This is a genomic window from Algoriphagus oliviformis, from assembly GCF_017254915.1.
Classification (GTDB): domain Bacteria; phylum Bacteroidota; class Bacteroidia; order Cytophagales; family Cyclobacteriaceae; genus Algoriphagus; species Algoriphagus oliviformis.
This window is the reverse complement of sequence record NZ_JAFKCT010000010.1, coordinates 168012-223736: the sequence shown is the minus strand read 5'-3', so window position 1 is coordinate 223736 and position 55725 is coordinate 168012. Positions and strand designations below refer to the sequence as shown.

General features: G+C 51.5%; 58 protein-coding genes and 1 pseudogene (2 of these 59 running past the window's edge). 27 read left to right on the top strand and 32 right to left on the bottom strand.

What is annotated here, in order from left to right:
* From J0A68_RS19785 to J0A68_RS19735, 11 genes are all read right to left on the bottom strand, one after another.
* On the bottom strand, window positions 1-666 hold the 5' portion of the coding sequence (locus J0A68_RS19785; protein ID WP_206579978.1) for a DUF4166 domain-containing protein. Its footprint begins 18 nt before the window's first position; 666 of the gene's 684 nt are visible here — the first part of the coding sequence; its start codon is at window positions 664-666; its stop codon lies beyond the left edge, outside the window.
* The gene (locus J0A68_RS19780; RefSeq protein WP_206579977.1) at window positions 666-1568 is read right to left on the bottom strand and encodes a DoxX-like family protein; all 903 of its coding nucleotides are present in this window, start codon (window positions 1566-1568) and stop codon (window positions 666-668) included. Before J0A68_RS19780 ends, J0A68_RS19785 begins: the two co-directional genes overlap by 1 nt.
* A gap of 732 nt (window positions 1569-2300) precedes the next feature.
* Window positions 2301-2681: an endonuclease domain-containing protein gene (locus J0A68_RS19775; protein WP_206579976.1), complete on the bottom strand. Its 381-nt coding sequence runs from the start codon at window positions 2679-2681 to the stop codon at window positions 2301-2303.
* A 461-nt stretch (window positions 2682-3142) separates the two neighbouring features.
* Complete coding sequence (locus tag J0A68_RS19770) at window positions 3143-3373, bottom strand: acyl carrier protein (protein WP_206579975.1); 231 nt, start codon at window positions 3371-3373, stop codon at window positions 3143-3145.
* 132 nt (window positions 3374-3505) lie between these two features.
* Window positions 3506-6664 (bottom strand): efflux RND transporter permease subunit, encoded by a 3159-nt coding sequence (locus J0A68_RS19765; protein ID WP_206579974.1) that lies wholly within the window; start codon window positions 6662-6664, stop codon window positions 3506-3508.
* Window positions 6665-6666: 2 nt separating this feature from the next.
* The gene (locus J0A68_RS19760; protein WP_206579973.1) at window positions 6667-7719 is read right to left on the bottom strand and encodes an efflux RND transporter periplasmic adaptor subunit; all 1053 of its coding nucleotides are present in this window, start codon (window positions 7717-7719) and stop codon (window positions 6667-6669) included.
* 108 nt (window positions 7720-7827) lie between these two features.
* The gene (locus tag J0A68_RS19755; RefSeq protein WP_206579972.1) at window positions 7828-9198 is read right to left on the bottom strand and encodes a TolC family protein; all 1371 of its coding nucleotides are present in this window, start codon (window positions 9196-9198) and stop codon (window positions 7828-7830) included.
* 72 nt (window positions 9199-9270) lie between these two features.
* Window positions 9271-9732: a GbsR/MarR family transcriptional regulator gene (locus J0A68_RS19750; protein WP_206579971.1), complete on the bottom strand. Its 462-nt coding sequence runs from the start codon at window positions 9730-9732 to the stop codon at window positions 9271-9273.
* A 142-nt stretch (window positions 9733-9874) separates the two neighbouring features.
* A complete protein-coding gene (locus J0A68_RS19745) occupies window positions 9875-10849 on the bottom strand; it encodes a metallophosphoesterase family protein (RefSeq protein WP_206579970.1) in 975 nt (324 codons plus the stop codon).
* Between the two features lie 33 nt (window positions 10850-10882).
* Window positions 10883-11296 carry a response regulator gene (locus J0A68_RS19740; RefSeq protein ID WP_206579969.1) on the bottom strand — a complete coding sequence of 138 codons (414 nt, stop codon included), beginning with the start codon at window positions 11294-11296 and terminating at the stop codon, window positions 10883-10885.
* A gap of 74 nt (window positions 11297-11370) precedes the next feature.
* Window positions 11371-12072 carry a LytR/AlgR family response regulator transcription factor gene (locus tag J0A68_RS19735; protein ID WP_206579968.1) on the bottom strand — a complete coding sequence of 234 codons (702 nt, stop codon included), beginning with the start codon at window positions 12070-12072 and terminating at the stop codon, window positions 11371-11373.
* Window positions 12073-12429: 357 nt separating this feature from the next.
* On the opposite strand from J0A68_RS19735, the gene J0A68_RS19730 reads away from it, so the two are divergent.
* Window positions 12430-13479, top strand: a complete 1050-nt coding sequence (locus J0A68_RS19730) for a sensor histidine kinase (protein ID WP_206579967.1) — start codon at window positions 12430-12432, stop codon at window positions 13477-13479.
* Here J0A68_RS19730 and J0A68_RS19725 read toward each other — a convergent pair.
* The 5 genes from J0A68_RS19725 to J0A68_RS19705 all read right to left on the bottom strand — a co-directional run bounded on the left by J0A68_RS19725 (window position 13472) and on the right by J0A68_RS19705 (window position 18226).
* The gene (locus J0A68_RS19725; RefSeq protein WP_206579966.1) at window positions 13472-14089 is read right to left on the bottom strand and encodes an LbetaH domain-containing protein; all 618 of its coding nucleotides are present in this window, start codon (window positions 14087-14089) and stop codon (window positions 13472-13474) included. The two genes, J0A68_RS19730 and J0A68_RS19725, sit on opposite strands and share 8 nt — an antisense overlap.
* A 112-nt stretch (window positions 14090-14201) precedes the next feature.
* A complete protein-coding gene (locus J0A68_RS19720) occupies window positions 14202-15947 on the bottom strand; it encodes an ABC transporter ATP-binding protein (RefSeq protein ID WP_206579965.1) in 1746 nt (581 codons plus the stop codon).
* A gap of 53 nt (window positions 15948-16000) precedes the next feature.
* Complete coding sequence (locus J0A68_RS19715) at window positions 16001-16150, bottom strand: hypothetical protein (RefSeq protein ID WP_236025675.1); 150 nt, start codon at window positions 16148-16150, stop codon at window positions 16001-16003.
* 74 nt (window positions 16151-16224) lie between these two features.
* Complete coding sequence (locus J0A68_RS19710) at window positions 16225-16623, bottom strand: DUF1573 domain-containing protein (protein ID WP_206579964.1); 399 nt, start codon at window positions 16621-16623, stop codon at window positions 16225-16227.
* 154 nt (window positions 16624-16777) lie between these two features.
* Window positions 16778-18226 carry an ATP-dependent DNA helicase gene (locus J0A68_RS19705; RefSeq protein ID WP_206579963.1) on the bottom strand — a complete coding sequence of 483 codons (1449 nt, stop codon included), beginning with the start codon at window positions 18224-18226 and terminating at the stop codon, window positions 16778-16780.
* A 14-nt stretch (window positions 18227-18240) separates the two neighbouring features.
* On the opposite strand from J0A68_RS19705, the gene J0A68_RS19700 reads away from it, so the two are divergent.
* The 4 genes from J0A68_RS19700 to coaD are packed head-to-tail and all read left to right on the top strand — an operon-like array spanning window position 18241 to window position 20679.
* On the top strand, window positions 18241-18750 hold the full coding sequence (locus J0A68_RS19700; RefSeq protein WP_206579962.1) for an NUDIX domain-containing protein: 510 nt from the start codon (window positions 18241-18243) through the stop codon (window positions 18748-18750).
* A 50-nt stretch (window positions 18751-18800) separates the two neighbouring features.
* Window positions 18801-19388 (top strand): hypothetical protein, encoded by a 588-nt coding sequence (locus J0A68_RS19695; protein WP_206579961.1) that lies wholly within the window; start codon window positions 18801-18803, stop codon window positions 19386-19388.
* A 12-nt stretch (window positions 19389-19400) separates the two neighbouring features.
* A complete protein-coding gene (locus J0A68_RS19690; protein WP_206579960.1) occupies window positions 19401-20219 on the top strand; it encodes a DUF3822 family protein in 819 nt (272 codons plus the stop codon).
* 1 nt (window position 20220) lies between these two features.
* Window positions 20221-20679 (top strand): pantetheine-phosphate adenylyltransferase, encoded by a 459-nt coding sequence (gene coaD, locus J0A68_RS19685; RefSeq protein WP_206579959.1) that lies wholly within the window; start codon window positions 20221-20223, stop codon window positions 20677-20679.
* On the opposite strand, the gene J0A68_RS19680 is transcribed toward coaD, so the two are convergent.
* A complete protein-coding gene (locus J0A68_RS19680) occupies window positions 20676-21353 on the bottom strand; it encodes an NUDIX hydrolase (protein WP_206579958.1) in 678 nt (225 codons plus the stop codon). The genes coaD and J0A68_RS19680 overlap by 4 nt on opposite strands.
* A gap of 96 nt (window positions 21354-21449) precedes the next feature.
* Here J0A68_RS19680 and pyrE point away from each other — a divergent pair, with 96 nt between their 5' ends.
* Entirely contained in the window at window positions 21450-22097 is a 648-nt protein-coding gene (gene pyrE / locus J0A68_RS19675; RefSeq protein WP_236025674.1) for an orotate phosphoribosyltransferase, read from the top strand.
* Between the two features lie 179 nt (window positions 22098-22276).
* Here the strand turns inward: pyrE and J0A68_RS19670 are convergent, their stop codons facing one another.
* From J0A68_RS19670 to J0A68_RS19655, 4 genes are all read right to left on the bottom strand, one after another.
* Window positions 22277-23191 (bottom strand): type 1 glutamine amidotransferase, encoded by a 915-nt coding sequence (locus J0A68_RS19670; protein WP_236025673.1) that lies wholly within the window; start codon window positions 23189-23191, stop codon window positions 22277-22279.
* Between the two features lie 173 nt (window positions 23192-23364).
* Complete coding sequence (locus J0A68_RS19665; RefSeq protein ID WP_206579957.1) at window positions 23365-23670, bottom strand: hypothetical protein; 306 nt, start codon at window positions 23668-23670, stop codon at window positions 23365-23367.
* A gap of 9 nt (window positions 23671-23679) precedes the next feature.
* Window positions 23680-23886: a hypothetical protein gene (locus J0A68_RS19660; RefSeq protein WP_206579956.1), complete on the bottom strand. Its 207-nt coding sequence runs from the start codon at window positions 23884-23886 to the stop codon at window positions 23680-23682.
* Window positions 23887-23999: 113 nt separating this feature from the next.
* Window positions 24000-24521: a gamma carbonic anhydrase family protein gene (locus J0A68_RS19655; RefSeq protein WP_206579955.1), complete on the bottom strand. Its 522-nt coding sequence runs from the start codon at window positions 24519-24521 to the stop codon at window positions 24000-24002.
* A gap of 122 nt (window positions 24522-24643) precedes the next feature.
* On the opposite strand from J0A68_RS19655, the gene J0A68_RS19650 reads away from it, so the two are divergent.
* From J0A68_RS19650 to dinB, 3 genes are all read left to right on the top strand, one after another.
* Window positions 24644-25366 (top strand): YceI family protein, encoded by a 723-nt coding sequence (locus J0A68_RS19650; RefSeq protein ID WP_206579954.1) that lies wholly within the window; start codon window positions 24644-24646, stop codon window positions 25364-25366.
* A gap of 65 nt (window positions 25367-25431) precedes the next feature.
* On the top strand, window positions 25432-26688 hold the full coding sequence (locus tag J0A68_RS19645; RefSeq protein WP_206579953.1) for an anthranilate synthase component I family protein: 1257 nt from the start codon (window positions 25432-25434) through the stop codon (window positions 26686-26688).
* A 13-nt stretch (window positions 26689-26701) separates the two neighbouring features.
* On the top strand, window positions 26702-27772 hold the full coding sequence (gene dinB / locus J0A68_RS19640) for a DNA polymerase IV (protein WP_317195134.1): 1071 nt from the start codon (window positions 26702-26704) through the stop codon (window positions 27770-27772).
* 5 nt (window positions 27773-27777) lie between these two features.
* Here the strand turns inward: dinB and J0A68_RS23185 are convergent.
* A pseudogene (locus J0A68_RS23185) lies at window positions 27778-28038 on the bottom strand (type II toxin-antitoxin system RelE/ParE family toxin); the annotation flags it as partial.
* A gap of 49 nt (window positions 28039-28087) precedes the next feature.
* On the bottom strand, window positions 28088-28297 hold the full coding sequence (locus tag J0A68_RS19630; protein WP_206579952.1) for a hypothetical protein: 210 nt from the start codon (window positions 28295-28297) through the stop codon (window positions 28088-28090).
* Window positions 28298-28543: 246 nt separating this feature from the next.
* Here J0A68_RS19630 and miaB point away from each other — a divergent pair, with 246 nt between their 5' ends.
* The 7 genes from miaB to J0A68_RS19595 all read left to right on the top strand — a co-directional run bounded on the left by miaB (window position 28544) and on the right by J0A68_RS19595 (window position 34967).
* Window positions 28544-30019: a tRNA (N6-isopentenyl adenosine(37)-C2)-methylthiotransferase MiaB gene (gene miaB / locus J0A68_RS19625; RefSeq protein WP_206579951.1), complete on the top strand. Its 1476-nt coding sequence runs from the start codon at window positions 28544-28546 to the stop codon at window positions 30017-30019.
* Window positions 30016-31308, top strand: a complete 1293-nt coding sequence (locus tag J0A68_RS19620) for a sigma-54 interaction domain-containing protein (RefSeq protein WP_206579950.1) — start codon at window positions 30016-30018, stop codon at window positions 31306-31308. The genes miaB and J0A68_RS19620 overlap by 4 nt, the downstream gene beginning before the upstream one ends.
* A complete protein-coding gene (lptE, locus tag J0A68_RS19615) occupies window positions 31295-31831 on the top strand; it encodes an LPS assembly lipoprotein LptE (protein WP_206579949.1) in 537 nt (178 codons plus the stop codon). Before J0A68_RS19620 ends, lptE begins: the two co-directional genes overlap by 14 nt.
* A gap of 30 nt (window positions 31832-31861) precedes the next feature.
* Window positions 31862-32608 carry a DUF8458 domain-containing protein gene (locus tag J0A68_RS19610; RefSeq protein WP_206579948.1) on the top strand — a complete coding sequence of 249 codons (747 nt, stop codon included), beginning with the start codon at window positions 31862-31864 and terminating at the stop codon, window positions 32606-32608.
* Between the two features lie 10 nt (window positions 32609-32618).
* On the top strand, window positions 32619-32978 hold the full coding sequence (secG, locus tag J0A68_RS19605) for a preprotein translocase subunit SecG (RefSeq protein ID WP_206579947.1): 360 nt from the start codon (window positions 32619-32621) through the stop codon (window positions 32976-32978).
* A gap of 126 nt (window positions 32979-33104) precedes the next feature.
* Complete coding sequence (locus J0A68_RS19600; RefSeq protein WP_206579946.1) at window positions 33105-34142, top strand: serine hydrolase domain-containing protein; 1038 nt, start codon at window positions 33105-33107, stop codon at window positions 34140-34142.
* 105 nt (window positions 34143-34247) lie between these two features.
* Window positions 34248-34967: a head GIN domain-containing protein gene (locus J0A68_RS19595; RefSeq protein WP_206579945.1), complete on the top strand. Its 720-nt coding sequence runs from the start codon at window positions 34248-34250 to the stop codon at window positions 34965-34967.
* Window positions 34968-34990: 23 nt separating this feature from the next.
* On the opposite strand, the gene J0A68_RS19590 is transcribed toward J0A68_RS19595, so the two are convergent.
* Window positions 34991-35347, bottom strand: coding sequence for a hypothetical protein (locus J0A68_RS19590; RefSeq protein ID WP_206579944.1), 357 nt, complete (start codon window positions 35345-35347; stop codon window positions 34991-34993).
* 11 nt (window positions 35348-35358) lie between these two features.
* Window positions 35359-35724 (bottom strand): hypothetical protein, encoded by a 366-nt coding sequence (locus J0A68_RS19585; protein WP_206579943.1) that lies wholly within the window; start codon window positions 35722-35724, stop codon window positions 35359-35361.
* 135 nt (window positions 35725-35859) lie between these two features.
* On the opposite strand from J0A68_RS19585, the gene J0A68_RS19580 reads away from it, so the two are divergent.
* The 4 genes from J0A68_RS19580 (at window position 35860) to J0A68_RS19565 (ending at window position 39652) form a co-directional block, all read left to right on the top strand.
* Window positions 35860-36762: a bile acid:sodium symporter family protein gene (locus tag J0A68_RS19580; protein ID WP_206579942.1), complete on the top strand. Its 903-nt coding sequence runs from the start codon at window positions 35860-35862 to the stop codon at window positions 36760-36762.
* Window positions 36759-37760, top strand: a complete 1002-nt coding sequence (locus J0A68_RS19575; RefSeq protein ID WP_206579941.1) for a 1-acyl-sn-glycerol-3-phosphate acyltransferase — start codon at window positions 36759-36761, stop codon at window positions 37758-37760. Before J0A68_RS19580 ends, J0A68_RS19575 begins: the two co-directional genes overlap by 4 nt.
* 106 nt (window positions 37761-37866) lie before the next feature.
* On the top strand, window positions 37867-38961 hold the full coding sequence (gene hppD, locus J0A68_RS19570) for a 4-hydroxyphenylpyruvate dioxygenase (RefSeq protein ID WP_206579940.1): 1095 nt from the start codon (window positions 37867-37869) through the stop codon (window positions 38959-38961).
* Window positions 38962-39058: 97 nt separating this feature from the next.
* Window positions 39059-39652 (top strand): DUF502 domain-containing protein, encoded by a 594-nt coding sequence (locus J0A68_RS19565; RefSeq protein WP_206579939.1) that lies wholly within the window; start codon window positions 39059-39061, stop codon window positions 39650-39652.
* 43 nt (window positions 39653-39695) lie between these two features.
* On the opposite strand, the gene J0A68_RS19560 is transcribed toward J0A68_RS19565, so the two are convergent.
* Window positions 39696-41450 carry a glycoside hydrolase family 2 protein gene (locus J0A68_RS19560; RefSeq protein WP_236025672.1) on the bottom strand — a complete coding sequence of 585 codons (1755 nt, stop codon included), beginning with the start codon at window positions 41448-41450 and terminating at the stop codon, window positions 39696-39698.
* A gap of 80 nt (window positions 41451-41530) precedes the next feature.
* On the opposite strand from J0A68_RS19560, the gene J0A68_RS19555 reads away from it, so the two are divergent.
* Entirely contained in the window at window positions 41531-41704 is a 174-nt protein-coding gene (locus tag J0A68_RS19555) for a hypothetical protein (RefSeq protein ID WP_206579937.1), read from the top strand.
* Between the two features lie 65 nt (window positions 41705-41769).
* The gene (locus J0A68_RS19550; protein WP_206579936.1) at window positions 41770-43500 is read left to right on the top strand and encodes a phospho-sugar mutase; all 1731 of its coding nucleotides are present in this window, start codon (window positions 41770-41772) and stop codon (window positions 43498-43500) included.
* Window positions 43501-43639: 139 nt separating this feature from the next.
* Here J0A68_RS19550 and J0A68_RS19545 read toward each other — a convergent pair whose 3' ends face one another.
* Window positions 43640-44584, bottom strand: a complete 945-nt coding sequence (locus J0A68_RS19545) for a succinylglutamate desuccinylase/aspartoacylase family protein (RefSeq protein ID WP_206579935.1) — start codon at window positions 44582-44584, stop codon at window positions 43640-43642.
* A gap of 78 nt (window positions 44585-44662) precedes the next feature.
* Between J0A68_RS19545 and murB the strand changes: the two genes are divergently transcribed.
* Window positions 44663-45676, top strand: a complete 1014-nt coding sequence (gene murB / locus J0A68_RS19540; RefSeq protein ID WP_206579934.1) for a UDP-N-acetylmuramate dehydrogenase — start codon at window positions 44663-44665, stop codon at window positions 45674-45676.
* Here murB and J0A68_RS19535 read toward each other — a convergent pair.
* Window positions 45673-46155: a deoxycytidylate deaminase gene (locus tag J0A68_RS19535; protein ID WP_206579933.1), complete on the bottom strand. Its 483-nt coding sequence runs from the start codon at window positions 46153-46155 to the stop codon at window positions 45673-45675. The genes murB and J0A68_RS19535 overlap by 4 nt on opposite strands.
* A 137-nt stretch (window positions 46156-46292) precedes the next feature.
* On the opposite strand from J0A68_RS19535, the gene J0A68_RS19530 reads away from it, so the two are divergent.
* The 3 genes from J0A68_RS19530 (at window position 46293) to J0A68_RS19520 (ending at window position 48174) form a co-directional block, all read left to right on the top strand.
* A complete protein-coding gene (locus tag J0A68_RS19530; RefSeq protein WP_236025671.1) occupies window positions 46293-46862 on the top strand; it encodes a DUF4136 domain-containing protein in 570 nt (189 codons plus the stop codon).
* 294 nt (window positions 46863-47156) lie between these two features.
* Window positions 47157-47513 (top strand): response regulator, encoded by a 357-nt coding sequence (locus J0A68_RS19525; RefSeq protein WP_206579931.1) that lies wholly within the window; start codon window positions 47157-47159, stop codon window positions 47511-47513.
* 466 nt (window positions 47514-47979) lie between these two features.
* A complete protein-coding gene (locus J0A68_RS19520; RefSeq protein WP_206579930.1) occupies window positions 47980-48174 on the top strand; it encodes a hypothetical protein in 195 nt (64 codons plus the stop codon).
* A gap of 305 nt (window positions 48175-48479) precedes the next feature.
* On the opposite strand, the gene J0A68_RS19515 is transcribed toward J0A68_RS19520, so the two are convergent.
* The 3 genes from J0A68_RS19515 to J0A68_RS19505 all read right to left on the bottom strand — a co-directional run bounded on the left by J0A68_RS19515 (window position 48480) and on the right by J0A68_RS19505 (window position 52678).
* The gene (locus J0A68_RS19515; RefSeq protein ID WP_206579929.1) at window positions 48480-49586 is read right to left on the bottom strand and encodes a glycerate kinase family protein; all 1107 of its coding nucleotides are present in this window, start codon (window positions 49584-49586) and stop codon (window positions 48480-48482) included.
* Window positions 49583-50938, bottom strand: coding sequence for an alanine/glycine:cation symporter family protein (locus J0A68_RS19510; protein WP_206579928.1), 1356 nt, complete (start codon window positions 50936-50938; stop codon window positions 49583-49585). The genes J0A68_RS19515 and J0A68_RS19510 overlap by 4 nt, the downstream gene beginning before the upstream one ends.
* A 147-nt stretch (window positions 50939-51085) precedes the next feature.
* Window positions 51086-52678, bottom strand: a complete 1593-nt coding sequence (locus J0A68_RS19505; RefSeq protein WP_206579927.1) for a beta-N-acetylhexosaminidase — start codon at window positions 52676-52678, stop codon at window positions 51086-51088.
* A 236-nt stretch (window positions 52679-52914) separates the two neighbouring features.
* Here J0A68_RS19505 and J0A68_RS19500 point away from each other — a divergent pair, with 236 nt between their 5' ends.
* Window positions 52915-54375 carry a Gfo/Idh/MocA family protein gene (locus tag J0A68_RS19500; RefSeq protein WP_206579926.1) on the top strand — a complete coding sequence of 487 codons (1461 nt, stop codon included), beginning with the start codon at window positions 52915-52917 and terminating at the stop codon, window positions 54373-54375.
* Between the two features lie 58 nt (window positions 54376-54433).
* Here J0A68_RS19500 and J0A68_RS19495 read toward each other — a convergent pair whose 3' ends face one another.
* Window positions 54434-55725: the 3' portion of an OmpA family protein gene (locus tag J0A68_RS19495; protein ID WP_206579925.1), read on the bottom strand. 406 nt of this gene lie beyond the right edge of the window; 1292 of the gene's 1698 nt are visible here — the last part of the coding sequence; its start codon lies off the right edge, out of view; it ends in the stop codon at window positions 54434-54436.

The window sequence follows — 55725 nt, the reverse complement described above, 5'->3', positions numbered from 1 at the left end:
TCTTAGTGGCATAACGTCTTTTGGAATGTCTGCAATTGAATTTATTGGTTTATATTCAGTTTCAAATGTTCCTTCATAGCCGAATAATTTCCCCCAAGTTTTGTTACTCACAACAACTGAGATTTTAAACTTTTGCTCTTTATCGTCAAACCACTCACAAACATTCGCTTCTCCTGAAAATAGCATTGGAAATTTAAAGCCTAAAAATCCTTCATAAAATCTTTGCTCTCCTGAACGAAGTTTAATTCCACCGTTTTCAGCGACAGTCATTTCAATGTCAACCGCAAGATGTTGATGTGTTCCCAAATAGTCCACAATCCGTTTTCTTTTCTCACTGTAAATCATTGTTGCGTCAAATCTGCGAATACGCTTTGGAAATTGGTATTTACGAACCCAAGTAACGGTTTCTCTCCCAAATTTGTCTTTGTAAGCGTAGTTCTCAATTGAAAAAGGAATGTCTTTTCCTTTCTGCGGGAACATAATGTTTCTCCATGTCCCAATGTACAGAAATGGCAACGTATATGGTTTTCCATACCAAACACTTTGCATAACTCCTTTTCCAACCGAGGCAATTTTGTCATTGCTGTTAAAGCCAAATCGCTTTTGAATCTGTGGATGAAGTCTGTCAAAGTCTGAACCTAAAACTTGTTGGTAAATTGATTTCATTATTTCTGTTTTGTAATGCAATTAGAAGCCTTTGGCAAATAGCTGAAATTTAAAATTGCTATTACAGAAAGAGCTATCATTGATATGTTTAGGGCAAATGGATTAAATGGAAGTGTGAAAATCATAAAGTCGCTAAAAATTGCTCCAACTGTGAGAAGACACAATCCTAATATATTTAAATACTGAAGGGCTTTTCTCTGAATGAAAATCAATGAAACTCCAAAAGCAATTTCAGCAACGCCTATGATGGTCAAAATTTTTTCTTCCTTTCCATTAAACAATCCTGATTGTCTTAATATTTCAATTTCCCCCGTGTCTGTAAAAAGTACTTTTGGAATTAGTCCCTGATAAATCCAAACGATTCCTAGTACTAAATGTACTAGCAAAACTGATAATTGAGCGGTTATCGCTTGTTTTGGGTGAAGTCCTTTTTCAATCCAATTTTTCAAGCAATCAAAACTCCAAGCCGTTGCCCAAATCATTAATGGTCTGAAAATTAATTTGTCAATTAGGTTTCCAAGAAGCCCCCAACGTGTTTTATAGTCATAACCTGTAAAGAATTTTATTCCACCTGGCTCTGGAACATATTTCCAATATCCTGAACCTTGTTTAATTATTGAAATTTTGCTGTCTGATGAAAATTTTAAAACCGATGTGCTTTCCCCACTGTCTTTGGTTTTGGTTGCAACACTTTCTCCGATTCCGTTTACCTTAATTCCTAATCCAATTTTTGTTGAGTACAGAAACTCTTGTGGGTCAGTCGGGTTTTTTTTTGGTAAGTATGATATTTCGGAAAACCTTAAATCCCATTCCTGATGCAATGACGGTTCTTGCGTTTTTGTCCACAAGTCGTCTAAGTCGCATTCTATTTTGGTTTCAATATATAGTGGTTTTCTCTTCAAATGTTGGTTGTCTTTTAAATGCCCTACAACAAGTTTATACCCGCAACTATTGCGGGATATTTCGGTATTGGGATATATCCCGCATTGCGGATATTTTTCAAGTAGTTTCGGGGTTGGGTTGATCCCGGCTTGGGACGGATTCCATTTTTAAGGCGGTATCTGATTCCTATTTCCTGTCCCAGATTTGGGCGGAAATAGCAGCAGGCAACTGCACTGTCCTAAAGATATCAGACTTCTTGGAAATGAGACTCTGTTTTTTAGGTCAGACAAGATTATTTTTCCTTTGACCTCTTCCAGCTGGGCTAGGATTCAGTGGCGTAGCCCTTGGTTCTTCGTAGCGGAGTTCCTCGGAGATTCCACGAAGGAGCGTAGCGCTGTGATCCTTCCTAGGCTGCATTTTGCCACAGTCTATGTCAAGGCTACGCCCCTATTTGACTCTTATGGGCGTATTTCCCACGAAGATGGCGGGGCTACGCCCTTAAACCACATCGGAATCGGGTAGATCTTTTACCCTCCGACCCAAACTTTTTACCCTCTGACCCCAACCAGTTGGGTACGACCTCCATTCGAGATTCAGTAGTCGAATCCCCCTAGTCCCCTTCGAAAGGGGGAATTGCCTCAAAAGGTAACTCCATCTTCAAAAGGTTGTGTATGATGGCTGCTATTGGAACTTTGTCTGGTTGCCTTTGGGCGTTTCCAGACTCCCCCTTTTCCAAAGGGGGTTGGGGGGATTTATTTCAAATGCAATGCTTCCCAATCGTCTATGTAAAATCCGATCTGCGCAAGCACCGAGTTCATCTGCTTTTTGACCTCGATATCGGAAAACCTCAAAAAATACAAGCCCATTTTTTCCAAGGCATCCTGTCTCATCACGTCATTGAGAAATACCTCATCATAAAAATGGGAGTCTCCATCCACCTCGATTACCAGGTTCAGTTTTTTGCAATAGAAATCAACGATGTAATTCCCTAGTGGCTTTTGCCGATTGAAGGAATAACCCCGAAAGGATCCGGCGCGCAATTTTTGCCAAAGCAAGATTTCGGATAGCATAGAATGGTTTCTGAGTTCCCTTGAAAAGTCCCTCAGTGAGCGGTTGTAGGGCAAAAAATACATGTAGTAATCTAGGCAATTTTCCAGAATCCCCCTAGCCCCCTTGAAAAGGGGGAATTGGCTCAATAGGACCTTCGATCCTCAAGCTTAAAACTTCGACTCTCTCTATAGGCATTTCGCTTTCCATACTTTCGACGCTTCCCGACTCCCCCTTTCCCAAAGGGGGGCGGGGGGATTTGTTTCAAAAATCAATTCCTCCATTCGATATTCAGTAGTCGAATCCCCCTAGCCCCCTTGACAAGGGGGAATGGCGGCAATAGGAACTCCAATCCCAAAAGACAAACCTTGGACTTCTCTATGGGTACTTGCCAATATCGGCCTTCTTGATTCTTCGCTCTTGCGTCTTGATTCTAACGTCTTGCTACTTGATACTCAATACTAGATACTTGATACTAGACACAAAAAAGCCCAGACTGGCGAACCAATCCGGGCGGGGCAATAAGACAACGTTGGCTAGTCTCCTATCAAGAAACAAACTCGGCGATCAGACGGGCTGGACGAAGCTCCAGGTCTCCAAAGTCCTTTTCGAGGTTCTTTTGGGACACGTATTCGAGCTCAAAAATCAGCCCGTTGATGAAGACCTCATCCATGTGCAGGTCGTTTTTCAGGTGCAGGTTGCCCTGTCGTCCGTTCAGATTGATCCCGTAGGACTCGAACACTTTGTACAGCTTTTTGGCAATATTGACTCCTCTCATACCAGTTCAGATTAAGTAGTTGGTTTTATTTTTTTCGGCTTTTGGCCAGCTCATTTCCAGAGAAGTAAGGCCGGGGTCGAAATCCCAGAGGGAAACCGACCCCGCTTAGTCCTATTCATCAACCAATCCGGATCAGACGTAAGCTGCGGCCTCAGATTCAAACTCTTCCACCGGCGTATCGTCCAATGGGATTTCTTTTTTCTCGGCTTTGCCGATTTTCGCCAGGAAGCGGTCAAAGAGGTAGTAGATCACCGGCACCACGACCAAGGTCAGGAACATGGAGGACATCAAGCCCCCGATGATGACCCAAGCCAGGCCGTTTTTCCACTCCGCACCGGCACCGCCCGCCAAGGCAATCGGAAGCATACCGATCACCATCGCCAAGGTGGTCATGAGGATGGGACGGAATCGGATCTTCACCGCTTTCTCCAAGGCCTTCTTCACCTCTACCCCAGCTTCTTTCAGCTGGTTGGTAAAGTCCACGAGCAGGATGGCGTTTTTCGCCACCAAGCCCATCAGCATGATCAGACCCATGATGGAGAAGATGCTCAGCGTGCTCTTGGTCAGTGCCAAAGCAAGCAAGGAACCGATCAAAGCCATCGGCAGGGAGAACATCACCACCAGGGGATAGACGTAGGAATCGTACAGCGCCACCATGATCAGGTAGATCAGGAGTATGGACGCGATGAGTGCAATACCCAAACTACCGAAGCCCTCGCTCTGGTTTTTCATGTCTCCGTCGTAGTTGATCTGCACCTGGGGAGGAAGCTGGAGCTCGTTGATCTGGGCAGTCAGCTGCGCGCCGACCGTCCCGGAAGGCACGCCCGCCACCTGGGAGGTGATCTTCACCGAGCCCACACGGTCACGTCTCTCGAGCTTGGTCGGTCCCTCGGACTGCACCACATCGGCAAACTGGGCAAGCTTCACGAGCTGGCCCTTGTTGTTGAGGAAGGTGATGCTTTCCACGTCGGAGATCTCCCGTCGATCAAACTCGTTGAGTCGGATCTGGATGTCATATTCGTAGTCCCCGTCAGAGTACTTGGAGTCGTCGTTTCCGTTGAAAGCCACCTGCAGGGTACCCCCGACTTGGTCCATGGAAAGTCCCAGCTCGTTCATCTTGAAGCGGTCCACTTCCACGCGGATTTCGGGGTTGCCGGCCTCGAGGGAGCTTTCGATCTTTCTGGTGCCTCGGATTCCGGCCAGTATCGCTTCGATTTTTTGGGCGGTGACCGCCACGGAATCCCGATCTGGACCGGACACGATGACCTGGATAGGCGCATCGGCCGCAGTACCCATGATGGAGATCGGCACGGAGGTGTACTCTGCGCCGGGGACGTTTTCCTCCAGGTAGTTTTCCACATCCCGAGCAAACTCAGGCCCAGTCTGGGTACGGTGCTTTTTGTCCACCAGCTTCACGGCAATCTCCGCGGTGAAGGGCGAAGCCTGTGATCCGGTAAACTGCCCGCTGGAGCGGCCTACGGTGGTGAACACTTCGGTCACCTCAGGCAAAGTCCTCAGGTAAGACTCCACCTCCTGGGTCTTGAAGTTGGTCTGCTCCAGGGTGGCGTCCTTGGGCAGCTCCATACGGATCTGAAACTCACCTCTATCCCCCTGGGACACAAACTCAGAGCCGATCCAGCCTCCTCCGACGAGGAAGAAGGAACCGATGAAGAGCACGAAAGTGATCGCAAGCATGGCAAACTTGTGCGCAAAGCCCCACTTCAGGATATCGATCAACCAATCCACAAAAGCGTCCAATCCCCGCTCAAAGCCATAGACCAGCCTGCCAAAGAAGGAGTTCTTGTTCAGGTGTTCCAGCTTGGAGAATCGGGAAGTCAGCAGAGGAATCAGCGTAAATGCAACCAACAGGGAAAACAAGGTCGCTACCGCCACCGTGATACTGAACTGGCGAATGATCCCGGAGATCAAGCCGCTGGTCATCGCCAGAGGCACAAACACCACGATGATCACCAGGGTAATGGAAACTACCGTCGCCCCGATCTCGCGAATCCCGTCATAGGAAGCCTGGGCGATGGACTTGCCCATCTCCAGGTGTCGGTAGATGTTTTCGATGACCACAATGGCGTCATCCACCAGAATACCCACCACCAGGGAAAGTGCCAGGAGGGACATCAGATTGAGCGTGAAGCCCATCAGCATCATGACCGTAAAGGTCGCGATGATGGAAGCAGGCACCGCCACCATGACGATCACGGCATTTCGGATACTGTGCAGGAAAAGGAGCATGATCAGCGCCACCAGCACAATGGCGATGACCAAGTCCTTGATCACGTCATTGGCCGCTTCCAAAGTAAACTCCGAGCTGTCCTGTGACACTTCAAAGGAAAGCCCGTCCGCAGTATAGGAACTCTCCAGCTGCTCCAGCTCGTGGTGGATGATTTCGGAAAGCTCCACGGCATTGGCGTCAGACTGCTTTTGGATGGTCAGACCGATCGCATCGTTGTTGTTTAGCCGGGTGAGGATATCCTCGTCCTTGAAGGTATCGACCACTTCGGCGATCTCCTTGAGCTGTATGGGCGACTCATCCTGACGGTAGGCGATCACGAGCTCTTTCAGCTCGTCCACGGCGGTGAATTTCCCCGCCAATCGGATCAAGACCTGTCCCTCGTTGTTTTTGAGACGGCCCGTAGGAAAGTCCAAGTTGGAGGTATTGATCTTTTGCATCACCATCAGGGGAGAAATCCCATAGGCCTCCAGCTTGTTGCGATCCAGGTTTACCTTGATTTCGCGCTCGGTACCCCCCAGCATGTTTACCTGGGCTACCCCGTTGATCTGGGCGAGGGAAGGCTGGATCTTGTTTTTGATCAGGTCATAGAATGCCGCCGGGTCCAGATTGGAGTACACGGCCATCTGCATGATAGGCATGTCGTCCAGGTCAAACTTGCCCAAGCTCGGAGGATCCACGCCCTCGGGCAAGTCGCCTAGGATCGCATTGATCTTTCGCTGGGCGTCCTGTAGGGAGATGTCCACGTCTATGCCCGTCTCGAGCTCCAGCGTGATGATGGAGATGCTCTCTTGGGAGATAGAGTTCATGGACTTGATGCCCTCCAGGGACGCGATGGCATCTTCGATTTTCTTGGTGACCGAGGTTTCCACCTCGGAAGGAGCCGCGCCGGGATAGATCGTCGAGATGGTGACGATGTTGGTTTCCATCTTGGGAAGCAGCTCGTAGGACAGCTGGGTATAGGAGAAAATCCCCAGCAAAGTCAACACGGTAAAGAGGACGACGACGAGCGACGACCGCTGTATGGATAGTTTGGTAATCTGCATGGTTACTGTACTTTGACTGGAGTACCTTCTTTCACATTGATCAGGCCGGAGACGATGACCTCATCGTTGGCGCTCAGTCCGTCCAGCACCTCGATGGAGCCTTCGGTGAGCGGGTTGATTTTTACCGGCTTGTACACGGCTTTGCCGTCCTGGATCACATACACGCCCGGATCCTTGAGGCTGCCTACGATGGCTTTTCTGCTGATCTGAAGCACGTTGCCTTCCTGCGCAAACTGGAAGCTGGCGGTGCCAAACATTCCCGGGTTGATCTTGTCCAGGTTAGCCCCGGTCATCAGGACGATCACTTCGTACTTGAAAGAGCCGTCGGCCTTTTTGGAGATAAAGTCCACCTTGCCGGTGAAAGTCTCCCCTTTGATCGCGTTGACACGCACAGAAAGCGGATCGCCCAGCTTCACCTTGGAGATCTCGTTTTCGGTCACGTGGACGGCGAGCTTCAGCTGGGAAGTATTGATCAGGTCGGCAATCGCCATCCCTGGGCTCACGAGGGCTCCCATTTCGTAGTACTCTTCATTGATGTAGCCGGAGATGGGCGCTTTGATCTGGGTATCGTCCAGTCTCTTTTTCAAAGCCGAAAACTGCGCCTCGGCGATGTTGTAGGCCTTCTGGTTGTCCTCCAGCTGCTTTTTGGTGATCGCGTCGGTGTTGGCGAGGTTTTCATAGCGCTTCACATCCTTGGCGGCCTGCTCCAGGTTGAGCTGGGCGATGGTGTAGTCCGAGCGGATCAGGCGGTCGTCCACCTGGACGATCACGTCGCCTTTTTTCACATAGTCCCCCTTGCGCTTGTTGATCTTGACGATCGCGCCGGAAGTCTCCGACATGAGCTTCAGCTCCTGGGAGGGTTCGAAAACCCCGTTGGCTTCAAAGTTTCGGTTTACGCTTTTCTCGGCCACTTTCTCCACTGTCACGGAGATGTACTCGCTGGACTTCATGGCCAGGGTAGCGGCTTCATCAAGTTCGTTCTTGTTGTTGTACAGCGTGTAGGCTACTGCGCCGACGCCGATGAGCAAAAATCCGATGATAATTAACTTTTTCATGTGTTATGATTGTTTTTTAAGGCCACATGGAATCTCGCATAGTTGATGAAACAGCGCGTTTGAGGGGATTTCCGCTATGCTTGATTTCATGACAGGTAGGTGTTGGCGTTATTGGATGAGGTTTTTGATGGTACCAGTGGATTTGAGGATCTCCAGCTGTGCGAGACGCACCTGGATGATCTGGTTGTTGTAGTTGGCCTGTGCCTGTCTTTCGCTGGCTTCCGCAGCCAAGAGGTCGGTGAGCGGGCTCAGCGACTCCTTGTAAAGCAATTCGGTTTCGCTCAGCACATCATTGGCCAGGGTAAGGTTGCTCTCCAGGGATCGGAGCGTGCTCAGGGAGTTGTAGTACTTCTTGAGCGCATTTTGATACTCCAGCTCCGCCGCGTCCGTAGCCTGGAGCTTGTCCAGTTGCAGCTGTTGGGCAGTCACTTTGGATTGGGCTGCTTTGTATTTGGTCTGTCCGCCGTTGAAGATGGGAATCTCCAGTTTCAGGCCCACCAGGAATCCCTGATACCAGGCGTGGTTGGTGTTTACAAAGTCAAACTCCTGGGAGAAGGCGCTTTTGTTGAAGTCGGCAAAACCCACCAGCTGGGGCATGTGCTCGGCCTTGATGTTTTTGTACTCGTATTCGTAGAGTTTTTCCTGTACGCCCAGTACCTGCAGGTCCTTTCTATTGTTGACATCCAGCTCGGCGATCTGGAACTCATTCACCATGTGGTTCATGTCGGTGATCTTGGAGTCCAAAGCGATCTCGGTGTCCACGGGAATCCCCATCACGAGCTTCAGATATCCCTCGCTTTGGAAAATCGCTATATCCAGGTTTTCCAATTCCGCTTTCACGGAGGTCAGGTTTACCTTCACCCGGTTCAGGTCCACCTTGCGCGCCAGGTCGTTCTCGTACTGGGCTTGGAGTATTTTCTCCAAGCCTTCCAGCTCTCCTATGGTGGCCAGCAGGTTTTCCCTCTGCAATTCAAGCTGAAGGACGCCCAGATAGCTCATCGAGATCTCGTGGATCACGTCCTCCTCGGATTGCTCAGCGAGCAGTCGGTAAAACTCCTCCCCTGTCTTCGCGGCTTTCAACCCGATGAGGTAGGAGTTGCTGTAGATCAACTGGTTGAGCTGAAACCCCGCCTTTAGCGTTTGGGGCACCCCAAAGGCAATCACGTTGATATCCTCCGGACTTCCCCCGAAGAAACCTCCACCGGGGATGGCCTGGGGATAGACGTCGATGAAATTGTTGTAGTCACCATAGGCGGAAATCTGGGGAAGACCGGCGCCCCTGATCTCGTTTCGCTGGTACTTGGCTTTGTCCTCGTCCATGAGCGCCTTCTGATAGTTTCGGTTGTTTTCCAAACCGATCTGGATGGTCTCCTTCAAGGTCAAGGGCTCCGGGAAGGACAATTCCGGAACGGAATTTTGTGCTGACAACACCCCTGGGATCAGTAGGGTGAACGCATAAATCAGGCTTTTTCGAAACATTGTCTTTATTGGTAGTTTATTTTGATACTAATAGTTGGTTCTGTTTTTAAAGAACTTAAAAACCAAATTTTTTTAGGCTTTTTGGCTTCTGAATTTTTTGAAGATCGAAGGGATTTCGCTTTTGAAAAACTCGAGGAAATCCGAAAAGTCCACCAGGCACTTTTTAAATTCCGCGCAACTGGAGCCTTCTCTTTCCTTGATCACATCGTCAATGAATATCTTCATCTTGGTGATTTCCAGCATTTCCTTTTCCAGCTCTTCGCTCCAGTTTTTCATCCTCAGCGAAAAGTAGCGCTTTCGGTCACCGGGCTTGGTATGGTAGGTGATCCGCTCTTTTGCCTGCAAAAAGGTCAGGGCATTGCTTACCGCACTCTTGCTTACACTCAGTTCCTCCACGATTTCCTCAAAAGTCGCCTCTGCGTTGCTGTGGACCAGCAACAGGCCGATGATCCTCCCGACCAGCGGCTGCATCCCTTTGTGCTCGTGAAAGACCCCGATCCGCTCGATCAACTCTTTCTGTTTTTCACTTAGCATGTATTGATAGGTTTTGCATTACTAACGCCACAAATATAATTTGGTTCGGTTGGTTCACAAAAAAAAGAACCAAATATTTTTCCTCCCCATTTTTCCAGATCGCTTTGCAGAAAAACACGCGAATATATCCATCAAAGCGCCGCTAGGCCTTGATGCTTCGATCGCTGATTTGGGGATTTAGATAGCGTTTCTGCTCCTCTTCACTCAGGATGGCATATCCCAGCTCCAAGGGTGAAGGCCCTATCCAGCTGCTCTTCTGCCCACTCACGCGCAGCTCTCCGAGCACTGGATCGATAGTCAGCATGGCAAAGAGCGATGCGTCATAGGGACAGGTAAACTGCAGGGAGGGGTACTCCTGGTGAAGCTCTGCGGACAGGCTCTGATGCGCCAGCTTCTCCCCCACCCAGTAGTAAGACGCGGAGTTGAGGTGCAGGTAGTTGACTCCCCCTACCCGGATGTGCTGATCCACGTGGGCGTGGCCGTTGATTGCGAGGAGGATTTTGGAGGAAAAGCGGCTCAGGATCTCCTGTATCTCTGTGGGATTGTCGATCGTATAGATGCCGGCGATAGGCTGGTGGGACGCGATCAGCACCGGCTTGCCCGCTTGCTCCAGCTGCTCGATGAGCCAGGTCTGCTGCTCCGGCCCGATATACGAAGGATAGCCGCCCTTGCTCGTGGGCGACCCCGTATCATTGCCATCCAGCACCAGAAGTTGGATGGCTCCAAGATCAGCGGCATAGTACCTGGACTGCATCCCAAAGGCCTTGACGACCTCTTCCCGGGAATAGCCTCCATCCATGTCATGGTTGCCAAGGATATGGAAGGCGTGGGGATGAGCCTGATTGAAGCGTTGGATCAGGGAAAGGTTTTCTTTTTTGGGGATGGCAAAGTCTCCCATTTGGATGAGTGCTTGGGGATTTTCATCCGCCATTTTTTCCAGAAAAGCCTCGAGCCGATCGGCTCCGTCATGGATGATATCGACGTGCAAGTCAGTGATCAGACCGATTTTGGCCAGTTCCCTACTTTGGAAAAAACGGAGTGTGGACTCGGGAATAGCCAGGCTGAGAAGGGATACGGAGCTGGTTTTGAGAAAGTCTCTTCTTGAAAAAGCGGGCATTTTCGGATAATCGGGGTTGGAGAAAGCTGAAACTCACTCCAAGGTACTGCAAAATCGGTCAAAGACCTTGATGAAATCATAGTATTGGTCGGCCTCGGAAGGCTTGACGATGTAGCAGCTCGCCTGCTCCTGATAGCTGGTCAGGATATCGTCTTGGGTGGAGGAGGTCGTCAGCATGATCACCGGAATGTCGCGGGTGTCGGCATTGGCCTTGATTTCCTGCAGCACTTCGTGCCCGGTCTTCAGCGGCAGGTTGATGTCGAGGAGCACCAGGTCCGGACGGGCGCTCTTCTCGTATTTTTCCCTTTGAAACAGAAAATCCACGCCTTCCTTCCCGTTGTGGACGACTTCGATGTCGATGACATACTTGCTTTCCTCCAGCGCCTCCGATGTCAGCAGCACATCGCCGGGGTTGTCCTCGATCATCAAAACTTTAAATCTTTTCATGCCTACTCTTTAAAAATACGATTCGAATGTTGTGAACTCTTTTTGGGTGGATCCGACCGTCGGGCCGGCGAAATCTATACGTTCATTTTGTCCATCAGTTCTCGGTATAGTCCCCTCCGAATCGGAATACTGGTATCTCCCAGGTTGATTTTTTTTGCATTGAAAGAGACAATGAAGCTGACATTGACCAAGTAGGACTTGTGCACCCGCAGAAACTGCTCCGCCGGAAGTTTTTCCTCAAACCCCTTGAGAATGTCCCTGACCAGGTAGGATTTGGCCTTGGTAAACACCCGGGTGTAGAGTCCGTCGGCCTGCAGGTACACGATCTCCGTGTGCGGCACCGGTACGAGGTAGCCTTTGTCCATGATCTTGAGCGACCCTTTTGGCTTGGCCTCCCGGCTGGATTTCTCCCCGTGCCGCTTTAGCCCAAAAAACACCGCGGTTTTCAGGCTGTCCAAGGTAAAAGGCTTCAGCAGATAGCCTTCGTGGATGTCCGAGGAGATCCGCTCCAGATATTCCGTCCCCGAGTAAGCGGTGCTAAACACGATCGGAAGGCTGTATTTTTCCCGAATCTTGTAGGCCAAATCGATGCCGTCCAGATCGCCGTGGATCAAGATGTCCATCAGCACCAGATCCACCTCATTGTCCTCCAAAAACCTCAGTGCGCTGGCTGCATTGTCCACAATGCCGGCGACGTGGTATTCGAGATTGGACAGGATTTCGCTGATGTTGTTGGCCAACTCGGCCTCGTCTTCGACGATCAGGATTTTTTTCATGTTTTCAATTTAGGAAACATCGACTTAATTTCCTGTGTGTCAATGACAGGTCAAACGCAATTTGTTGGATATGCGTCAAATTGTAAACGTACGGAATACCCGTAAGCTTGACCAAACCCTTCGGAGAACCTAATTTTGCGATGACTCCAGACTGACACTTTCCCCACGCCGGAGAAGCCTGCCGCAAAGGGCCAAGGCTCCTTTTTTGAAGACTAGGCAAGGGGGCCGAGCCGGGCTCGGATTATCAGGATTTATTGGCTATATTCTACGTTGCTACCGAGTATATTGAACTTTTCAGACCACGAATCTCCTTCCCCGCGATTTCCTTCCGGATTCTCGGAAGATGAAGTCCTCCAGATGATCATCGATCAGTCTGAGGATATACTTCTGCTCACCAACGCCGGTATGGAGGTGGAGTTTGTCTCCCAATCCATGGAAAAAATCCTGGAAATCCCCGTGGCCAAGTCTATGGGAAAAAAGATCAACCAAGTGCTGGACAACTTCCCCTCGCTGCCGCTGATGAAGCCCAACCAGAAGATGGTGATCCCCGTGACCACGCCCAAGACGAAAAAGCGGCTGCTGATCGAGTTTGAGTTTAAGCCACAATACACACCTACCGGCAGCGTACAGGCAATCATCGCCATCGGCCGGAATGTAACCGAGCGGGAAAACTCCCTCAAAAAGTTCAAAGACACGGCCTTCAAGGAAAAGGAGCTCAACCAGCTCAAATCCCGCTTTGTGTCGATGGCTTCCCATGAGTTTCGCACCCCACTGGCCACCATCCTGAGCAGCGCGCTGCTGATAGAGATGCTGCTGCAGAAGGATTTCGGCCCGGAGATCAAAGCCAAAATCATCAACCACGTAGAGAAGATCGTAGCCCAGACCAACCGGCTGACGGACATCACCAGCGATGTTTTGCTTTTGGAAAAAAGCATCCAGACGGAGATGAAGGTCTCCCTGAAAAGAATTCGGATCGGAAAATTTGTCGAAGACCTCGTCGACACGATCAATCGGGAAAGCTTCGAAAGAAGAACCGTGAAATTCACGATGGCGGACGGGGACACCACCGTGATGACGGACCCCAGTCTCCTCACACACATCTTCAGAAACCTGATCCTCAACGCCTTGAAGTACTCCGAGGGCGCTTTGGACCCCGAGGTCTACCTGCATCTCCGAGGCTCCTATTTCGAGGTGACCGTCAAAGACTACGGTTTGGGCATCCCCAAGGAAGAGCATGAGCAAGTCTTCGGATCTTTTTACCGGGCAAAGAATGTGGGAAACATCAAGGGAACCGGCCTGGGGCTCAACATCGTGAAGGAGCTCACCAAAAAACTTCAGGGCGAAATCTGGTTTACCAGCAGCCTGGGGATCGGCTCGGAATTCTACGTGTCCTTTCCGGTCAAGTAGCCTTGGGCTTGGTTTTGATCCGCGATTCGGTGGGCACGTCGCCCTCGATCTGAGCCCCAGCCCCGATCTCGGTATCGCGCCCGATCCTGACCCCCTGGGAGATGACCACGTCGCTTCCTATCCTCTCCGAGTCTTCCAAAAAACTGTAGCCCCCCACATTGACAGCCTGGCCTAAGTAGCTGTAGTTGCTGATGACTGCCTCGTGGCCGATGGAGCAGTTTTGGTCGATGGTATTGAAGTTGCCGATCTGGGTACCAAAATTGATCAGGCTTCCCTCGAGGATCAGATTGCCCTTGCCGAAAATACAGTCCCGGGACACCCAGGCATTTTTTGAAAAGAGGTTGGGGTAGTTTAGCGAGGGATGGTAGAGAAGCCTTCGGACGATGTCCATCTTTTCGCTCGGGCTATCCACTGCCAGGATGAGGGCTGCCTTGTCGATCTCCATCACGCTGTCGCAATTCCCGAGCACCGGCAGGCCTGCAAACTTTTTCCCGCGAAGCTTGGGCCGGTCATCCACAAAACCAAGCAGCTCGTAGCGCAAGCCAAACTGCGAGAAGTTGCTCGCTAGGTATTCTCCAAGTTTTGTAGCTCCGGCTATGATTAGCTTCATGACTTTGCTGGATGCGGTTCGACCAATCCTTTGAAAAAATAAGAATCAGCAAATTAAAAAGTGACATTTTGCCGAAATTTTTCTTTCTGCGGTCGGTGATCGCAAAACCTGTCTAGATTCTAGCCTGGTAGGTATAGAGCTGATAGTACCTCCCCTGCAATGCAATCAGGTCTTCGTGCTGTCCACGCTCCACGATCCTGCCCTGCTCGATCACCAGAATCTGGTCTGCCTGCCGTATCGTACTGAGTCGGTGGGCGATGACAAAGGTCGTCCTACCCTTCATCAGATCTTTGAGACTCGCCTGGATCAAGGCCTCGGACTCCGTATCCAAGTTGGAAGTCGCCTCGTCCAAGATCAGGATCCGGGGATCCGCCAAAATCGCCCTGGCAATGGCAATGCGCTGCCGCTGTCCTCCAGAGAGCTTCACTCCCCTTTCCCCGATCAGCGTGTCCAAGCCCTTTTCAAACCGGTCTGTAAATTCGTGCACGTGTGCCGCACGAGCCGCGCTCTGCAGCTGCTCTTCGCTGGCCTCCGGCCTAGGGAAAAGGATATTCTCCCGGATCGTGCCCTCAAACAAAAAGTCGTCCTGAAGCACCACCCCCAGCTGGGAGCGGAATGACTCCAAAGTCACCGTCTGAAGATCGCTTCCATCCAACAGAATCTGCCCGGAGTCGGGATTGAGGAAAGTGGCGGCCAGACCCGCGATGGTGGTTTTGCCAGAGCCGGAGGTCCCCACCAGTGCTGTGACCGAACCAGCAGGAGCTATGAAACTCACCTCCTTGACCACATCCTTGCCTGCCTCATAGGCAAAGGACACGCCGCGAAACTCGACGTTACCAGCTATGCTTCCCAGCGCCACGGTACGGGTGCGGTCGTCAGCTTCCAGCGGGGTATTCATGATCTCCTCGGTGCGATCCAGGCCGGCGAAGGCCTCTGTCAGCTGGCTACCGATATTGGACATCTGCACGATGGGTGCGATCATGAAGCCCAAGTAGAGTGTGAAAGCCAGAAAGTCCCCGAAGGTCATCTGCCCTTCCATGATCATGTAGCCACCTATTCCCATGATCCCCGCTGAGGCCAGTCCCAAGAGCAGCGCACCCGCAGAAGTCACAAAACTGGTCGCCGTGAGACTGGCTTTTACATTTTGAAACAGCTCGTCCACGCCTTTTTCGAAGGTCTTGATCTCCTGGTTTTCGGCGTTGAAGCCTTTGATCACCCTGATACCGCCCAGGGTCTCCGTCAGTCTTCCCGTCACTTGGGCATTGATCTTGCCCCGCTCACGAAATATCGGACGGATCCTGCCAAAGGCTTTCAGCGAAACCAATCCAAATATTACCACCGGAAGCAATACATAGAGCGTCATCATGGGGCTGATCGAGATCAGAAGAACCAGGGAAATCACCGCCGTGAGTATCCCGCCGACCATCTGGGCAAAACCGGTTCCCACCAGGTTGCGCACCCCCTCCACGTCGGTCATGATGCGGGAGACCAGCTCTCCGGTCTTGGCATTGTCAAAGTAGCGGATAGGCAGCTTGATGATGTGTTTTTGCACCTGGGAGCGCAGCTTGGCGATCAGGTGTTGGGCTTCCACGCTGAGGATTTGGGTGAGTGCGTAGGAGGTCAGGGACTGCACTACGATGGCGGCGACCACAGCCAAAATGAGCCATTTGAGCATATTCAGGTCATTGCTCGGTATCACATCATCCACCAGATACTTGCTCGCTCCCGGCAGAACCAGGCTGGCCAATCTGCTGATGACGATCAGGAAAAGTCCCAAAAACAGATGTTTTCTCCTTGGCCAAATGATGGTGGTAAATACTTGTCGGATCGTAACCCGTCGCTCTTTAGGTCTTGCCATTGTTGCTTAAAAACTAAAACAGGAAACCCCGGAATCTCTTCCGGGGTTCAATTTCATTCTTCTTCTTTAATCCTTGGCCGCAGCTCCACCGGTTTGCTGGAGACAATGGAGATGAAGATGGTGTTTTCCACCCCGAGTAAGATCTCCAAAAACGGAAGGGTAAGCAGGGCAATCCAGGTGTCGGTCTGCAGAAATATTTCCATGTGGTCGTGGGATCTCGGGCAAAAAAAAGCCTGTCAAAATTAGGACAGGCTTGGGTTTTTCAGTGCTTCAGCTATCAGTTTGTTTTGGGAAGCACGTTTGAGATCAGGGATACTTTTTCGATAGGCTCAGAGGCGTTGGAGTAGATCCGCACCACGGAGTTTTGCTTGCCCATCTTGCCGGTAGAGTTGAAGGAAACCTTGATCTCCGCAGATTTGCCTGGTGCTACGGGCTCCTTTGGCCAGCTAGGCACGGTGCATCCACAGGTGGCGGCGACGTTGGAAATCACCAAGGGCGCTGTCCCTGAGTTGGTGAGCACAAAGGTATGCTCCACCTTTGCTCCCTGCACGATGTCCCCAAAGTCCACGGATTTCTCCTTGAATGAGATGACGGCTCCCGATGCCTGCTCTTGGGCAGCTGCCTGGAATACCAATGCAAAAGCAAACAGGCTGAATAGAATTCCTAGTTTTTTCATGGTCGTATCAGAATTGAATTTCAAATATTTCGATTTTTTCGCGAAGCATCAAGAAAACACTTTCCCAATGTTTGCGCCGGACAGAATGAAAAAAACATGCCAGACGGCTGCCCTGCATTGTTAAAAAAACCGAACAAGACAGTCAGCCAGTCCCTTACTCGGGCTTGTTTTCAGGCGCTTTCACAAAAAACGTAGGGGAGAAATTCACCAAAAACAGCTCGTCCGTGGCCCGGGTGACGGCAGTGTAAAGCCAGCGGATGAAGTCCCTATCCACCTGGTCTTCATTGAGAAAACCCTGGTCCACAAACACCGCCCGCCACTGCCCTCCTTGGGCCTTGTGGCAAGTCAGCGCATAGGCAAACTTCACCTGTAGGGCGTTGAGATACGGGTCTTTTCGGATCAGCTCCTGGCGCTCGGTTTTGTTGGCCACGTCAGCATAGTCCTCAGACACCTGGTCGTAGAGGCTTCTGTATTGCTCCCTCGACAGGGAGGGGCTAGGGGAATACAGCGTGTCCAAAAGGACTTTTGCCTCAAAATACGGCTCCTCGGGATAGTCCAGCAGCCGCAGCTCCAATGTGGCAAACCTCAATCCGTACATCTCCTCGAAACTGCGGATCTTCATCACCTCCACCATGTCGCCGTTGGCCAGGAAATTGACCTTCTCCGAGTCCGCCATGTAGGTGTAGTTGTTTTTCACGATCATGAGCAGGTCGCCCGTGCTCATCTCGTCTTCGTAGAAATGGATGACTCTCCTAATATATAGGTTGTACTGCACGGCCGATTTGTTGGAGCGGGTCACAATGATGGAGTTTTCGGTGCCGTACTTATCATAGACGTACCGAAGGCCGTCCTCCAGCCTCTCCGAAGTCATCTTAAACACGTCCTTGAAGGCATTGGTCTGTATCCTGACCTTCGGTTCGGGCAGGGAGAGCTGGTCACGCAGCTCCGTGGCGTTGAAAAGTATCCCCGACTCCAGTCGCTGGCGCATGACCTCCGATAGCTCGATCTGGTCAGCCTCCAGCCGGTAGTGCCTCAGCAGGTAGCCTCCATCCAGGGCAGGACTGTACTCGCTGCCGACGGGCGGAAGCTGGGCAGTGTCTCCGATGAGCAGGAGACGATTGTCCTTGCCCGAAAAGACGTATTGGATCAGATCCCAGAGCAGATTGCCAGACATGCCCCCATCATCGGCCAGCATTGAGGACTCGTCCACGATGAAGACGGTGTCTTTGTAATAGTTCTTCTGCAGGGTAAAAGTACCCCCGAGCGTACCCGGATCCCCCTTGGGCTTGTAGATGATTTTGTGGATGGTGTAGGCCCCACGTCCCGAATAGTTGCTCATGACCTTGGCCGCCCGGCCAGTGGGCGCCAAAAGCAGCGATCGCATCTCCAGCTGGGGAAGTACTTTGACCAAGGCGGAGACCAGCGACGTTTTGCCCGTACCCGCGTACCCTTTGAGGATAAAGACGGGTTTGGTGTCCGGGTTTTTCAGCAAAAAATCATCCATCCTCCCAAAAAAAACAGCCTGTCCAGAAGTCGGAGCAAACGGAAAATACTTACTTAGCAGTCTAGAGGGCCGTTTTTCTGCCTGGATATCTTTTCCCATAGAGACGAATGTAGATGTCAGAAGACAATATCAGCAAGGAAATCGAAGCAAAATTCGGCAATCAGCTCCGCACCCGGGTCAACGGAATCCTCATCGAAGACGAGCGACTGCTCATGGTCAAGCACCGCATGGGAAACGGACGCATCCTCTGGTCAGTGCCGGGCGGGGGCATGCACTTTGGCAGCAGCGCGACGGAAAACCTCCGCCGGGAATTCCAGGAGGAGACCAATCTGGAAGTGGAGATCGGCGCCTATCTCTTCGTCCACGAGTACTTTGACGCGCCCCTTCATGCCATGGAGCATTTTTTTGAGGTAAAAAGGATAAGCGGCAGTGCAAAATTGGGAAATGACCCCGAGCTTTCGGGAGAAAACCAGATTCTACAGGAAATATCCTGGAAATCCATCGATGAAATAAGCGCCATTCCTAACGATTCGCTCCATCAGATCTTTTGGGGAATTAAATCCCTTTCTGAGCTGGGATTGTGGAGGGGATATTTTAATTTTGGAAATAATTCTATAAAATAGCACGTTTAAAAAACCTTCAACCTTAACCAGATTTCTAAATCTCTATCAAAATGAATCTTACAAAAGTTCTCTCATTAGTATTCTTTGCAATTGCTGCGTTTCTCGGCTACCTCCTTTGGAAAGGCGTGGACGACGTAGTGGAAGAGGAAAAAAGAATCGCCCTGCTCGAAGCCGCTACCATCGAAAAGCTTGAAATGCTTCGTGATGCCCAACTGGCTTATCAAGCGTCTAATGGGAGTTATGCAGGCACTTGGGATTCATTGAAGACCTTCATCCAAGGCGGTACGATCTGGATCGTCCAGAGAACTGAGACCACCAAATTGCTGGACTATGGTGCTGAAGAGATCACCGTGCAATTCGACACTTTGGGTTCTGTAGGCGTGATGGATTCCCTTTTTAATGAAAGAAAGTACCCTGATTTCAACCTGGAACTGCTTCCTGTAGTGCCTGGCACCGGCGGAAAGCAATTTGAATTCTTCGCGAGCAAGATTGAGAAAAATGAAGGTGCTTACACTGTAAACGTGTTTGAGATCCGTGACCCAGCTCCGGTCAACCCAGCAAGAAGACTAAACAACAACGAGAAGGCCTTGAGAGTTGGATCCAGAACCGACGCTTCCACGGAAGGTAACTGGAAATAATCCCTTTGGATTTTGGAAAACAATCTTAAGGTTTATAAAAGTGATAAGTTTGATGTGGAAGACACAGCGGGCTTATCACTTTTTCTTTACCCCCATTCGCTGTTCATCTTTGCCAAAGACAAAAACCAGGCAAATATCGGCGTCCACCATTATCAGAACTTTGACCTGTCCCAGCTGGAGGGGCTTTTCGGCTCCGATCCCCTGCTGAGAAATGACGTGCCGGCAAAGTTCTACTTCCACCAGGCGGGATTCAGCCTTGTCCCCGGTGTACTTTTTCAGCCTGGCCAAGAGCGGGAATACCTGCAATTTGCCAAAGAGCTGCCCACCGAGGCCCACTTTTTCTCCACTCCCCTAGACAGCAACAACCTGCAGGTGGTCGGCTTCATCTCGGCCAAGCTGAGAAAAGACCTTGACGCCCGATTTTCGGAAGTCACCCTTTACCACGGCTGCTGCTCCTTTCTTTCCTATCTGTTCAAAGAGCGCTTCAACCTCATCGGGCAGGAAATACTGGTCAACTACTTTGGGAGCCACATCTACCTGGCAGCCTTTACCGACCAGGATCTCGGCATTTTCAATTTCTTCGAGATAGCAGGCCCAGAGGATATTCTCAAGTATGTGCTCATCGCGATCGAGCAGCTGGGCTACGAGCGAAACCACGTGCGGGTCAGTCTTTTCGGGGCCACGGAAAAAAGCGGCATCAGCGAGGCTTGGGGCAAGGAATATTTCCAAAACTTCAGGCTGGTCAATCCGCATTCCAACCAAAATTATTCCCACGGATTCAAGCACCTCAAGTCCGAAAACGTACTGGAATCCTATTGGCAATACGAATAGCATGACAAAAAAGACCGCCATATTTCCCGGATCCTTCGACCCTTATACCATGGGGCACCATGACATCGTGCTTCGGAGCCTGAATCTTTTCGACGAAGTGATCATCGGTATAGGATACAACTCCAGCAAGAAAAACCGCTATTTTGACATTGACCTCATGGTGTCCAAGATAGAGGGCGTGTATGAGGGGGAAAGCCGGGTAAAAGTCGTGGTGTACAATGAGCTGACCTCCACGCTGGCCAAGAGCTACAATGCCCAATTTTTGATCAGGGGGCTACGAAACACGACCGATTTCGAATACGAAAACACGATCAGCCAGATGAACCGCTACCTCAACCAGGAGCTGGAAACGGTCTTTTTGATCACCTCCCCGCAGTTTGCGGCCATCAGCTCCACGGTGATTCGCGAAGTACACCGCTACGGCGGCAACGTGAGCGAATTTCTGCCCTATCCGATTTAAGACTTTACGTGGTTTTTGAGGTATTGCTTAAACATGTACCTCATCGAGGGATAGGAGTTGATCAGCGCCGTCTTGGCGTCAGCCTCCGATAGCCAGATGATCTCCTCTATGCCTTCTTCCGACTGGGGCTTCATCGCGGAGTCGTTGACCGAGTCCATGGCATACCAGTAGGTCTTTTTCAGGATGCTCTTGCGGTTTTGGGTGTAGGTATGCCAGGTATTGCAGATGTGGGGCCCCATCTTCACCTTGACATTGGTCTCCTCCTCGACTTCTCGTTTGGCACACTCCTCAGGGGTCTCCCCTTTGTCAAATTTCCCTTTGGGAAAATCCCATTTTCCAAGTCGGAAGATCATCAGCACTTTTTCCTTTTTGGACACCACGCCGCCCGCAGCCTTGATGATCATAAACCGGCTTTTGATAAAATCCTTCAGCGCCTTTTTGTCTTTGGTCACCAAGGTGATTGAGTCCAGCTCCTTCATCTTCCGGCTTCTGAGCAGATACAGCAAGCGGATGATCATGTCATGGGTGGGCTCGTGGAAAAGCAGATCCTCCTCCCAGTGGATATCCGTGGGCAACTCCTCGAGATTGGAAAAAGTATGGTCAAAAGATTTGGCCGGATCGAGCTCTTCATAGCCCAGTACCTCCACCGGCTTGTCATTGACAAAGATCTTCATGATAGAAATCCAACAATAATGGTGTTCTGGCCAAAAATGCATAAAAAAATCAGCCAGTACAATCTTCGGGCAAATGATTCTACTAATTTTGAAACCATGGAAATCTTAGACCCAAGCATTGCGGCCGAAGTCGCCGACAAACTCCTGGAAATCCAGGCCATACGCCTCCAGCCCACCAAACCCTTCACTTGGGCTTCGGGCTGGAAATCCCCGATCTACTGTGACAACAGGCTTTCTCTGTCCTTTCCTCCGGTGAGAAACCTCATCCGGGACTGCTTGGTCGAGAGCATACAGCACTATTTCCAAAATGTGGAAGCCATCGCCGGCGTGGCCACAGCGGGCATCCCCCAGGGCGCCCTCATCGCCAATGAGCTCGGACTGCCCTTCATCTACGTCAGGTCTAAGCCAAAGGGACACGGCATGGAAAACATGATCGAGGGCCAGGTCGTCCCAGGACAAAAAGTCGTGGTCGTAGAGGATCTGGTGTCCACTGGCGGCAGCTCCCTGAAGGCCGCCGAAGACCTGAAAAAGGCCGGATTTGAGGTGTTGGGAATGGTGGCCATCTTCAGCTATGGCTTCAACATCGCCGCCGAAAACTTCAGCAACGCCGGGATCAAGCTCGTCTGCCTCAGCCACTACGATGCACTGCTGCCGCGAGCAGTAGCCAAAAAATACATTTCCCCAGAGACACTGGACTCACTCGCTGAGTGGAGAAAAGATCCGGGGAGCTGGATGAAAGAATAAAAAACCGACGGCCTAGCTTGGGCTGGCAGGCTATTTTCCGCCTAGCTTCCCCACTAGATCATCCAGCATAGCCAAAACTATAGCGGGCTTACTACCAGAAAAACATAAAGCAAAAAGCCGGATATCCGGCTTTTTGCGTTTCCGAGCTGGAGGTTCTCCCTGGCAATTGGCCAATTTCGTCACGTCAGAGTGGGCGCATTGGCCACTTTCAGCTTTCGGATGGCCTGTTCAAGAAAATTCGGGATGAGGGTCTCGTTGGTCTTGTAGATCTTGTTTTCATCCACCAGGTTTTCCAGCATGGTCCGAAACCGCGCCTTCCCCTTGAGCTCTATGATTTTCTCACGTACCATGGGCTTTTTGAGGTGCTCCAAGAAGCTCACCGGGTCGGCCTCCGGATGAAACTGGGTGCCTACGATCTCATCCGAAAAACGGATCCCCATGATCGCCCGCTCGTATTCCACATGGTTTCGGATTTTTTCCATAGCGATCAATTTCGCCCCCAGGGCTTTAAACTTCCTGTTGTCGGGCCGCACCACCTGGTACTCGCGGGAGTCCACCGCCCAAAACGGATTGTCCAGATCGGCAAAGAGCGGGTCGGACATTCCCTCTGCCGTCTTGTGGATGGTGGTGACGCCAAAAGAAGTCGATTTCCTTTTGGTGATCTGGCCTAGCCCAAAGTGCTTGCACGCCATCTGGAAAGAGTGGCAGATCAACAGCAACTGTTTCTTTTGGGAGTGGTTTTGGTTCCAAATCCAGATTTGGTCCAGAAACTCGTTGTAAAGCAGATCCCAATGTCCATCTCCCTCCAGCGGATCCCCGGGGCCTCCGGTGGAGATGAAAACGTCAAAGTTTCTGACATCCGGAAGTTCTGCCTTTCCTCGGACGTCAAATTCCCGATAGCTGATCACTTCGGAAAACCTCGCCAAAATGTCGTGGATGCAGCGCATGCCCTGATTGGGCTCGCCGTCATACATATCCAAGATCGCCAGATTTACTTTCTTTTTGCCCACTGTCCAAGTACGGTTATTTCCTGCCAACAAAGGTACGCATTCGCCGGATGCCTCTCCGCTTGCTTTGCTCCAAAAAAACATCATCCTCTCTCAGCCTTTTACCCAGTCTGGGGCTGCGAGGTTACTCTCTGGGTGGACTTTTTGCTGAAAAAAAAGATGAAAACAGACATAGGACTACCGTCCAAACGCGCTCTCGCTGCCGTCCAGACTTTTTAGCAAAAGCAACCAGAAATCCCGATGGGGCTATAAGGAAATCGTCAAGCCCGGACTTGGGCTGATTTGGAGGCCACCCGCCTTTTGGGAATGGCCAGATACACCAGGCCAACGATGAGCACTGGGATCATGATCCCAACCAGCACCCATTTGGACGTGGTAAAGACCGAGGCGACCATCGCCAGTCCCGGGTCACGAGTGGGATATAGCGCCAATAGTTTCAGCACGGAAAGATTTTCCACCAAATCCATCAAAGCGATGGCAATAGGCAGCAGCACCAGGTTTTTGTGCTTCCAGACCCGCAGCAAAAGACCGGAAAAAAGTAGGCAATAAACTCCCATGTAAGGCATATCCAGCGCCTATATCCCAAACTCGTAGGCGCTAAGCTGCTCGGCGCTCAACTGCCCCGGAGCGGCATAGGCATCCTCTGCGGAGTACGCAAACATGAGGTCTAAAGCATGCTCTTTGGACAGAAACGAACCCAGGAGGGCATTGAACAACAAAAAGAGACTGAACAGCAAGAGGATATTTCCCCAGTTGCTGAGAGATTGAAAAAGTAGTTTCATGAAAAAAAAAAAAAAAATCAGCATTCTAAAAGTAGGAAAGAACAAAAAAATAGAAAAGGAATGTGTTCTTTTATTGTAAAAGCTTTCCCCAAAGTGGACTAGTGGACAAGGACTTACTCCTCAGAGTCTGTAAACCACTCCGCGTACATGGGGTAGTTTCTGGCAGTCCTCAAAATAACCTCCCGCATCTCCGGGCCGATATCCTTGAGTTTCTTGGCAGGCATCCCGCCGTAGATGGTGTTGGACTCGACCACGGTCCCAGCTAGGACTACCGCCCCCGCTGCGATCACCGAGTCGGAATGCACCACCGCTCCGTCCATCACGATGGCCCCCATTCCGATCAGCACCCGGTCATGGATGGTGCAGCCGTGGACGATGGCGTTGTGGGCGATGGAGACTTGGCTGCCGATATGGGTAGGCGCCTTTTGGTAGGTACAGTGGATCACTGCGCCGTCTTGGATATTCGTGTCGTCACCGATTCGGATCTCATGGACGTCTCCCCTCACGACGGCATTGAACCACACCGTACAGTTTTTCCCCATGACCACATCCCCCACCACCGTGGCATTGGGCGCCAGCCAACTGTTTTCGCCAAACTCGGGAGTTTTGCCTTTCACCCTCAGGATCAATGCCATACGATTCTTTGCTTTTGGTTGAAAAAAAATCTTGTTGAAAAATAGAAATTTTAATCCTGACTTGAACTTTTTGCCTTGGATTCAGTTTACGTGTATAGACATTTAAAATCATTACATCCATTATGAAATCAACCAATCAACTCGGTCTATTCTTTGCAGCAGCTCTTTTGGTCTCTGCATGTGGCGCTCCCAGCAACACCGTCGAAACTTCCGAGGCCCAGGAAGTAGCAGCTCCAGAAGGCAAAACTCTCACTTTGAACACCTCCGCTTCCAACATCGGATGGAGAGGCTACAAGCCAGGCGGCGAGCACAACGGTACCATCCCTGCTACCCAGGGTTCCCTGACCGTGGCGGACCAGCAGATCACAGGCGGCGCGTTCACCTTTGACATCACCGGCCTGCAGATCGAAGACATCCCTGCCGAAGACGAAAACTACGGCAAGCTGTACGGACACCTCCAGTCTCCGGATTTCTTTGACGCAGCCAACCATCCTACTGCGACCTTCGAAATCACCGCAGTGGAGCCATTCCAGTCTGGCGACGCCATAGCAGACAAAGAGGAATTTTCTTCCGAGCACACTCCTAAGCACGACTCGGAATTGACTCCGGCCAATCCTACCCACTGGGTAAGCGGTAACCTGACCATGAGAGGGACTACCAAAAACATCAAGTTCCCGGCTGCGATCAGCGTGACCGACGGCGCGGTGTCTGCCAAGGCAGGTTTCAACATCGACAGAACTGCTTGGGGTCTAGCCTACGGCGACGAAGCCGCCGCGGTAGACAAGGCAAAAGACCAGTTCATCTACAACACCGTTTCCCTGGTGTTGGATGTGAACGCCAACTAAGAAAAACCAACTACCCAATGCTCAAAAGAGGGATTCTGCGGAATTCCTCTTTTTTTTGTCCCCCAATGAAGCCTTACCCGCATTTTTATCCTTTCCCGAAAATCCGCCTGTTGCCGGTTTTGCTCCACTGGGCTGCCGACAGCTTTGACTACATGGCGTACTTTGACGGAAATGGCCACGCCTACCCCCAAGGCCCCTTCGAAAACCTGTTTTTTGCGGGAAACAAGCTGCTGGATGAGGAAGCCTTCTTCGAAGCAATGCCCGGAAAAGAAAAAGTCGGCATCCTTGGCTACGACTTCAAAAACAGCATAGAAAAGCTGGAAAGCAAAAACCCGGAGTTTTTTCCGCTTCCGGAGCTTTGCTTTTTCGAGCCGGAACTTTCGCTTCAGCTGACCGAAGAAGGGTTTTATTCCAAAAAACGGCTCTCAGATTCCTGGATAGATGCCTTGGGCTCTTTTCCTAGACCTGTCGACGGCAATCTGAGCTGCGCCGTTTCGCCCCAGTTTCCCAGAGAAGTCTATCTCTCAAAAATCAAAACCATCCAAGACGAAATCCGAGAGGGCAATACCTATGAGGCCAATTTTTGCCAGGCCTACTCAGGCGGATTTGAGTCTTGGGAACCGATAGCGGCCTACCTACGACTGAATGAGCTGTCCCAAATGCCCTTCTCGGGACTTTTCAAAGCCAAAAGCCAATGGCTGGTCTCGGCTTCTCCCGAACGATTTCTGAAGAAATCGGGGCAAAAGCTCGTGGCGCAGCCTATCAAAGGCACGATCAAGCGGGGTCAAAACGCCAACGAAGACACAGCCAACCGCGAAAAACTTCTCGCCAGCGAAAAAGAACGGGCCGAAAACCTGATGATCACCGACCTTACCCGCAACGACCTCGCAAGGGTGTCCCAAACCGGTTCGGTACGAGTAGAGGAGCTTTTTGGTATCTATCCCCTGCCTCGGGTTTTTCAGATGATCAGCACGGTCTCTTCTGAGCTAAAATCCGATGTCACGTTTCAAGATATCATCCACGCCACATTTCCCATGGGAAGCATGACCGGCGCACCCAAGATCAGCACGATGCAGATCATAGACCGGGAAGAGACCTTCAACAGGGGTTGGTTTTCTGGTGCCTTTGGGTGGGTGGACGGAGAGGGTGACTTCGACTTTTCCGTAGTCATCCGCTCGATAGTTGCTGATTTGGAGGTGAAAAAGCTCTATTTTGGGGTGGGAAGCGCCATCACCATCGATGCCTCACCTGAGCAGGAATACGAGGAGTGCGCGCTCAAAGCCCAAGCCATCCTCGAACTGCTAAGTGGAAAACCAAGCTGAACTCTCCCCGCCCGTGCGAAAAATCATCCATGTGGACATGGATGCCTTCTATGCCTCCGTGGAGCAGCTGGACCATCCGGAATGGCGGGGAAAACCGCTGGTGGTCGGAGGAAATGAAGCTCGGGGCGTGATCGCCGCCGCCAGCTACGAAGCGCGGAAGTTTGGTATATTCTCCGCGATGTCATCCGTCCTGGCAGCCAAGAAGTGTCCACACCTGATTTTCGCCCGGCCCAGATTTGAGCGCTATCGGGAGATCTCACTTCAGATTCGGGAGATTTTCTACGAATACACGGACCTGGTCGAGCCGCTTTCCCTGGACGAAGCCTTCCTGGACGTGACCGAAAACAAACCCGGACTCAAGTCCGCCATCCTCATCGCCAAACAAATCCGGACCAAAATCAGGGAGAAGACCGGCCTGAACGCTTCGGCGGGCGTGTCCTACAACAAGTTTTTGGCAAAAACCGCCTCGGATCTCAACAAGCCCAACGGACAAGCGGTGATCCTACCGGAAGAGGCCGAGGCCTTTTTGGAAAAATTGCCGATCGGGAAATTCTTCGGCATAGGCAAGGTGACCGCGGAAAAGATGCAGAAGCTGGGCATCCACAACGGACTGGATCTGAAGCAATTTTCGCTTCAGTTTCTGACGAAAAAATTTGGCAAATCCGGCCTCCACTACTTCAACATCGTACGCGGAATCCATCTCTCCGCCGTGCAGCCCCACCGGGTGAGAAAGTCGCTGAGTGCGGAAAACACCTTCGAAAAAGACCTGATCACCCCCAGCGAAATGGAGGAAAACCTCCGGCCCATCTTTGACGAGGTCATCCGGAGGATCGAGAAGAGCGACATCAAGGGCCGAACCGTCACGCTAAAAATCAAGCATTCGGACTTTACGCTCCAGACCCGAAGCAAGACGCTGGACCAATACCCCAACCCGGAGCAAATCTGGGAAGTCGCGCTGGAGCTATTGGGACAAGAGGAAGTACCCAAACCCGTCCGGCTGCTGGGCCTGGGGCTTTCAAACCTTAATATCACAGAAGAGCAGGTGCATTTTGGGGAGCAGCTGAAGATTCCTTTTGAAGGATAGCCTCTTTATTTGTTCTGGATGTCAGACGGATTCCGGCTCGTATGAAAGATATCCAAGACGTTGATCCTATCCTCCTTGACTTCATAGATAATCTTGTAGCTCCACACAATTTTGAATCGAAATTCTCCCTCAAAATTCTCCAAACACGGCTCGAGGGATCCTTTTTGTGGAAACGGAACGAGTGACCTAACCTCCCTTACGATTCTGTCTCTTACCTTGGTGGCAGTTTCTAGAGAAGCCCTAAATCGAAGGAAGAAAAAAATGCTTTTTAGGGAGTTTTTGCCTTGTTATCCCAAAAAATCCTCCGCTCGACCACTACCAGTTTTTCATTTCCTCTTCCAACTCATCCATTGATGTATGCTCTCCAGCGTCCACTCGGGCTCGGGCTTCAGCGATCCTTTTGATCAAATCAGATTTATCCATGGGAGCACCCGATCCAGTCAGATCTTCCGAAGTGTAATCCTTTGCTACTTGCAGCAAAAGCTCCAAGAGCTCCAGCTCTCCATTGTCTATAAAAGCTTTCAATTCGTCCTTTATTTCTGAGACCGCCATGGCATTTTTTTCTCAAGTTAATGAAATCATAGCTGCTTATTAAGCAAAGCCAGACTTTATCAGACTGCGAAAAGTTGAGAAAGACAGCAGAACAAAAACAGACTACCTCTGCCATTTTGTCCGCATTTTCTTAATTTTGCAACCTGACGGGCGGTTTGCGGGTTTGATTAGTTTCGACTCCATCAGACGCCCCCCCTACTTTCGCAAAAACTCCAGTTCATGGATCTGATTAAAGACATAGATATCATCTCTGCCGAAGAGGCACAAGCCTGTGATTTCAAGACTACCCTCGACGAAAACACCGGCAAATCCAAAAAACTCTACATCGAGAGCTACGGCTGCCAGATGAACTTCTCCGACTCGGAGATCGTCGCCTCCATCATGAAGGAAAACGGTTTTGACACCACCTCAGACTTCGAGCAGGCCGACGTGATTTTTCTCAATACCTGCTCCATCCGCGAAAAGGCCGAGCAAACCGTCCGCAAGCGGCTGAGCCAATTCAACCAAGCGAAAAAATCAAAGCCCGAACTTACCATCGGCGTGCTGGGCTGCATGGCGGAGCGCTTGAAGGAAAACCTGCTGCAGGAGGAAAAAATCGTGGACGTGGTCGTAGGCCCGGATGCCTACCGAGACCTTCCCAATCTCGTCTCCGCAGCCGAAGAAGGCCAAAAAGGCGTCAACACCTTCCTCTCCCGGGAGGAAACCTACGCCGACATCGCGCCCGTCCGTCTCAATTCCAATGGCGTCACCGCCTTCATCTCCATCATGCGCGGCTGTGACAACATGTGCTCCTTCTGCGTGGTGCCTTTCACCCGAGGCCGGGAAAGAAGCCGGGATCCCCAGTCCATCGTGGCTGAGGCCCAAGACCTCTTCAGCAGAGGCTACCGCGAGGTCACTTTGCTGGGCCAAAACGTGGACAGCTACAAGTGGTCTGCAGAGGAAAACAACAAAGCCCGACTCAACAAAAAGGAAGGCGAGATCGCCGAGGTTGTCAATTTTGCCCATCTACTGGAAATGGTCGCCCAAGTCAGCCCGCTTCTCCGCGTGCGCTTTTCCACCTCCCATCCCAAAGACATCACAGATGAGGTCCTTCACACCATGAAGAGATACGACAACATCTGCAAATACATCCACCTCCCTGTGCAAAGTGGCAACAGCCGCGTGCTGGAGCTCATGAACCGCACCTACGATCGGGAATGGTACCTTGACCGGGTACGCGCCATCCGCGAGATCCTTGGCGAGGAATGCGGCATCTCTTCCGACATGATCGCCGGCTTCTGCTCCGAGACCGACGCAGAGCATCAGGACACGCTCACGCTCATGGACATCGTGAAGTACGACTTCTCTTACATGTTCTTCTATTCCGAGCGTCCGGGTACTTTGGCTGCGAAAAAATTTGAAGACGACATCCCGCTGGAGACCAAAAAGAGAAGGCTTGCCGAGATCATCGAAAAGCAAAACGCTTTGTCCTACGAAAGAAACCAGCTTGACCTTGGCCAGGAGCAACTGATCCTCATCGAGGGTACCGCCAAGAAATCCGAGCAGCAGCTCAAGGGAAGAAACTCCGCCAACAAGGTCGTGATCATCCCGGCCGACCGGGCAAAAAAGGGCGACTACGTCAAAGTGCGGATCACCGAGGCCACCCAGGCCACGCTCTTCGGAGAGGTGCTGGAAGTAAATCCCGTCATGGCATGATCACTCCCGCGGAAATCCAAAGCGTCAAGCAGCGCTACGGCATCATCGGCAACAGCCCCTTGCTCAACCAAGCCATCTTGGTCGCCATGCAGGCCGCGCCGACGGACATGACCGTGCTGATCACCGGAGAAAGTGGCAGCGGTAAGGAAAGCTTTTCCAAGATCATCCACTCGCTTTCCCTGAGAAAACACGGAAAGTTCATCGCCATCAACTGCGGCGCGATCCCTGAGGGGACGATAGATTCGGAGCTTTTTGGCCACGAAAAAGGATCCTTCACCGGAGCGCATGAGGCAAGAAAAGGCTACTTCGAAGTCACCGACGGCGGGTCTATCTTCTTGGACGAGATCGGCGAAATGCCCCTCGGCACCCAAGCCCGCTTGCTCCGCGTATTGGAAAACGGCGAGTTTATCAAAGTAGGCTCCTCCAAAGTCCAAAAGACCAATGTCCGCGTGATCACCGCCACCAACGTCAACCTGCTCAAGGCCGTCGAAAAAGGCAAGTTCCGCGAAGACCTCTACTACCGGCTAAACACCGTGCCCATCTTCGTGCCGCCCCTGCGGGAGCGCGGAGAGGATGTAGTGCTGCTCTTCAGGAAGTTTACGGGGGACTTTTCGGAAAAATACCATGTCAAGCCCATCAGCTTGGATGCAGATGCCCAAAACATCCTGATGCGCTACGGCTTTCCCGGCAACATCCGCCAGTTGAAAAACATCGCCGAGCAGATCTCCCTTTTGGAAGAAAACCGGGATGTCAACGCCCAGACGCTCTCAAAATATCTTCCAGCAGAGAGCAGCGCTAGTCGTCTTCCGATGGCCTTGGGGTCGGGCAGCTCGGGCGACCACATTGACTTTTCCGAGCGGGACTTGCTATACAAGGTTCTTTTTGACATGAAAAAGGACATGAACGACCTGAAGAAGCTGGTCCTCGAATCCTACCAAAACGGGGGGATCAACTCCACCATCATGCAAAAGCACCAAGGTCTTTTCGAAGATATGGATTCGGGTTTTTCCCAAAAAGAGCCCATGGAAAGCAACCCCTCCTACTCTGTCCCGCTGGTGCTGGAAACCCAGAAAAGCAACGCCCTCAACAACGAGGACTACGAAGAGGAATCCATCGAGGACATCGTGCACGAGGAGGACGACAATTCCCTTTCTCTGGAAAAAAAGGAAAAGGAAATGATCGTGCGAGCGCTCCGCAAGCACAACAACAAGCGAAAATACGCGGCCAGCGACTTGGGCATATCCGAGCGTACGCTTTACCGAAAGATCAAGCAGTATGAGATTGAATAGACGGATTTTGCCCCTACTGTGCCTGATCATGCTCGCCCTACAGGCCTGCTCGGTCAAGTACAGCTTCACCGGCACCAACATCAACTACGACGTGGTGAAGACCTTCTCGGTCGAAAACTTCTTCAACGACTCCGGCGGAGGCCCGCCAAACCTGGAGCAGCGCTTTACCGAAGCACTGAAGGAATACTATCAGCGAAACACCCAGCTGGAACTGATCAAGACCAACGGTCAACTGCAGTTTGCCGGGGCGATCAGCCGCTACTCGCTGACTCCCCAGGCAGCCGTGTCCAGCAACGACCCCAACCTGCCTGACCGCGCCGGCCAAATGCGCCTGACCATCACCGTCGAGGTGGAATACATCAACCTGACCAACGAGGAGGAAAGCAAGAAGCAGCCCTTTACCTTCTTCAAGGATTACGATCCGAGAAACGTCACCTTGCTGGACGTGGAGAGCCAGCTGGTAGAGGAGATATTCGAAGTGATCATCCAGGATATCTTCACCGCCACCGTGGCTAACTGGTAATTTTGCTATATTCAAACCAAAACCCAGCCTGTGAACGCCTCCCAATTCCTTGATCTCATCCAAAAAGCCGACCATCTGGACAAGGGCGATATGCTCCAGCTGAAAAAAGTCCAGGAGAACTTCCCCTACTTCCAGATTCCGCATGTGTTGGCGGCAAGGTATGAGCACCTGAGAAGCAAAGGAAAAAAAAGCGGGAATCTCGCTCAGGCAGCGATCACCAGCCCTGACCGGATTTGGCTGAAGGCCTGGCTGGAGAGACCCCAGCTGCAAGCTGGGACCAGCGAAGCGCCAGGGGAAGACCTGCTGCCGGAAAGCCCAGAATCCTCGCCAAGTGCCGCCAAACGAACCCAAACCCTCAAATCCCTGGGAGAGGAGCTCAAAAAGCCGACGGTGGCAGCCTTGGAGCCCAAAGCGGAGAAACCGAAAGCAAAAAAACGCGCCACTCCCAAGGAAGACCTGATCGAGACCATCAAGCGAAAGGAAAAAAAGGCCATCCTCGACGCCAAGAAAAAGGAGCAGATGGATCTCATCAAAGCCTTTAGCAAAAAAGACATCAAACTCGCTACCATCAAGGAAATCGAGGCCAATCAGAACACTGAAAACCTCGCCGAATCCAGCACCAAGCTCAACGACAACCTGCTCTCGGAGTCCTTTGCCAAAATCCTGATCAACCAAGGAAAAAAAGGCATGGCGAGGGAAATTTATGAGAAGCTGGCTTTGAAGTTTCCCGAGAAAAAAACTTACTTTGCGGACTTGATTGAAAAACTGAAAGAATAATTTAACACATATGTTTACAGTATTGATTACGATTATTTTGATTTTGGCTATACTGTTGATCCTGGTGATCCTGGGCCAAAATTCAAAAGGCGGAGCCGGAGCGGCTTTCGGAGGTAGTGCCTCACAAATCATGGGCGTGACCCGCACCGGCAACGTGCTGGAAAAAGCCACTTGGGTGCTTGCAGTTTCCATCTTGGTTTTGTCCTTGGTTTCGTCTGCGTTCTACACCAACAGCCAGCCCAACCAGTTCTCCTCTCCTAACATCGAGAGTGCCAAGCAGCAAGTCGTTGCTCCGGCATTTGGAGATCAAAGCCTCCTTCCTGCAGCTGACAGCGCGGCAGCGCCTGCTACAGACTCCACAGGAAACTAATCCTCAAGAGAAACCACACAAAGTCCCGCCCCGAGCGGGACTTTTTTTTTGCCCATATCACGGCTTTTTCAGAAACTAGCCCCAGCCCACGGAATTTCCGTACTTTGGAAGAAATACAGCAAACCCATGAAAGCCAGTCTATTACTGCTTTTTCTGAATCTAGCGCTTAGCTCAACCACATTTCCGCAGGAAAATCCCATCACAGCTGGCATCGCCAAGCTGATGGAGGAAAAGCAAGTCCCGGGAATATCCTATACCTACCTCGAGCAAGGCCAGGTGAAGGACAGCTTTGCGCTGGGCGTAACCAACCAAGACGGCTCCGCAGTCGACCAACATACCGTCTTTTCCGCTGCATCGCTCAGCAAGCCGGTTTTCGCTTATCTCGTCATGCAGCTCGTGGATGAAGGGCTGATCGAGCTGGACAGCTCCCTCTCCAGCTACTACACTTACCCTGATATACAGGATGAGCCGGAGTATCGCCTGGTCACCGCCAGGATGGTGCTCAGCCATAGCAGCGGCCTCCCAAACTGGCGAAATGGAAAACTCAAGTTCAAGTACAGGCCGGGGGAAAGGTTTAGCTACTCTGGGGAGGGCTATGTCTGGCTGCAGCGTGTAGTCGAGCATCTCAAGGGAAAACCGCTGGAGGACTTGGCCCAGCAGTATGTCTTCCAGCCCTTGGGCATGACTCGAAGCAGCTATGTCTTTCTGCCTGCTTTCGAGGAAAACCACAGCCTTTCCTTCAAAAAAGACGGCAAGCAGCAGCCCAAAAACAAGATCCAATCCGCCAATGCGGCCGCCTCGCTCCAGACCACTTCGCGGGACTTCGGGATTTTTCTGGAAGCGCTGCTTTCCGCAAAGCATATCAGTCCGGAGCTTCACCGGTTGATGTTTGCACCCCAAGTCCCAGTGGATCCCAAGCAGGGACAAGACCAAGAGCTCTTTTGGGGGCTCGGCGTCGGAATCCAAGTCACCTCGGCAGGAAAGCAGATTTTCCAGTGGGGGGACAACTACACCTTTCGAGGCTATTTCACCGCCGATGTGGAAAACAGAAATGCGGTAGTATATCTGAGCAACAGCGAAAACGGGCTAAAGCCGGTTCGGGAGCTTGTAGACCTGGTCTTGGCCGATCCCCAGCCCGCCTGTGACTGGATGGATTATGACTAAGCAGGCAGGAGCCGGCTCGCGATTTTTATGATTTTCGCCGGAACATAGCTAACTTCCAGAGGGAAATGACAAAAACAGCCTTCCCCGATCTAGCTTCACTATCCTATGAAATCCATCCTGGCGACTTTCAGCTTTGCGCTGCTCCTTGCGTTCTCGGCCTGCACGGCCAATTTTTCCTCCAAAGAATCCGACAACCAGATCACGGAGGAGCGCGACTTGGACCATGTGACCCAACTCTATGTAAGCGGGATTTTCAACCTCTATCTCTCGCAGGGCGACAAGCCTTCCCTGCGGATAGACGGCGATGAGGAGCTCGTCAAAAAGCTCAAAGTGGTGCAAGACGGGGAAAAGCTGGAGCTGAAGTTTGAAAAGATCAAAAACAACCTTTTTGGCGACTCACGTCCAGACGTCTACCTGACACTGAGCGAACTGGAGCATCTGGAATTTGACGGGGTGGGAAACATCAAATCCCAAAACTCCTTCCAAGTGGACAAAATCCGCCTTGAGGGAAACGGAGTCGGAAATATCCTCCTGCAGTTTGACGCACAGGAGATCGATGCGGAATTCAACCTGATGGGCAACATGACCATCAAGGGAAATTCCAAAATGATCAAGCTCGAAAACGAAGGGATAGGCAATATCGAAGCCTCCGGACTCATGGCAGAGGAGATGACCCTCACCAGCAATGGCATCGGCAAAGTCGCCGTCCACTGTACCGGAGACTTGTCCATCACAGTCAATGGAATAGGTGCCGTGAGCTACACCGGCAATCCCAACGTGATCAAAGAGGAGATCAACGGGATAGGAAAGGTGAGCAGAAATTAAGGCCAGTTCGCTAAGCCAGTGGGCTAAGAACCACAAGAGTACTCGGAGGCCTCCCAGATCACTTTTAGATTTTGGATATCCTCCCCAACACTGTCGCTCCGCCCCAGCTCGTTACCGGCACAGTCATATACCATCGGAGGCGTCATACTGCAATAGGGACAGCAGCTATTGAAAATAAAAACCGTCTTAGCACCGTACTGACCTGAGAGAAGATAGGAATATCTCTTCCCTATTTCAGACTTCTCCAATCCCTCAATTTGCTCAGCGAGCCAAGGAATCTCAAATACATTGTCGACATCGCAACCTGCCTCCGGCTTAAGATCATCTTGGCAGGAAAAGACAACAGCTGCCAAAAAAGAAAATAGGAAAAAACGCTTCATGGTTCCTTTGGCTAGATATTACAGGAGTTGTTGGACGACTTCCAGATCACTTTCCTATCGCTGATGTCATCCAGGGAAATCCCACTCGACCCAAGCGTTCCCAGTGTATTTCCTCCACAGTCAAAAATTGGAACAATGGTGTTGCACATCGGACAGCAGTTTTGAAGCAAGAAGACAGTCTGCGAATGATAAGTCCCTGTGGAAATATACCAATAATCCCGGCCAAGCTCCGTACTCTCCGTTTCGGCTATTTGCTGTTGAATCCAAGGCATCTCCAGCACATTGTCCATACCGCAGGCTCGGATCGGATCAGAATCATCTGAGCAGGAAAAAGTAAGCAGTCCTAAAAAAGCGAAAACGTAGAGCAGTTTCTTCATGGCTATCTGGCTAGTTCTCTAACGACACGGCCACAAAGGGGTAATCGCTACAATCGGGATTAAAAATTTAAGGAGAAAATCTCCCCCTACGAGATATCGTTTGCTTATTTCGCCATTTCCCGTGATTTTCGTGCGATGACCCCAGCCAATCCGCTTGATGCGATCCGCCTGAATTTTTCCCCAAACGACCTGCTCCTGCTCAACTTGGCCCTGGCGCTCATCATGTATGGGGTGGCGCTGGACCTACGCTGGGCTGATTTTCGCTACTTGGCCCGAAACCCCAAAGGCTTCATTTTGGGTGTCTTTTCCCAGTTTTTACTCTTGCCTTTTCTGACCTGGGCACTGGTATCCGTCATCGATCCCCCACCCAGCGTGGCCCTGGGAATGATCCTCGTCGCCGCCTGTCCGGGAGGCAACGTTTCCAATTTCCTCACCAATCTGACCAAGGGAAACACCGCCCTCTCGGTGAGCCTCACCGCGTTTTCCTCCGTGTCGGCCATTGTGCTTACCCCGCTCAACTTCTCGCTTTGGGCCGGACTCTACGCACCCACGGCCGGTCTTTTGAAAGAAATCGAACTCAACATTTCCGAGGTTTTCTTCACTGTGGCGGTCATTCTGGGCATCCCCTTGATCCTCGGGATTCTTACCCGACAGTTTTTTGACAGCATCGCCACCCAGGCATCCAAAATCCTCAAGCCCCTCAGCATCCTGATTTTCGCGGCCTTTGTGGTCTTGGCTTTCTCAGGAAATTTTGACCTATTTGTCAAGTACATAGGCCAGATCTTCCTCTGGGTTTTGGCCCACAATCTCATCGCACTCTCCGCCGGATTTCTCACGGGAAAATTGGGCAAACTGCCGCTAGCGGACGTAAAAACCCTCACCATAGAGACTGGAATCCAAAATTCCGGCTTGGGGCTGGTGTTGATTTTTACTTACTTTGAAGGCCTCGGCGGCATGGCCATCATCACCGCCTGGTGGGGCATCTGGCATCTCATCTCGGGAATGTCGATTGCCACCTTTTGGAAGAAACTTACATGAAGAACCTTTTCAATGCCATCCTCCGCCTCCTTGTAAAAGTGGCGCTGCATGGTTATTTCAAAAAAATCATCGTCGAGGGCAAGGAAAACCTCCCCAAAAACCGTCCGGTGATCTTGGTAGCCAACCACCAAAACGCCCTCATCGACCCCTTACTTTTGGCGACGCACACCCGGCTCAACCCCTGGTTTCTCACCCGTGCGGCCGTATTTACCAATCCCTTTGTCTGCAAGCTCCTCCACCTGATCCGCATGCTCCCGGTGTATCGGCTGCGGGACGGCTTTTCCACCATCCAGCAAAACCAGCAGACCTTCGACGACACCTACGAAGTGCTGCGTGAAAACGGCACGGTCATCATCTTTGCCGAAGGCAGCCACAGTCTCATCCGCAACCTGCGTCCGCTGAGCAAGGGATTTACCCGGATGGCTTTTGGGCTGAAGGAAAAATACCCCGAGCTGGAGCCCGTGATCTTGCCCGTGGGCCTCGGGTTTAGCGCGCATAAGCGCTCTGGTTCTATCGTACGGATCACTTTTGGCAAGACCATTCCTGTGGACATGCCCCCCGCCCAGTCCGGCAAACTGACCAAAACCGTGGAAAAGGCCCTCCGCACGCTCGTGGTGGACATCCCCAGTGAGGACTATGACGCCACCCTCGCCCGGCTGATCGCCCATGAGGTCGATCTGACTTCCAAAACTGACGTGGACACCTTCCTGGAGACAGGCGAAGTTCCCCGTCCGGTCGGCACCGTCAATGGCCTGGGCAACAAGCTGATGAAAATCTTCAACTTCCCGCTTTATTGGCTTTGGCAGCTGAAAAAACCCGGGGTAAAAGACGAGGTGTTCAGCTCGACTTGGAAGTTTCTGATCGGATTTACGCTGGCCATGCCTTATTACTTCCTCTTGCTTTGGCTGACGATGGACACCGCTGTAGGGAGCTGGGGATTGACCTTCCTGATCCTGGCCTGGATCACGCTCTGGAAAAATAAAAACCCGCAGGAGTGAGCCGGAAGGACTCGGCTTCGGGGCTAAAAAAGAATTGAGCTCTCCCAAATAATCTTTGGCAATGTTTTTAACTTTGGGAAGTACCCAAACCCAAATTTAACTGATCATGACCCAAGATTTCCTCCCCCTCAACGGGACAGACTACGTGGAGCTCTACGTCGGCAATGCCAAGCAAAGCGCGCTCTACTATCAATACGCCTTCGGATATGAGCTCATCGCCTACGCCGGGCCCGAGACCGGAGTCCGTGACCGCGCCTCCTACGTCCTCAAGCAGGACAAGATCCGCCTTGTGCTCACTTCGCCGCTGAGCGCTGACCACCCTATCTCCCAGCATATCCTCCGTCACGGGGACGGCGTGAAAGTCCTAGCCCTCTGGGTGGATGATGCGGAAAAATCCTGGAAGGAAACCACCTCCCGGGGGGCGGAGTCCGTTGCTCCGCCACAGGTCCTCAGCGATGCCCATGGCGAAGTGAAGACTGCTTCCATCAAAACCTACGGAGAGACGATCCACACGTTTGTGGAAAGAAAAAACTACGCTGGCGTCTTCCTTCCTGGCTTTCAGCCCAAAAAAAGCAATTTCGCGAGCAAAGGAATCGGACTGAAATACATTGACCACTGTGTGGGAAACGTGGAGCTTGGAGCGATGAACCGCTGGGTGGAGTTTTACGAAAACGTGATGGGCTTTAAGCTGCTCCTGACCTTTGACGACAAGGATATTTCCACCGAATACTCCGCCCTCATGTCCAAGGTCGTCTCCAATGGCAATGGCTACATCAAGTTCCCGATCAACGAACCTGCGGAGGGGAAGAAAAAATCACAGATCGAGGAGTACCTCGATTTCTATGGTGGGCCGGGCGTGCAGCACATGGCCATCGCGACGGATGACATTTGCCATACCGTGAGCGAACTGAGGAGCCGCGGAGTAGAATTCCTCGAGGTGCCCGCCTCCTACTACGACGACCTGCTGGATCGGGTAGGCCAGATCGACGAAGACATCGAGCCGCTCAAAAACCTAAATATCCTGGTGGATCGGGACGAGGAAGGCTACCTGCTGCAGATTTTCACCAAACCCGTACAGGATCGCCCTACCCTCTTCTTTGAGATCATCCAGCGCAAAGGAGCCAAGTCCTTCGGCAAAGGGAATTTCAAAGCCCTTTTCGAAGCCATCGAGAGAGAACAAGCGCTGCGGGGAAACCTTTGAGTCCGACTCACCAAAGCAAAGCCAGACAGACCTCCTGCTCTGGCTTTTTTGTTTTCATTCTGGGGGAAAACAGATATTTTCATACAAAACAGGCACTATGAAAGTCTTTATTTCCATTATTTCCCAGACGGTAAAGGGAGGTGTTTTTTTCCTGCTCCCACTAGTCATCGTGATCATGCTGCTGAAGAAAGCGGTGGAACTCATCCTTCCACTCGCCCACTTCATCAATAAGCAAATCCCCTTTCAGCTCCCCTTTTCCGCGATGGCATTGAGCGTGATCCTCCTCGTCTTGATTTGTCTTGGAGCGGGCTGGCTGGCTAGGCTTGGCTTCGCCAAAAAACTGATTCTGGTTCTAGAAGAGAACTTTCTGATGTTATTTCCCGGCTATCAGCTGATGAAAAACAGCTTTGAGTCCAAGATGGGTCTGGACTCGGAAAAAGAGTATCCAGTCGTGCTGGTGCCGATAGACGGCTGGATGATCGGCTTTTTGGTCGAGGAGCTCAACGACACCGAGGTCATGGTGTTTATCCCATCCGCACCGAGTTCCTGGGAGGGAAGCTTGGTCATTTTCGAAAAATCCCAAATCAAACACTCCAAACTCAAGCCGGGAGACATTATGGCGATCATGAAGCGTCTAGGCGTGGGAGCCAAAGCAGCTTTTGAAAACCAAACAAAAAAGCCTTCCCAGTGATCTGGGAAGGCTTCCAAAGGAGCAGACCTTAGTCCATCCAAATCTACTTATACAACTTCTGGTGCATTTTGCTCAGTTCCTCTACGGGAATCTTGATGATCTTTCGGTCGTAGGTCATGATGCCGTTGGTTTCGATTTCTACATCGGTGGTTTGGGTGTAGATCGCTGCGGCCAGTCCCAGTGGGATAAGCTCCGATAGGTCCTCCATCAGGATGGCATAGCGCGCCTTCAGCTCGTCCATCGTCGTGAAGCTCTGATATCCCCAATTGTCCTTCAGCTGCCAGGTGTGTCCCTCGATCGGCAAACCCAGTCCCCCAAACTCACCAAGAACCAGCACGGTCTTTTCCCCAAAAATAGCCGGATCGGGCATGACCGGATCCGGATAGTTGTGTAGATCCATGATGTCCCCGACCAGGGTCGATCCCTGCTGCATCTCAAAGTTGCCCCCGCTGGCGCTGTTGATCAACCTGCTGGAGTCCAAGTCCCGGGTCAGCTGGACGATTTCCGTAGTCTTAAACTGCCCCCAAGCCTCGTTAAACGGCACCCACACCACGATGGACGGGAAGAACTTGAACTCGTTGATGATTTCTTCCCACTCGGTCTTGAAGATTTCCTCGGACTCCGGCGTACGTGCCTTATTCATGCCCTCTCGGATGATGCCGGGGCGCACCTCCCATCGATTGCCCATGTCGCCACTCGGCATGTCCTGCCACACCAGCATCCCGAGCTTGTCTGCGTGGTAATACCAGCGGGCAGGCTCGACTTTTACGTGTTTTCGGATCATGTTGAAGCCCATCTCCTTGGTCTTCACGATGTCGAAAAGCAGGGCTTCGTCCGTAGGTGCGGTGTAGAGCCCGTCAGGCCACCAGCCTTGGTCCAAGGGACCGTATTGGAAGAGTGCTTTTCCGTTTAGGAACATGCGCTGGTGTCCATCCGCTCCTTTTGCCATGCGGATGTCGCGGTAGGCAGCATAGGACTTGACCTCTTCGATCAGTTTTTTTCCCTGAAAGAGCTTGATCGAAACCTCATAGAGGGTGGGCGAATCCGGGGACCAAGCCTTGGGATTGGAGATTTTCACCGGAGCGGGCTGATTGGCTGCGGCTTTGAAGGAAGCCAGAACCTGGCCGGCCTCCATCAGGCTGACCTCCACTTCCTGGCCGGCTTGGGCGTTTTTGATTTCGGGGTAAAAGATCTGGCTTGAATTTTCCCAGTCCGTATTGGAGTAGCTGGAGGCAATGTAGGATTCGGGCACAGCCTCTAGCCATACGGTTTGCCAAATGCCCGTCACGGGCGTGTACCAGATTCCCTTCGGATCTTTCACCTGCTTGCCGCGAGGCTGGGGGCCGGAGTCGCTGGGATCCCATACGCGAACGCGGATTTTCTGGGATTTCCCTTTGGCCAAAAATTCGGTGATGTCAAAGGCGAAGGCATCGAAACCTCCCTGATGCTTACCTACCTGTTTGTCGTTGACCCAGACTTCCGCTTCCCAGTCCACGGCGCCGAAGTGGAGCATCACCCGCTTTCCCTTTCTATCCACACCCAGGTCAAAGCTGCGCTCATACCAGAGCTCGTTGTCAGGGCCGACGGTCTTCTGTACTCCGGAGAGCAGGGATTCCACGGCAAATGGCACGGTGATCTTTCCGGCGAAGCCAGTCTCCGGACTGCTTCCTTTGGGCAAAATGGCAAAATCCCACTGGCCGTTGAGGTTTTGCCAGGCTTCCCTCACGAGCTGTGGGCGTGGGTATTCCGGCAGGGGTGCGTCTGGATTGAGCTCCTCCGCCCAGGGTGTTTTAAGCATGGTTTGTGAAAAACCGCTGAAGCTGAGGGCTAGCAGCGCAAAAAAGAAAATTGCTCTCATAGATAAAGTCTGAAATGTGATTGCCTGAACTTATTGAAAATGAAACCAAAGAACAAACGGATTTAAAGAATCGGTTTTCTCCGATTCCGGTTTTCACAAAAAGACAGAAATCAGCCTCTGAGCCAAGTAGATCATTATCAACACAAAACAAAATGAACCACCCTGCAGCTGCTGAAATTGTTGGAGATCATTGAATGGACGAGATGGCATTTTTTGACATTTTATATATCTTAGAACCACACTGAAATTTTTAAACGAAATGAGTTCTATTGACCCTGCAATCCTAGGCAAGGCCCAAAGCTGGCTGGACGGAAATGTGGATGCCGACACCAAAGCATCGATCAAAAAACTAATCAACGACAACCCCACAGAACTGGTCGATTCTTTCTATCAGGACTTGGAGTTTGGTACGGGCGGCCTGAGGGGACTAATGGGGGTAGGTTCAAACAGAATGAACGTCTACACCGTCGGCATGGCCACGCAGGGACTGGCCAACTACCTGCTCAAGTCTTTTCCAGGGGAGGAAATCAAGGTAGTGATCACCCACGACTGCCGGATCAACAACACGCTTTTTGCCAAAACCACCGCGGATGTCTTCACTGCCAACGGCATCAAAGTGCTCTATTTCCGTGAAATGAGGCCTACCCCGATGCTTTCTTTCGCAGTACGCCACTTCGGCTGCAAAAGCGGCGTGATGATCACCGCCTCCCACAATCCCAAAGAGTACAACGGCTACAAGGCCTATTGGGAAGATGGAGCACAGGTCGTCGCCCCCCACGATACCAACATCATCAAGGAAGTGCAGAAAATCACTTCCTTTGACCAGGTCAACTGGAACAAAAACGACAATCTGCTGGAGTATATCGAGGATGATTTTGACAAAATCTACCTGGATCTCGTCAAAGGCCTCAGCCTCTCTCCAGATGCGATCCAGGCGCAAAAGTCCATGCCGATCGTATTCTCTCCCATCCACGGGGCATCCGGAAAGATGGTCCCTGCCGCTCTGAAAGCCTTTGGTTTTGAAAACGTGCACATCGTCAAGGAGCAGGCCGAGCCAGATGGCAACTTCCCAACCGTCATTTATCCCAACCCAGAAGAAGCGGAAGCCCTCACACTCGCCGTAGCCTTGGGCCAAAAGGTGAATGCCGAACTGGTGCTCGCCTGTGATCCGGACGGAGACCGCTATGCCGCCGTGATTCCCAACGAAAAAGGCGAATACGAACTGCTCAACGGCAACCAGACCGGCGCCATGATCAGCTATTACCTGCTGAACAAATGGAAGGAAGCTGGCAAGCTGGATGGCAACCAGTTCATGGTCAACACCATCGTGACCACGGAGCTGATCAATACCATCGCGGCCGGCTTTGGAGTGCCCTGCTACAACGTCCTGACCGGATTCAAAAACATCGCGGCCGTCATCCGCGACTTGGAAGGCAAGGCGACCTTTGTCGGCGGTGGAGAGGAATCCTACGGCTATCTGGTCGGCGACTTCGTGCGTGACAAGGACGCAGTGAGCGCCGCGGCTATTTTCGCGGAGCTGGTGGCCTACTACAAAACCAAGGGAATGACAGTGGTTGACCTGATGGCGGAGATTTACTCCAAATTTGGGTTCTACAAGGAGTCGCTGATCTCCGTGACCAAAAAGGGAAAAGACGGTGCGGAACAGATTCAGGCCCTGATGAATGGGTTCAGAAGCAACCCTCCTTCCCAAATGAACGGCGTCGATGTGGAGCGCGTAGTGGATGTCAAAAACTCCACGATCACCCACGTAAAGAGCGGCAAAGTCGAAAAGCTCGACATGGACAAGTCCAACGTGATGCAGTTTTACCTCGCGGATGGCAGCAAAATCTCCGCAAGGCCCTCCGGCACCGAGCCAAAGATCAAATACTACTTCTCTGTCAACGCTCCCTTGGCTTCCCCCTCGGACTATAGAAAGGTCGAGGCGACGCTGGTGGAAAGACTGGAAGGACTGAAAAACTACTTCAGCTAAGCTGAGGTTTTTCTCCTGCAAACAAAAAGCACCGTCAAAGCGGTGCTTTTTGAATTTACATCCAGTCTGTCTAAAGACAAGCCACTCAGAAAACTCCCCCGGACGGACTGTTGACCGTGTAATGTCGACCGTTGACCAATTATTCCTTTCCGATGTGCAGGATGGCGTCACCCACGTTGATCACGGGATTGTTGTTCACGCCGATCACATGGCCATTGGTCGTGGCTTTGACCGGAACGATCACTTGGCCATAGGGGTCGGAAATCCTCGCGACGATCTGTCCCTTTTTCACCGAATCCCCAAGCCTCACCGAGGAGTAAAAAATCCCCGAGGCTTTGGCCCTAGTCCATTGGCTTTCCTTCAGCACAATGGTTTCCTGTGGCAACTGGGGCGAATCGATCATTTCCAAATGGTTCAGAAGACGTTTGGTGCCGCTGATCCCCTCCTCTATGGCGTAGCTGTCGAGCCGCATCGATTCCCCACCTTCAAAGACCAAAAGGTGTTTCCGAGCCTTGTAGGCCGTTTTGCGAAAGGACTTTTCGATGTGCTTGGAATTGACCACGAAGTGGGTCCCAAAAGCTTTGGCCAGTTCCAAGCCCACTTTGTCCTTGAAGTCTACCCGAATTTGGGGATGGTTGGAAAGCATGCGCCCCCCGGTGTGGAAATCTATTCCAAAGTCGATCTGCGGGATGATCTCCTCGTTCAGGATATAGGCGATGCGGGAAGCCAGAGAGCCTTTTTTGCTACCCGGGAAGCTGCGGTTTAGATCTCTTCCGTCCGGGAAAGTCCGGCTGTTGGAGAGAAAGCCGTAGATATTGACGAGCGGGATGATAATCAGCGTCCCTTTTTGAAGCTCCAGTCCCTGGTCAAACTCCTCCAGCAGCTTCTTGGCGGTGACGACCCCGTTGATCTCATCCCCGTGTACGCCTCCGGAAATCAGCACCACAGGGCCCTCGTTTTTGGAAGAGCGGATGAATATGGGCAGGTCAATGAGTGTGTGAGTAGGCAGCTTGGCAATGGGCAATTCGATGTTGACTGACTGGCCGGGTCGGACTCGAACGCCGTTGATCTGGACTTCTTTCATGAAATGGGGCTGGCAGAATGGGGATTCATTTCACTTTGGCTCAAAATCTTGCTTATTTCGCAGGACAAGCCAAGGCTCATGAAGATACAAGAAAACATTTCCCTAAAGTCCCTCAACACATTCGGATTTGACCAAAAAGCGCGTTTTTTTACCGCAATTGGCACTGTCGAGGATCTGAAAAAGGCGCTTACTTGGGCGAGCGAAAGGGCTACGGAAGTGTTGATCTTGGGCGGAGGCAGCAACTTGCTCCTACGCGGCGATTTTGAGGGCCTGGTCATCAAGATAGAACTAAAAGGAATCCAGCCAGTTGGGGAAGACCAAGACCATATCTGGGTCAAAGTAGGCGCAGGCGAGGTATGGCAGGATTGGGTTTCCCACGCGATCGCCCAAAACTGGGCCGGTGTCGAAAACCTTTCCCTTATTCCCGGCACGGTGGGCGCATCCCCCATGCAAAATATCGGCGCCTATGGCGTGGAGATCAAGGAGATCTTCGAAAGCCTGGAAGCGCTCAACCGAAACACCCTGGAAATGGAGACGTTCGACGCGGCCGCCTGCAGCTTCGGCTATCGGGAGAGCGTTTTCAAAAACGTGCTGAAAGATCAATACATCATCTGTTCGGTCACATTCAGGTTGAAAAAGCATCCAGAGTTTCACATCGAGTATGGCGCGATCCAAGATGTTTTGAAGGCCAAAGGCGTGACTGAGCTCAGCATCGCTGCGATCAGTCAAGCCGTCATCGAAATCCGACAATCCAAACTTCCCGACCCAAAGGAAATCGGCAATGCGGGCTCGTTTTTCAAAAACCCTACGATTTCAAATGAGGAATTTGAATCCTTAAAACAGCAATATCCCCAGATCCCCGGCTACCCCAATGAATCCGGAGTGAAAGTACCCGCTGGCTGGCTCATTGAGCAAGCGGGCTGGAAAGGCCAACGCACCGGCGAAGTCGGCGTCCATGGCAAGCAGGCCTTGGTTTTGGTCAACTATGGGAAAGGCAAAGGGACAGAGATCGAGGCCTTGTCCCAAAAAATCAGACAGTCAATCCGGGAGAAGTTCGGAATAGAGCTCCATCCCGAGGTGAATTTCATTTAGATCAGCTGATCCTGCACTTCGAGTTCCTTGGAGTATTTCTCTACTTCCACCCCAAATTTCCTCAGAAAATCCACGCCCTCGTCGCTTCCTATGCCTTTGTACTCCGCATAGGAAAAGAGGTAGACGACCTTGGAAATCCCCATGGAAAAGATAATTCTCGAACAGGCCAGGCAGGGAGAAAGCGTGACGTACAGCGTCGATCCTTCTACCGAGGTATTGTTTTTCACCGCATAGAGGATGGCGTTTTGCTCGGCATGAAGCGCCAGGGAGCAGCTCCCCTTACTGTCGCGGGCACAGCCCGACTCCGGAAACTCCAAGTCACAGTTGTGCGTACCGGCAGGAGGCCCATTGTAGCCGATAGAAATGATGCGGGTTTCCTTGGTCAAAACCGCCCCTACGTGCTTTTTGATGCAGTGGGAGCGCTTGGCCAGATTCACCGCCAATTCCATGAAAATATCGTCAAAATCAGGTCTGCTCATGAAAATCAATTTGGCAAAAATAACAATCCTGCCCTTTGTCGGGAAAGATTTCCGAATAAAGGCTTTGCTTTTTCCGTTAAGGAAGAAAAACTATCTTCATTAAGCTTATGAGTGCCAAAACCCCAAATCGCCCACAATTGACAAAGAAAATCCATCCTCTGCTCCTGGTCTGCTTCGTCTTGATGTTAGCATCCTGCAGCTCGATAGAAATATTCAAGGAAAACACAGAGATCCCCATGGCTCGGCCCTACCAGACCTTTGTGATTGTCAACAAGGAACTGGGGATGAGAGGCTTTTCTTCCCAATTCTTGGATGAAATGGTGCAGATTCAGATGCAGGAAACATTGGAAGAAGCAGGCATGGTGTACGATGCCAAGCAACCGGATCTGGTGATCCGCTACAATTCCAACGAAGATCCACGACAGCGCGAAACCGTCAACAATCCCAACCCCTATCCCTACTGGGGCTATCGGGTGTACGACCCTTGGATGTACAATCCCTACAACATGCCCAGAGTCACCACCAGCAGCTATGAGCTTCTGCAAGTCATCGTGGACTTCATTGACCCCGCTCGAGACAAGTTTCTGATGACCCTCACCGGGGTGACCGAGGTAAGCAGTCCAAAATACAAGGAAAAAAAGGTCAGAAAGACACTTGACTCCGTGCTCAACTCCTTCCTAAACCAAAACCAGGCAGCCGGAAAATAACCTTTTCCCTGCGCCTCAGAAACGGAATTGTCGCTCGACTGACTTCGGCAAAAACTTGGAACTACTTCAAGACAGATTTTTTCCGATGCCCATTCTCTTTTTTCCGAGAGCAAGTATCGAAATTCCGCCCAAACACCTTCGTTTTTTTGGTATATTAGAAGGGAGGAAAAAAGCGGGCAGGCGATTTAGCCTCTATTCACGATTTGTTTTATGGCAAAGTATTTGTAGAACTTAAAATTAGCTATACTTTTGTGTAGCTATTTATGCATTTCACCACTGGAATTTTGCACTTTGATGTTAACGATTGTTCTTATAGACGATGATCCCATCAGTTCTTTTGTCACTGAAAAACTGATCTCCAAAAACGTGAAGGAGCCATGTCAGTTTTACAAATATCAAAGTGCCAAATTAGCCCTCGAAGAGATCAACGGCATCCGTCCAAACTACCTCTTTTTGGATCTGAATATGCCCGAAATGAACGGATGGGACTTTCTTGACCTGTTCAAACCAGACTACCACGATCCCCAGATCTATATCCTGAGCAGCTCTGTGGACGAAAGGGATATTACCAAAGCAAGCCAATACCAAGTAGTCAAGGAGTACCTCTCCAAGCCCTTGATCAAGAAATACATCAAATCCATCTTTAGCTGAACGGAATCCCCTTTAGCTTTCGGTTTCCAGACGTCCGCGCAAATCCCCGCCGCGGACTTTTTCTTTGCTGAAAAACCAAACTACTTTGCTACCCTGAATCATAAAAAAAACCGGAAGCCAAAGGCGAGTATACAAGGGCGGCTCCACTCCACGACCTGTGTATAAGCGTTTCTTTTTGGGGAGCTTCTCCCCACTTTGCCCCGAAGAAAAAATCGACTTTCGGTGAAAGAGAGGATCTGCCAAATAAGATTTCAAAGAAAACCTATCTCAGTTTTCGGCCGGAAAACGAGTTGGCGTCTTTTAAAGTATGGCCGAGACGACTGACGAGCTTGAACCTTTTGGGTCACAGCCTGAACTCAAAAAAATGGATTGTGAATCAAAAAAATTAAAGTTGTCCCTATTGGTGTATTTAATTTTTTGCCTTATTTCGTAACGAGTAAACCAATAAAACCCCTTTAAAACAGCCATGGAGGATTTTGAAGAAGATTTCGATGACATTGACGATTTCGAAGACGAAGAGGAATTCGATGACGAATTTGAAGACGAATACGATCTGGACGAAGAAAGCGATCTGGACAACATCGTAGACTTTGACGAAGAAGACGAAGATTTCGACGATGAGGATTTTGAGGACGATGACTTTGAGGACGACTTGGATTAATTCACACTAATCCACGCGGTCGAAGCGCTTATGCTTTGTAAAATCGGCGCTCGGTTTTATCTTCGCACATCAATCCCGAATTCAAAATAAAACAAATGATACTACTAGATGTTTTCAGCTCGCCTATCATGTCAGGAGCCCAGTTGTTTCTGCTGATTGTGTGTACCCTTATTGGACTTGGAGCGGGGCTTTCCGCGATGGACGTGAGAAGCACTTTCTCCAAGAAAAAGAAAGCTGATCATTGATCGATTTACGATACGTTTAAAGGAGGCTTTGGCCTCCTTTTTTTTTGACCTCACTTCCCCCTACAGAAGCTTCCCTTCCGCCATTGCTTGGGAGACCACCTTTTTGAGATTTTCGCGTGCACGCTCCCGAAAGTCAACACGGGAAAAGTCCAAAGACGGAAGCTCCAACACCACGTCGAATCCCGAGTCCCGCGCGCCTTGGCCTGAGGTGATCAGCGCGGTCTTTTTGTCAAGCGTTTTCGCAAGTCCCAGCAACTCGTAACTAGCCTTGCCTTGATCACTCTGGGAGTCATACTGCCCCTCCCCGGTGACAATCCAGTCAGACCAAAGGACTTTTTCCCTCATCTCTACCAATTCGAAAAAATAGGATGCTCCAAACCTGATCTCGCTTGGGAAGAAAAAAGACAGTCCCAACGCCACTCCGCCAGCCGCGCCAAAACCTGGACTATCCACCCAATCCCTCTTTGACTTCCGAATCAAGAGATCAAGCACACGCTCGCAATCCTTATGAAATTCATGCATTTGATCTTCTTTGAGTCCTTTTTGGGGACCAAAGACAGGGACCGCACCCTCGGCTCCCAAAAAGGGATTTCTCACATCGCAAAGCAGCGTAAAAGCAATAACCGGAACTTGCGGAGAACGCTGTATATGCTGGATTTTTCGGAGATAGCCCGGGGAAAAGGCGGGGATTTCCCGCCCATTTTCGTCCAGAAACAAAACTCCCAGCGCGGAGAGGATGCCAATCCCCATGTCCACCGTCGCACTTCCACCCAGACCCAAAATGACCTCTTTGGCTCCATAGTCCACGGCCGCCCGTATCAGCAGGCCCGTACCGAAAGTGGAAGTGATATAGGGATCTCGTTGGTGTTTGTCCAATACACCAATACCAGAGGCTGTGGAGATATCCAGATAAGCCTTCAGTTCGACCGGATCCCAGCCAAAATACCCCATGGCCCCCTGCCCTACGGCATTGAGAGTTCTCACAGGCACCTTTTCCAAACCCAAAGAATCGATCAGGAGCTGACAGGTGCCGTCTCCCCCATCTGCCACGGGCTGCTGCAGGCAGTTTGTCCCTGGCCTTTTGTTGATCTCACCGGCGATGAGAGTCGCCGCATCGTCAGCAGCTATCGTTCCCTTGAAAGCGTTCGGAGCTATCAGGAAATTCATTGCTTCTCCGCCTTCATCCGGGTAAAATAATCCTTGGTCGCCGCACGGACCTTGGGTGACAGGTACAGCGCCGCTATCATATTGGGAAAAGCCATGATGGCATACATCCCATCTACCAGGCTGACGACCACCTCCAGGCTTACCACAGCGCCGACCACGATGGTCGCGAGGTAAAAATAGTTATGAAAATGGGCCTTGTCTGCTCCAAAAAGGTAACTCGTACACGTTTGCCCATAGTAGGAATAGGTAAACATCGTGGACAGCGCAAAGACCAAAACCGAAAGCATCAGCAGGTATTTCCCGACGCCCGGGATCCCAGTCTCAAAGGCCTCAAGGGTCAGTCTTACGCCATCATTTTCCGTGTTTTCCCACACTCCGGTCACCAAAATCACCAGCGCGGTCAACGTACAAACGATAACCGTATCCACAAAGGGCCCAAGCATCGCTATCAGTCCCTCGCGGACCGGCTCCCTGTTTTTGGAAGCGCCATGCACGATCGGCGCGGTACCGATCCCTGCTTCGTTGGAAAAAGCCGCCCTCCTTGCACCGGTGATGATCACCGCACCGACGGCGCCGCCCATGACGGCATTCCCAGTGAAGGCATCCACAAAGATCAGTTTGAACATCTCCGGCACCCGATCTAGGTATTGGAAGACGATGATCAAGACCGTGATCATGTACACCGCCACCATGAAAGGAACCAGCTTGGAAGCTACTGAGGCAATACGCTGAATTCCTCCCAAGATCACCACCGCGGTGAGCCCCATCATACCAAAGCCGATGATCCATCTGTTGCGGACCGTCTCCTCCATCGTGTCGGGCTCGATCAATACCGCCTGGATCACTGCCGTGAGTTGGTTTGCCTGGAAGATGGAAAGCAGGCCGATCACTCCCGCCACACAAAAAATGACGGACAAAAACTTCCATTTTTTGCCCATGCCCTCTTCGATAAAGTACATGGGGCCGCCCTGGATTTCCCCAGCGCTGTCCTTGCCCCGGTACATGATCGCCAAAGTACAGGTGTAAAACTTCGTCGCCATTCCCACAAAGGCAGCAACCCACATCCAAAAAAGCGCGCCAGGCCCGCCCATGTTGATGGCAATGGCCACTCCCGAAATGTTGCCCAAACCTACCGTAGCGGCAATAGCCGAGGACAGCGCCTGGGCAGAGGAAATCTGGCCTGGGGCCAAATCGTCGTCATATTTCCCGCTGAGCAGCTTGATGGCATGTCCCATCCGGAGAAAAGGAACAAAGCCCGAATGGACCAAAAAATACACGCCGCCGCCCAAAAGCAAAATCAGGATTGGTGGCCCCCAAATCCAGTTGCTGAACTCTATGATGATGTTTCCCATTGATCTTTCTTGTGTTGCCCAGGCGATGCCTGCCTTGGATTAGTATTCGATAATAGGCCCAATTTTGCCAAAATCAAAAATTACCCCGTCTAAGAAAAAACAACCCGAAGCTGTAGCCAGCCTCGGGTCTAATGAATGCTCGATTTCCTACCAAGTCACTTTGGGAGAGCGATAGAAGCCTACTCCCTGAATGTCCCACCGCTTTCCGTGGACGGGAACACGCTTAGCGTAGCTGTCCCAGCTTCTTCTTTCCTTTTTGGTCCAAGCCACCTCAGCAATAGCGCTCAGTCTGGGAAAAGCGAGGTAGTCAATGTCGGCACGGTTGGTCACCGTTTCGGTCCAGAGTGGAGCCTCCACGCCCAAAATATCGGCAGCGGTAAACCCTTCGATGAGCTCTGTCGGTTCCCATGAATACGCGGCATCCAAATCCACATACCCGGCCCAGTGCAGGCCGATGCGGGACGTGCTGTCATACTGCATGTCTAGGTACACACGGGTATTTGGCGACATGAGGATCTGATTGCCCTGCGCTTTGGCCAGTTTTGCGTTTTCGTCCTCTCTAGACCAGTATTGGGCGATATTTCCCGGAAGGAGTTTAGCAGTAGCCACCTCATCCCAGCCTATACTGGTCTTTCCGTATTTGGAAACAATGTCTTGGACACGCTCCACAAAGTAGATGTAGTCGTCCTTTTCGGTCACATGGGACTCGTCCCCGCCGATGTGAAAGTAGGGCCCGGGAGTGATCTCTGAGATCTCTCGCACCACACTGTCCACAAAAGCATACGTCAATTCCAGATCGGAATCAAAGGTGCTCCAGCCCACCTCGATCCCTGTGTAGAGCTCAGAGGCTTGGCGGACATTCACCTGCACTTCGCGTTCGGGAGTCTTGGTCACCGTGGTCAGGTCTCCGTCGGGCAAGTTGATCCCAGGATTGAGGTCGCCGTAGGAAGCCAGTACCGCATTGGTATGGCCGGGCATATCCACCTCTGGCACTACGGTAATGAAGCGCTCGGCTGCATAGGCCACGATCTCCTTGTATTCCTCTTGGGTATAAAACCCTCCTTCCCCTCCGCCTACTTCGGTACTCCCACCGACCTCGGTCAGCCTAGGCCAAGACTTGATCTCGATTCTCCAGCCTTGGTCATCTGTCAGGTGAAGGTGAAGGTAATTCAGCTTATAGGCAGCCATCTGGTCGATGTAGTACTTGACGTCCTCCAGGGAGATAAAATGGCGCGCCACATCCAGCATGGATCCTCGGTAGGAAAATGAAGGCTCATCCTTGATGCTTCCGCCTGGAATGGTCCACTGCACCGATTGCACGGCACTATGGGCAATCTCCTGGGGCAAAAGCTGAAGCAGTGTCTGCACGCCATAAAACAAGCCTGCTTCTCCATCGGCGCTGATCTTTACTTCGTCCCCAGTGACCTCGATCTCATAAGCCTCGGAGCTTCCAATGCCCGTCAGTTCCAAAACTATCTCCCCAGACTCATTGGAAACAGGAAGGTCAAATCCGGTCGCCGGCCGAAGCTTGCTGGCCAAGTAGTTGCCGATCTTGGTCAGCTTTTCTCCTGATCCTACCAGCTGGATGCCCATCTCTGGGCTCAGGTCAAAGCTTCCCGATCCATTGGCAAGCTCTTGGGGCAGGGGGATGATGGCCGAGTCCGAAAATGATGGGGTCTCCTTACAGCCCCCCATGGCAAGTGTACCTGCAAGCAGCAGCGTCCAGATTGTTTTTTTCATTTTAAGTGATTTTGGATAAACTTAATTGAAAATTTTAGAAATCTATTTTCCACAAACCAAATTAATTTTGAAATTAGCCGCGATCAAATCCTGCGGACAAAAGCTCTTTCGGCAAAGTCCTCCGAGTAGGAAAGAAAAGGATCATACCTTTTGTCATTTTTTCCCTCCGAGAGAATTTTAAATCCCTTCTTTTGATAATTTGAAACTCAACTGTCTAAACTCAACCTGAAATAATCATGGAAAACAAACCTTCCAACCCGGAGCAATCCTCCAGAAGAAGTTTCATAAAAGGCTCAGCGCTGGCACTTGCCGGATTCTATATCGTGCCAAGACATGTACTCGGCGGCCCGGGCTACATCGCTCCCAGCGATAAGCTCCGCGTGGCCAGCATCGGTGTGGGCGGCATGGGGGGCGGCGATGTCCGCGGGATTTTCGCTTCTGGCAAAGTCGACATGATCGCCCTCTGCGACGTCGATGATACCCGTGCCAAGCAAAGCCGTGAAGCCCATCCCAAGGCGGCGTACTATAAAGACTACCGCGTCATGCTGGAGAAGGAGGAAAAAAACATCGACGCCGTATCGGTCTCTACCCCCGATCACATGCACGCCGTGCAGGCCATGATGGCGATGAAAATGGGCAAGCACGTGTATGTGCAGAAACCCATGTCACACGATATCTACGAAGCCCGGATGCTGACCGAAGCAGCCGAAAAATACAAAGTGGTCACCCAAATGGGCAACCAAGGCTCCTCTGGAGACGGCGTCCGACAAATGGTCGAGTGGTACAATGCCGGCACCATCGGAGAAGCCATCAAAGTGTACTCCTGGACCAACCGACCTGTGTGGCCTCAGGGCATCGAGTGGCCCAAAACTCCCGTAGCTCCTCCCGCAGACCTGGATTGGGACCTGTGGCTGGGCACCGCTCCATACAAGGACTACGTAGGCAATCTGGTGCCCTTCAACTGGAGAGGCTGGTGGGACTATGGCACAGGCGCCTTGGGTGACATGGCTTGCCATATCATGGAGCCTCCTTTTAGAGTCCTCGGTCTCGGCTATCCCAAATCCGCCGAATGCTCCGTGGGCTCAGTCTATGTCGGTGAGTTCAAGCAGGGCTATTTCCCAGAGAGCTGCCCTCCTTCCTCCCACATCACGCTGCGCTTCGATAGACCTGGCAAGCCAGATTTGGAATTCCACTGGATGGACGGAGGCATACAGCCTACCCGTCCTGAAGAACTGGAGCCGAACGAAATCATGGGTGATGGGGGAAATGGCGTGATCATCGAAGGCACCAAAGGCAAAATGATGTGCGCCACCTATGGAGCAAACCCCAAACTATTGCCTACCAAGAGAACCCAGGAGGTCAGCGTCCCTCAGACAGAATACCGAGTTCCAGGAGGGGATCGCGGCCACTACAACAACTGGGTGGAAGCCTGCATCGGCGGCTACGGATCCGAGGAGTATAAAAAGCTCAGTTCCCCATTCTCCGTGGCCGGCCCACTGACCGAGTCAGTATTGATGGGAAATCTCGCCATCCGAAGCTACGACTACCGCGTGCAAAGGGAAGGTGCAAACAACCAGTTTGACTATCCAGGCCGTGGAATCAAGCTGCTGTGGGATGGACCAAACATGAAGATCACCAACTTCGATCCTGCCAACCAGTTTGTAAAAAGAACCTATCGCGGAGACTACTCACTCTGATAGATGAGCGAGAGGACAAAAGAAAAGGGCTTCCGGATAATCCGGAAGCCCTTTTGATTTATTCCACCGCCAGCTCGACCCGCCGGTTTTTTGCCCGGCCCGACTCGGTCGCATTGGAAGCGATGGGGCGCGTACCTCCCCAACCGGAAATCCGTAGGCTTTCGAAGTCCACTCCCTTGTCCACCAAGAAATCCCTGACACTTCCCGCCCGCTCCAGCGAGAGCTGCTTGTTCAGACCTGGATCGCCTACGTTGTCCGTATGGCCATTGATTCTGATCGTGATTTCGGGGTTTTCGATAAGGAATTTGGCCAAATCTGCCAAGCTTGCCTCGGTTTCCTCCCCTTCGAGTTCCGCGGTTCCCCTTTTGAAGTTCACGTCCTCCAGCAAGACCGTACTTCCAGCCTCAGCCTTGGTGAGCAGCACCACGGTTTCGGTTTTGGTATCGAAGCTTTCCACCAGCACCTGCTTGGGAAAATAACCCGGCGAGGAAACCTTCACCGAGCTGATGCCCTTGGCTTTCAACTCGGAAATCAAATATGGCTCCTGAAAGTCCGCCGCAGCGGTTCCGGATTGCCAAGCCAGACTAAAAGACAATTGCACCTTGTTTTTGGCGTCGATCGCCAAAAAAGACACAGGCGTTTCGACCTCTTTTTGAGGTTCGGAAATCGACGAAGCGGGGTTTGCCACCGCCAGCGTCGGAGTAATGGTGTTTTGGCTAGGTATTTTCGTAGAGTCGGTCATGGGGATCTCCACCGGCTGTACCTCCGAAAGCTGAACGCGAGCAGGCACTGCGGGCTGGGCAGGCTGTAGGCTAGGTTTGATCGGCTTCTCCACCACAGCCTCCGGCGCGGCCACAGCGACGAATTCCTCTGGGATCACCAATGGCACAGGCGTGGCAAAGGTCATCAGATCGGCAAAGCCATCGCTGTTTTGCGTACTGGTCCATACGATCTCATCCTGGTCGAGGAAGGTGATGGATGCGTCAGACCCATTGGAGCTGATCTGCTCCCACTTTTCAGGCTTACTCCAGCTATCCCAGGATTCCCCCATCTTTTTGGCAATCAGGATATCGCGGCCGTTTGCGCCCATGTGGGAATTGGAGGAAAAATACAGCTGATTGCTTTTTGGGTCAAAATACGGCCCGGTCTCCTGACCGAAGCCATTGATGGAGGATCCGAGGTTTTTCAGCTCAGACCATTGGATCACCCCGGTTTTTTGGGCAACATAAATATCCTCATTGCCCAATCCCCCAGGCCGTTTTCCCGCAAGGAAAACCAGTTTCCCTCCCTCGGCGACCCTGCCGGTCAGAGTTCCCTCAAAAGAACCCAAACCCGGAAAATCCACCTTGC

What these genes read in the sequence shown, in the direction of transcription:
- pyrE (WP_236025674.1), top strand. Translation starts at nt 21,450, where the DNA reads ATGGAAATCTTAGACCCAAGCATTGCGGCCGAAGTCGCCGACAAACTC.
- J0A68_RS19745 (WP_206579970.1), bottom strand. Translation starts at nt 10,849, where the DNA reads ATGCCCGCTTTTTCAAGAAGAGACTTTCTCAAAACCAGCTCCGTATCC.
- J0A68_RS19560 (WP_236025672.1), bottom strand. Translation starts at nt 41,450, where the DNA reads ATGCTTAAAACACCCTGGGCGGAGGAGCTCAATCCAGACGCACCCCTG.
- J0A68_RS19515 (WP_206579929.1), bottom strand. Translation starts at nt 49,586, where the DNA reads ATGAATTTCCTGATAGCTCCGAACGCTTTCAAGGGAACGATAGCTGCT.
- coaD (WP_206579959.1), top strand. Translation starts at nt 20,221, where the DNA reads ATGACAAAAAAGACCGCCATATTTCCCGGATCCTTCGACCCTTATACC.
- J0A68_RS19665 (WP_206579957.1), bottom strand. Translation starts at nt 23,670, where the DNA reads ATGCCTTACATGGGAGTTTATTGCCTACTTTTTTCCGGTCTTTTGCTG.
- J0A68_RS19535 (WP_206579933.1), bottom strand. Translation starts at nt 46,155, where the DNA reads ATGAGCAGACCTGATTTTGACGATATTTTCATGGAATTGGCGGTGAAT.
- J0A68_RS19705 (WP_206579963.1), bottom strand. Translation starts at nt 18,226, where the DNA reads ATGGGAAAAGATATCCAGGCAGAAAAACGGCCCTCTAGACTGCTAAGT.
- J0A68_RS19770 (WP_206579975.1), bottom strand. Translation starts at nt 3,373, where the DNA reads ATGAGAGGAGTCAATATTGCCAAAAAGCTGTACAAAGTGTTCGAGTCC.
- J0A68_RS19590 (WP_206579944.1), bottom strand. Translation starts at nt 35,347, where the DNA reads ATGAAGCGTTTTTTCCTATTTTCTTTTTTGGCAGCTGTTGTCTTTTCC.
- J0A68_RS19700 (WP_206579962.1), top strand. Translation starts at nt 18,241, where the DNA reads ATGTCAGAAGACAATATCAGCAAGGAAATCGAAGCAAAATTCGGCAAT.
- J0A68_RS19645 (WP_206579953.1), top strand. Translation starts at nt 25,432, where the DNA reads ATGAAGCCTTACCCGCATTTTTATCCTTTCCCGAAAATCCGCCTGTTG.
- J0A68_RS19620 (WP_206579950.1), top strand. Translation starts at nt 30,016, where the DNA reads ATGATCACTCCCGCGGAAATCCAAAGCGTCAAGCAGCGCTACGGCATC.
- J0A68_RS19525 (WP_206579931.1), top strand. Translation starts at nt 47,157, where the DNA reads ATGTTAACGATTGTTCTTATAGACGATGATCCCATCAGTTCTTTTGTC.
- J0A68_RS19575 (WP_206579941.1), top strand. Translation starts at nt 36,759, where the DNA reads ATGAAGAACCTTTTCAATGCCATCCTCCGCCTCCTTGTAAAAGTGGCG.
- J0A68_RS19595 (WP_206579945.1), top strand. Translation starts at nt 34,248, where the DNA reads ATGAAATCCATCCTGGCGACTTTCAGCTTTGCGCTGCTCCTTGCGTTC.
- hppD (WP_206579940.1), top strand. Translation starts at nt 37,867, where the DNA reads ATGACCCAAGATTTCCTCCCCCTCAACGGGACAGACTACGTGGAGCTC.
- J0A68_RS19730 (WP_206579967.1), top strand. Translation starts at nt 12,430, where the DNA reads ATGATCATCGATCAGTCTGAGGATATACTTCTGCTCACCAACGCCGGT.
- J0A68_RS19710 (WP_206579964.1), bottom strand. Translation starts at nt 16,623, where the DNA reads ATGAAAAAACTAGGAATTCTATTCAGCCTGTTTGCTTTTGCATTGGTA.
- J0A68_RS19775 (WP_206579976.1), bottom strand. Translation starts at nt 2,681, where the DNA reads ATGTATTTTTTGCCCTACAACCGCTCACTGAGGGACTTTTCAAGGGAA.
- miaB (WP_206579951.1), top strand. Translation starts at nt 28,544, where the DNA reads ATGGATCTGATTAAAGACATAGATATCATCTCTGCCGAAGAGGCACAA.
- J0A68_RS19520 (WP_206579930.1), top strand. Translation starts at nt 47,980, where the DNA reads ATGGAGGATTTTGAAGAAGATTTCGATGACATTGACGATTTCGAAGAC.
- murB (WP_206579934.1), top strand. Translation starts at nt 44,663, where the DNA reads ATGAAGATACAAGAAAACATTTCCCTAAAGTCCCTCAACACATTCGGA.
- J0A68_RS19755 (WP_206579972.1), bottom strand. Translation starts at nt 9,198, where the DNA reads ATGTTTCGAAAAAGCCTGATTTATGCGTTCACCCTACTGATCCCAGGG.
- J0A68_RS19565 (WP_206579939.1), top strand. Translation starts at nt 39,059, where the DNA reads ATGAAAGTCTTTATTTCCATTATTTCCCAGACGGTAAAGGGAGGTGTT.
- J0A68_RS19720 (WP_206579965.1), bottom strand. Translation starts at nt 15,947, where the DNA reads ATGGCAAGACCTAAAGAGCGACGGGTTACGATCCGACAAGTATTTACC.
- lptE (WP_206579949.1), top strand. Translation starts at nt 31,295, where the DNA reads ATGAGATTGAATAGACGGATTTTGCCCCTACTGTGCCTGATCATGCTC.
- J0A68_RS19695 (WP_206579961.1), top strand. Translation starts at nt 18,801, where the DNA reads ATGAATCTTACAAAAGTTCTCTCATTAGTATTCTTTGCAATTGCTGCG.
- J0A68_RS19585 (WP_206579943.1), bottom strand. Translation starts at nt 35,724, where the DNA reads ATGAAGAAACTGCTCTACGTTTTCGCTTTTTTAGGACTGCTTACTTTT.
- secG (WP_206579947.1), top strand. Translation starts at nt 32,619, where the DNA reads ATGTTTACAGTATTGATTACGATTATTTTGATTTTGGCTATACTGTTG.
- J0A68_RS19500 (WP_206579926.1), top strand. Translation starts at nt 52,915, where the DNA reads ATGGAAAACAAACCTTCCAACCCGGAGCAATCCTCCAGAAGAAGTTTC.
- J0A68_RS19765 (WP_206579974.1), bottom strand. Translation starts at nt 6,664, where the DNA reads ATGCAGATTACCAAACTATCCATACAGCGGTCGTCGCTCGTCGTCGTC.
- J0A68_RS19655 (WP_206579955.1), bottom strand. Translation starts at nt 24,521, where the DNA reads ATGGCATTGATCCTGAGGGTGAAAGGCAAAACTCCCGAGTTTGGCGAA.
- J0A68_RS19680 (WP_206579958.1), bottom strand. Translation starts at nt 21,353, where the DNA reads ATGAAGATCTTTGTCAATGACAAGCCGGTGGAGGTACTGGGCTATGAA.
- J0A68_RS19670 (WP_236025673.1), bottom strand. Translation starts at nt 23,191, where the DNA reads ATGATGTTTTTTTGGAGCAAAGCAAGCGGAGAGGCATCCGGCGAATGC.
- J0A68_RS19510 (WP_206579928.1), bottom strand. Translation starts at nt 50,938, where the DNA reads ATGGGAAACATCATCATAGAGTTCAGCAACTGGATTTGGGGGCCACCA.
- J0A68_RS19505 (WP_206579927.1), bottom strand. Translation starts at nt 52,678, where the DNA reads ATGAAAAAAACAATCTGGACGCTGCTGCTTGCAGGTACACTTGCCATG.
- J0A68_RS19750 (WP_206579971.1), bottom strand. Translation starts at nt 9,732, where the DNA reads ATGCTAAGTGAAAAACAGAAAGAGTTGATCGAGCGGATCGGGGTCTTT.
- J0A68_RS19740 (WP_206579969.1), bottom strand. Translation starts at nt 11,296, where the DNA reads ATGAAAAGATTTAAAGTTTTGATGATCGAGGACAACCCCGGCGATGTG.
- J0A68_RS19580 (WP_206579942.1), top strand. Translation starts at nt 35,860, where the DNA reads ATGACCCCAGCCAATCCGCTTGATGCGATCCGCCTGAATTTTTCCCCA.
- J0A68_RS19650 (WP_206579954.1), top strand. Translation starts at nt 24,644, where the DNA reads ATGAAATCAACCAATCAACTCGGTCTATTCTTTGCAGCAGCTCTTTTG.
- J0A68_RS19545 (WP_206579935.1), bottom strand. Translation starts at nt 44,584, where the DNA reads ATGAAAGAAGTCCAGATCAACGGCGTTCGAGTCCGACCCGGCCAGTCA.
- J0A68_RS19735 (WP_206579968.1), bottom strand. Translation starts at nt 12,072, where the DNA reads ATGAAAAAAATCCTGATCGTCGAAGACGAGGCCGAGTTGGCCAACAAC.
- J0A68_RS19660 (WP_206579956.1), bottom strand. Translation starts at nt 23,886, where the DNA reads ATGAAACTACTTTTTCAATCTCTCAGCAACTGGGGAAATATCCTCTTG.
- J0A68_RS19600 (WP_206579946.1), top strand. Translation starts at nt 33,105, where the DNA reads ATGAAAGCCAGTCTATTACTGCTTTTTCTGAATCTAGCGCTTAGCTCA.
- J0A68_RS19725 (WP_206579966.1), bottom strand. Translation starts at nt 14,089, where the DNA reads ATGAAGCTAATCATAGCCGGAGCTACAAAACTTGGAGAATACCTAGCG.
- J0A68_RS19715 (WP_236025675.1), bottom strand. Translation starts at nt 16,150, where the DNA reads ATGGAAATATTTCTGCAGACCGACACCTGGATTGCCCTGCTTACCCTT.
- J0A68_RS19760 (WP_206579973.1), bottom strand. Translation starts at nt 7,719, where the DNA reads ATGAAAAAGTTAATTATCATCGGATTTTTGCTCATCGGCGTCGGCGCA.
- J0A68_RS19550 (WP_206579936.1), top strand. Translation starts at nt 41,770, where the DNA reads ATGAGTTCTATTGACCCTGCAATCCTAGGCAAGGCCCAAAGCTGGCTG.